Source organism: Pseudomonas sp. NFPP04, from assembly GCF_900113815.1.
GTDB lineage: Bacteria > Pseudomonadota > Gammaproteobacteria > Pseudomonadales > Pseudomonadaceae > Aquipseudomonas > Aquipseudomonas extremorientalis.
In genome coordinates, this window is sequence record NZ_FOQS01000009.1 from 57,161 (window position 1) to 112,658 (window position 55,498).

55 protein-coding genes and 1 pseudogene (2 of these 56 cut by a window edge) are annotated in these 55,498 nt (G+C 62.3%); 31 read left to right on the forward strand and 25 right to left on the reverse strand.

What is annotated here, in order from left to right; translation table 11 throughout:
- Together BM017_RS19245 and BM017_RS19250 are read left to right on the forward strand one after the other, a co-directional pair.
- Positions 1-922: the 3' portion of a LysR substrate-binding domain-containing protein gene (locus BM017_RS19245; RefSeq protein WP_071488956.1), read on the forward strand. Its footprint begins 2 nt before the window's first position; only the last 922 of its 924 coding nucleotides appear in the window; the start codon is cut by the window's left edge — 1 of its three bases falls inside, at position 1; it ends in the stop codon at positions 920-922.
- A 55-nt stretch (positions 923-977) separates the two neighbouring features.
- On the forward strand, positions 978-1,340 hold the full coding sequence (locus tag BM017_RS19250) for a 5-carboxymethyl-2-hydroxymuconate Delta-isomerase (protein ID WP_092247261.1): 363 nt from the start codon (positions 978-980) through the stop codon (positions 1,338-1,340).
- A gap of 3 nt (positions 1,341-1,343) precedes the next feature.
- Here the strand turns inward: BM017_RS19250 and BM017_RS19255 are convergent, their stop codons facing one another.
- The 4 genes from BM017_RS19255 to BM017_RS19270 all read right to left on the reverse strand — a co-directional run bounded on the left by BM017_RS19255 (position 1,344) and on the right by BM017_RS19270 (position 6,796).
- Positions 1,344-2,279: a LysR family transcriptional regulator gene (locus BM017_RS19255; protein WP_071488958.1), complete on the reverse strand. Its 936-nt coding sequence runs from the start codon at positions 2,277-2,279 to the stop codon at positions 1,344-1,346.
- A gap of 137 nt (positions 2,280-2,416) precedes the next feature.
- The gene (locus BM017_RS19260; RefSeq protein ID WP_092247264.1) at positions 2,417-3,604 is read right to left on the reverse strand and encodes a cyanate transporter; all 1,188 of its coding nucleotides are present in this window, start codon (positions 3,602-3,604) and stop codon (positions 2,417-2,419) included.
- A 127-nt stretch (positions 3,605-3,731) separates the two neighbouring features.
- A complete protein-coding gene (locus BM017_RS19265) occupies positions 3,732-5,174 on the reverse strand; it encodes an aldehyde dehydrogenase family protein (protein ID WP_092247267.1) in 1,443 nt (480 codons plus the stop codon).
- Complete coding sequence (locus BM017_RS19270) at positions 5,171-6,796, reverse strand: 5-guanidino-2-oxopentanoate decarboxylase (protein ID WP_092247270.1); 1,626 nt, start codon at positions 6,794-6,796, stop codon at positions 5,171-5,173. Before BM017_RS19270 ends, BM017_RS19265 begins: the two co-directional genes overlap by 4 nt.
- Positions 6,797-6,907: 111 nt before the next feature.
- Between BM017_RS19270 and BM017_RS19275 the strand changes: the two genes are divergently transcribed.
- Positions 6,908-7,780 (forward strand): LysR substrate-binding domain-containing protein, encoded by an 873-nt coding sequence (locus BM017_RS19275; RefSeq protein ID WP_092247273.1) that lies wholly within the window; start codon positions 6,908-6,910, stop codon positions 7,778-7,780.
- 106 nt (positions 7,781-7,886) lie between these two features.
- On the opposite strand, the gene BM017_RS19280 is transcribed toward BM017_RS19275, so the two are convergent.
- Complete coding sequence (locus BM017_RS19280) at positions 7,887-8,501, reverse strand: NAD(P)-dependent oxidoreductase (protein ID WP_092247277.1); 615 nt, start codon at positions 8,499-8,501, stop codon at positions 7,887-7,889.
- A 34-nt stretch (positions 8,502-8,535) separates the two neighbouring features.
- Positions 8,536-9,402 (reverse strand): MBL fold metallo-hydrolase, encoded by an 867-nt coding sequence (locus BM017_RS19285; protein WP_092247280.1) that lies wholly within the window; start codon positions 9,400-9,402, stop codon positions 8,536-8,538.
- 104 nt (positions 9,403-9,506) lie between these two features.
- Here BM017_RS19285 and BM017_RS19290 point away from each other — a divergent pair, with 104 nt between their 5' ends.
- Both BM017_RS19290 and BM017_RS29165 read left to right on the forward strand, forming a co-directional pair.
- Positions 9,507-10,412 carry a LysR family transcriptional regulator gene (locus tag BM017_RS19290; RefSeq protein ID WP_092247283.1) on the forward strand — a complete coding sequence of 302 codons (906 nt, stop codon included), beginning with the start codon at positions 9,507-9,509 and terminating at the stop codon, positions 10,410-10,412.
- 98 nt (positions 10,413-10,510) lie between these two features.
- Positions 10,511-10,687, forward strand: coding sequence for a hypothetical protein (locus tag BM017_RS29165; protein ID WP_165447907.1), 177 nt, complete (start codon positions 10,511-10,513; stop codon positions 10,685-10,687).
- Here the strand turns inward: BM017_RS29165 and BM017_RS19295 are convergent.
- Positions 10,680-11,558: a helix-turn-helix domain-containing protein gene (locus BM017_RS19295; protein WP_092247288.1), complete on the reverse strand. Its 879-nt coding sequence runs from the start codon at positions 11,556-11,558 to the stop codon at positions 10,680-10,682. The genes BM017_RS29165 and BM017_RS19295 overlap by 8 nt on opposite strands.
- Positions 11,559-11,747: 189 nt before the next feature.
- Between BM017_RS19295 and pobA the strand changes: the two genes are divergently transcribed.
- Together pobA and BM017_RS19305 are read left to right on the forward strand one after the other, a co-directional pair.
- Positions 11,748-12,932, forward strand: coding sequence for a 4-hydroxybenzoate 3-monooxygenase (gene pobA / locus BM017_RS19300; RefSeq protein ID WP_170856105.1), 1,185 nt, complete (start codon positions 11,748-11,750; stop codon positions 12,930-12,932).
- Between the two features lie 66 nt (positions 12,933-12,998).
- Positions 12,999-14,516: an MDR family MFS transporter gene (locus BM017_RS19305; RefSeq protein WP_092247642.1), complete on the forward strand. Its 1,518-nt coding sequence runs from the start codon at positions 12,999-13,001 to the stop codon at positions 14,514-14,516.
- Between the two features lie 15 nt (positions 14,517-14,531).
- Here BM017_RS19305 and BM017_RS19310 read toward each other — a convergent pair whose 3' ends face one another.
- The 3 genes from BM017_RS19310 to BM017_RS19320 are packed head-to-tail and all read right to left on the reverse strand — an operon-like array spanning position 14,532 to position 16,553.
- The gene (locus tag BM017_RS19310) at positions 14,532-15,371 is read right to left on the reverse strand and encodes a cache domain-containing protein (protein ID WP_092247295.1); all 840 of its coding nucleotides are present in this window, start codon (positions 15,369-15,371) and stop codon (positions 14,532-14,534) included.
- Between the two features lie 54 nt (positions 15,372-15,425).
- Positions 15,426-15,896, reverse strand: a complete 471-nt coding sequence (gene cynS / locus BM017_RS19315) for a cyanase (RefSeq protein WP_071488970.1) — start codon at positions 15,894-15,896, stop codon at positions 15,426-15,428.
- A gap of 27 nt (positions 15,897-15,923) precedes the next feature.
- The gene (locus BM017_RS19320; RefSeq protein WP_092247298.1) at positions 15,924-16,553 is read right to left on the reverse strand and encodes a carbonic anhydrase; all 630 of its coding nucleotides are present in this window, start codon (positions 16,551-16,553) and stop codon (positions 15,924-15,926) included.
- Positions 16,554-16,664: 111 nt separating this feature from the next.
- On the opposite strand from BM017_RS19320, the gene cynR reads away from it, so the two are divergent.
- Positions 16,665-17,531, forward strand: a complete 867-nt coding sequence (gene cynR / locus BM017_RS19325; protein WP_092247301.1) for a transcriptional regulator CynR — start codon at positions 16,665-16,667, stop codon at positions 17,529-17,531.
- On the opposite strand, the gene BM017_RS19330 is transcribed toward cynR, so the two are convergent.
- On the reverse strand, positions 17,506-18,276 hold the full coding sequence (locus BM017_RS19330; protein WP_092247305.1) for a transporter substrate-binding domain-containing protein: 771 nt from the start codon (positions 18,274-18,276) through the stop codon (positions 17,506-17,508). The genes cynR and BM017_RS19330 overlap by 26 nt on opposite strands.
- 345 nt (positions 18,277-18,621) lie before the next feature.
- Between BM017_RS19330 and BM017_RS19335 the strand changes: the two genes are divergently transcribed.
- From BM017_RS19335 to BM017_RS19360, 6 genes are all read left to right on the forward strand, one after another.
- The gene (locus BM017_RS19335) at positions 18,622-19,992 is read left to right on the forward strand and encodes a glutamine synthetase family protein (protein ID WP_092247308.1); all 1,371 of its coding nucleotides are present in this window, start codon (positions 18,622-18,624) and stop codon (positions 19,990-19,992) included.
- 101 nt (positions 19,993-20,093) lie between these two features.
- Complete coding sequence (locus tag BM017_RS19340; protein ID WP_092247311.1) at positions 20,094-20,693, forward strand: class I SAM-dependent methyltransferase; 600 nt, start codon at positions 20,094-20,096, stop codon at positions 20,691-20,693.
- Between the two features lie 122 nt (positions 20,694-20,815).
- Complete coding sequence (gene rnd, locus BM017_RS19345; protein ID WP_092247314.1) at positions 20,816-21,949, forward strand: ribonuclease D; 1,134 nt, start codon at positions 20,816-20,818, stop codon at positions 21,947-21,949.
- Complete coding sequence (locus tag BM017_RS19350) at positions 21,946-22,239, forward strand: YcgL domain-containing protein (RefSeq protein ID WP_071488977.1); 294 nt, start codon at positions 21,946-21,948, stop codon at positions 22,237-22,239. The genes rnd and BM017_RS19350 overlap by 4 nt, the downstream gene beginning before the upstream one ends.
- Before the next feature lie 107 nt (positions 22,240-22,346).
- The gene (locus BM017_RS19355) at positions 22,347-23,279 is read left to right on the forward strand and encodes a D-2-hydroxyacid dehydrogenase (protein ID WP_092247317.1); all 933 of its coding nucleotides are present in this window, start codon (positions 22,347-22,349) and stop codon (positions 23,277-23,279) included.
- 81 nt (positions 23,280-23,360) lie between these two features.
- Positions 23,361-26,438 (forward strand): OspG family effector kinase, encoded by a 3,078-nt coding sequence (locus BM017_RS19360; RefSeq protein WP_139216869.1) that lies wholly within the window; start codon positions 23,361-23,363, stop codon positions 26,436-26,438.
- A gap of 40 nt (positions 26,439-26,478) precedes the next feature.
- On the opposite strand, the gene BM017_RS19365 is transcribed toward BM017_RS19360, so the two are convergent.
- Entirely contained in the window at positions 26,479-27,063 is a 585-nt protein-coding gene (locus tag BM017_RS19365; protein WP_092247323.1) for a nitroreductase family protein, read from the reverse strand.
- Positions 27,064-27,217: 154 nt separating this feature from the next.
- Here BM017_RS19365 and BM017_RS19370 point away from each other — a divergent pair, with 154 nt between their 5' ends.
- Together BM017_RS19370 and BM017_RS19375 are read left to right on the forward strand one after the other, a co-directional pair.
- Positions 27,218-27,667: a YcgN family cysteine cluster protein gene (locus BM017_RS19370; protein ID WP_003172524.1), complete on the forward strand. Its 450-nt coding sequence runs from the start codon at positions 27,218-27,220 to the stop codon at positions 27,665-27,667.
- A gap of 13 nt (positions 27,668-27,680) precedes the next feature.
- Complete coding sequence (locus BM017_RS19375; protein ID WP_092247326.1) at positions 27,681-28,901, forward strand: hypothetical protein; 1,221 nt, start codon at positions 27,681-27,683, stop codon at positions 28,899-28,901.
- On the opposite strand, the gene BM017_RS19380 is transcribed toward BM017_RS19375, so the two are convergent.
- The 3 genes from BM017_RS19380 to BM017_RS19390 all read right to left on the reverse strand — a co-directional run bounded on the left by BM017_RS19380 (position 28,898) and on the right by BM017_RS19390 (position 30,331).
- Positions 28,898-29,248, reverse strand: coding sequence for a YgaP family membrane protein (locus tag BM017_RS19380; RefSeq protein ID WP_092247328.1), 351 nt, complete (start codon positions 29,246-29,248; stop codon positions 28,898-28,900). The genes BM017_RS19375 and BM017_RS19380 overlap by 4 nt on opposite strands.
- 68 nt (positions 29,249-29,316) lie before the next feature.
- A complete protein-coding gene (locus BM017_RS19385) occupies positions 29,317-29,784 on the reverse strand; it encodes an RNA methyltransferase (protein ID WP_003189607.1) in 468 nt (155 codons plus the stop codon).
- 172 nt (positions 29,785-29,956) lie between these two features.
- Positions 29,957-30,331, reverse strand: coding sequence for a YajD family HNH nuclease (locus tag BM017_RS19390; RefSeq protein ID WP_025858458.1), 375 nt, complete (start codon positions 30,329-30,331; stop codon positions 29,957-29,959).
- Positions 30,332-30,429: 98 nt separating this feature from the next.
- Between BM017_RS19390 and BM017_RS19395 the strand changes: the two genes are divergently transcribed.
- On the forward strand, positions 30,430-31,350 hold the full coding sequence (locus BM017_RS19395) for a ParB/Srx family N-terminal domain-containing protein (protein ID WP_092247330.1): 921 nt from the start codon (positions 30,430-30,432) through the stop codon (positions 31,348-31,350).
- 4 nt (positions 31,351-31,354) lie between these two features.
- Here the strand turns inward: BM017_RS19395 and BM017_RS19400 are convergent, their stop codons facing one another.
- Positions 31,355-32,035 (reverse strand): spermidine synthase, encoded by a 681-nt coding sequence (locus tag BM017_RS19400; RefSeq protein ID WP_071488984.1) that lies wholly within the window; start codon positions 32,033-32,035, stop codon positions 31,355-31,357.
- Positions 32,036-32,113: 78 nt separating this feature from the next.
- Between BM017_RS19400 and BM017_RS19405 the strand changes: the two genes are divergently transcribed.
- Positions 32,114-32,392 carry a hypothetical protein gene (locus tag BM017_RS19405; protein WP_071488985.1) on the forward strand — a complete coding sequence of 93 codons (279 nt, stop codon included), beginning with the start codon at positions 32,114-32,116 and terminating at the stop codon, positions 32,390-32,392.
- Here BM017_RS19405 and BM017_RS19410 read toward each other — a convergent pair.
- Entirely contained in the window at positions 32,389-32,862 is a 474-nt protein-coding gene (locus BM017_RS19410) for a cyclic nucleotide-binding domain-containing protein (protein ID WP_071488986.1), read from the reverse strand. The genes BM017_RS19405 and BM017_RS19410 overlap by 4 nt on opposite strands.
- Before the next feature lie 68 nt (positions 32,863-32,930).
- Complete coding sequence (locus BM017_RS19415) at positions 32,931-34,973, reverse strand: S9 family peptidase (protein WP_092247333.1); 2,043 nt, start codon at positions 34,971-34,973, stop codon at positions 32,931-32,933.
- A gap of 25 nt (positions 34,974-34,998) precedes the next feature.
- On the opposite strand from BM017_RS19415, the gene BM017_RS19420 reads away from it, so the two are divergent.
- Genes BM017_RS19420 through BM017_RS19430 form a run of 3 tightly spaced genes read left to right on the forward strand, consistent with a single transcriptional unit; the run spans position 34,999 to position 36,896 of the window.
- Positions 34,999-35,535 (forward strand): hypothetical protein, encoded by a 537-nt coding sequence (locus BM017_RS19420; RefSeq protein WP_058425328.1) that lies wholly within the window; start codon positions 34,999-35,001, stop codon positions 35,533-35,535.
- 30 nt (positions 35,536-35,565) lie between these two features.
- Complete coding sequence (locus BM017_RS19425; RefSeq protein ID WP_071488988.1) at positions 35,566-36,342, forward strand: class II glutamine amidotransferase; 777 nt, start codon at positions 35,566-35,568, stop codon at positions 36,340-36,342.
- Positions 36,343-36,353: 11 nt separating this feature from the next.
- On the forward strand, positions 36,354-36,896 hold the full coding sequence (locus tag BM017_RS19430; RefSeq protein WP_071488989.1) for a DUF2937 family protein: 543 nt from the start codon (positions 36,354-36,356) through the stop codon (positions 36,894-36,896).
- 51 nt (positions 36,897-36,947) lie between these two features.
- Here BM017_RS19430 and BM017_RS19435 read toward each other — a convergent pair whose 3' ends face one another.
- On the reverse strand, positions 36,948-37,871 hold the full coding sequence (locus tag BM017_RS19435) for a LysR family transcriptional regulator (protein WP_092247336.1): 924 nt from the start codon (positions 37,869-37,871) through the stop codon (positions 36,948-36,950).
- A gap of 176 nt (positions 37,872-38,047) precedes the next feature.
- On the opposite strand from BM017_RS19435, the gene BM017_RS19440 reads away from it, so the two are divergent.
- From BM017_RS19440 to BM017_RS19450, 3 genes are read left to right on the forward strand one after another with little or no spacing between them, the layout of a single operon-like run.
- A complete protein-coding gene (locus tag BM017_RS19440) occupies positions 38,048-38,788 on the forward strand; it encodes a 5-oxoprolinase subunit PxpA (protein ID WP_092247339.1) in 741 nt (246 codons plus the stop codon).
- Positions 38,785-39,489 carry a 5-oxoprolinase subunit B family protein gene (locus BM017_RS19445; protein ID WP_092247342.1) on the forward strand — a complete coding sequence of 235 codons (705 nt, stop codon included), beginning with the start codon at positions 38,785-38,787 and terminating at the stop codon, positions 39,487-39,489. Before BM017_RS19440 ends, BM017_RS19445 begins: the two co-directional genes overlap by 4 nt.
- A complete protein-coding gene (locus tag BM017_RS19450; RefSeq protein WP_092247345.1) occupies positions 39,486-40,400 on the forward strand; it encodes a 5-oxoprolinase subunit C family protein in 915 nt (304 codons plus the stop codon). The genes BM017_RS19445 and BM017_RS19450 overlap by 4 nt, the downstream gene beginning before the upstream one ends.
- Before the next feature lie 75 nt (positions 40,401-40,475).
- Here BM017_RS19450 and BM017_RS19455 read toward each other — a convergent pair whose 3' ends face one another.
- The 3 genes from BM017_RS19455 to BM017_RS19465 all read right to left on the reverse strand — a co-directional run bounded on the left by BM017_RS19455 (position 40,476) and on the right by BM017_RS19465 (position 43,675).
- Positions 40,476-41,654: a vWA domain-containing protein gene (locus tag BM017_RS19455; protein ID WP_071488994.1), complete on the reverse strand. Its 1,179-nt coding sequence runs from the start codon at positions 41,652-41,654 to the stop codon at positions 40,476-40,478.
- A complete protein-coding gene (locus tag BM017_RS19460; protein ID WP_003189627.1) occupies positions 41,654-42,499 on the reverse strand; it encodes an AAA family ATPase in 846 nt (281 codons plus the stop codon). Before BM017_RS19460 ends, BM017_RS19455 begins: the two co-directional genes overlap by 1 nt.
- A 99-nt stretch (positions 42,500-42,598) precedes the next feature.
- Positions 42,599-43,675 carry a DUF748 domain-containing protein gene (locus BM017_RS19465; protein ID WP_092247348.1) on the reverse strand — a complete coding sequence of 359 codons (1,077 nt, stop codon included), beginning with the start codon at positions 43,673-43,675 and terminating at the stop codon, positions 42,599-42,601.
- A gap of 126 nt (positions 43,676-43,801) precedes the next feature.
- On the opposite strand from BM017_RS19465, the gene cysK reads away from it, so the two are divergent.
- The gene (gene cysK / locus BM017_RS19470) at positions 43,802-44,776 is read left to right on the forward strand and encodes a cysteine synthase A (RefSeq protein WP_071488996.1); all 975 of its coding nucleotides are present in this window, start codon (positions 43,802-43,804) and stop codon (positions 44,774-44,776) included.
- Positions 44,777-44,885: 109 nt separating this feature from the next.
- Positions 44,886-45,824: an aspartyl/asparaginyl beta-hydroxylase domain-containing protein gene (locus tag BM017_RS19475; protein ID WP_071488997.1), complete on the forward strand. Its 939-nt coding sequence runs from the start codon at positions 44,886-44,888 to the stop codon at positions 45,822-45,824.
- Between the two features lie 132 nt (positions 45,825-45,956).
- Here the strand turns inward: BM017_RS19475 and acnA are convergent, their stop codons facing one another.
- Complete coding sequence (gene acnA / locus BM017_RS19480) at positions 45,957-48,698, reverse strand: aconitate hydratase AcnA (protein WP_092247351.1); 2,742 nt, start codon at positions 48,696-48,698, stop codon at positions 45,957-45,959.
- A gap of 190 nt (positions 48,699-48,888) precedes the next feature.
- On the opposite strand from acnA, the gene rlmM reads away from it, so the two are divergent.
- A complete protein-coding gene (gene rlmM, locus BM017_RS19485) occupies positions 48,889-49,965 on the forward strand; it encodes a 23S rRNA (cytidine(2498)-2'-O)-methyltransferase RlmM (protein ID WP_071488999.1) in 1,077 nt (358 codons plus the stop codon).
- A 146-nt stretch (positions 49,966-50,111) separates the two neighbouring features.
- On the forward strand, positions 50,112-50,357 hold the full coding sequence (tusA, locus tag BM017_RS19490) for a sulfurtransferase TusA (RefSeq protein WP_058425075.1): 246 nt from the start codon (positions 50,112-50,114) through the stop codon (positions 50,355-50,357).
- Here the strand turns inward: tusA and BM017_RS19495 are convergent.
- A complete protein-coding gene (locus BM017_RS19495; RefSeq protein ID WP_092247354.1) occupies positions 50,354-51,748 on the reverse strand; it encodes an MATE family efflux transporter in 1,395 nt (464 codons plus the stop codon). The genes tusA and BM017_RS19495 overlap by 4 nt on opposite strands.
- Positions 51,749-51,887: 139 nt before the next feature.
- Here BM017_RS19495 and pdxB point away from each other — a divergent pair, with 139 nt between their 5' ends.
- Positions 51,888-53,030 (forward strand): 4-phosphoerythronate dehydrogenase PdxB, encoded by a 1,143-nt coding sequence (pdxB, locus tag BM017_RS19500; RefSeq protein WP_092247357.1) that lies wholly within the window; start codon positions 51,888-51,890, stop codon positions 53,028-53,030.
- Positions 53,031-53,084: 54 nt separating this feature from the next.
- Here pdxB and BM017_RS29170 read toward each other — a convergent pair whose 3' ends face one another.
- A complete protein-coding gene (locus BM017_RS29170; RefSeq protein WP_170856100.1) occupies positions 53,085-53,258 on the reverse strand; it encodes a PA1571 family protein in 174 nt (57 codons plus the stop codon).
- A 236-nt stretch (positions 53,259-53,494) separates the two neighbouring features.
- Between BM017_RS29170 and BM017_RS19505 the strand changes: the two genes are divergently transcribed.
- A complete protein-coding gene (locus BM017_RS19505) occupies positions 53,495-55,270 on the forward strand; it encodes an ABC transporter transmembrane domain-containing protein (RefSeq protein ID WP_170856101.1) in 1,776 nt (591 codons plus the stop codon).
- Positions 55,271-55,333: 63 nt separating this feature from the next.
- Positions 55,334-55,498, forward strand: a pseudogene (locus BM017_RS19510) (Fic family protein) (its annotated part continues 600 nt past the right edge of the window); the annotation flags it as partial.

Consider the following 55,498-nt stretch of genomic DNA (forward strand, 5'->3'; position numbering starts at 1 on the left):
GAATCGCAATGAACTACGCAAAGCCGACATCAACCTGATGGTGGTGTTCGAAGCGTTGATGCTGGAGCGCAACGTGACGCGGGTGGCGGAGAAGCTGTTTCTCGGCCAGCCGACCATCAGCTCGGCCCTCAACCGCTTGCGTACCTTGTTCAACGACCCGCTGTTCATCCGCGTCGGCCACCGCATGGAGCCCACCGCGCGGGCCGAGGAGATCATTCAGCACCTGTCGCCGGCCCTGGATTCGTTGTCATCGGCCTTGAGCCTGACCCACGATTTCGACCCCTCGATCAGCACCATGACCTTTCGCATCGGCCTCTCCGATGACGTGGAGTTCGGCCTGTTGCCGCCCTTGCTGCGCGCCTTGCGCCAGGAAGCGCCGCAAGTGGTATTCGTGGTGCAGCATGTGGACTACTGGCGCATTCCCGACCTGCTGGCCTCCGGCGATATCACCGTCGGCATCACCCAGACCCGTGGCCTGCCGGCGAATGCCAAGCGCAAGCTGCTGCGCCATATCCGTCCGCGTATCCTGCGCGCCGATGCGTCTGAAACGCCGCTGACCCTTGATGAATATTGCTCACGGCCCCACGTGCTGGTGTCCCACACCGCCAACGTGTCGGGGTTTGCCGATGAGTGGCTGGCGGAGATCGGCCGCAAACGCCATGTGGTGCTGTCGGTGCCGCAATACAGCGCGCTGCCGGCCTTGCTCGCCGGCACTGACCTGATCGCCAGCCTGCCGGACTACACCGCCGAGGCCATGGCAGTGTCGGGCCACCTGTTCTGTGAGCCGTTCCCGTTCGAAACGCCAACCCTGGATTTGTCGATGGTCTGGCTCAGCCACGTGGACACCGACCCGGCTGAGCGCTGGGTACGTTCGCGGCTCGAAGCGTTTATGAGCGACAGAGGGCTGGCCAGCAAAGCCTGATGCTTTTATCCGTGGTATATCTAGGAATCTTCCTACCAAAGACTCGGAGCCATCCATGCCGCACCTGCACCTGGAATACACCGCCAACCTGACGGGCCTTGCTGTCGAGAAGACCCTGTTGCGGCTCAACAACGTGCTGATGGCGTCCGGGCAGTTCAGTTCCGAGTTGGACATCAAAAGTCGTGTGGTCAAGGTCGAGACGTTCCAGGTGGGCACCTCCCTCGAAGCACGCGGGTTTATCGCGGTGAAGCTGTCGCTGCTCAGTGGGCGCCCACCCCAGGTCAAGAAACAGCTGTCGGACAGCCTGCTGGCAGCCCTGCAGGACATGGGCGATTGGCCGGAGGGTATCCAGGTTCAACTCAGCGTCCAACTGGTCGACATGGATCGCGACTGCTACAGCAAAGTCGCCATCGGCTGAGGTTTACAACAAACCCTGATCCGCGCACACCTTCACCACCTGCTCACGAAACCAGGTATTGGCGCTGTCCTGTTCGCTGGTTTCGTTCCACTGCATCTCCAGGGTGAATCCCGGCAACCCGTTGGGCACTTCGCAGTGGCCGAACGTCGTGGCGGGGGCCAGCAACTTTTGTACGCGACGCGGCAGGGTGACGATGAAGTCGGTGCCGGTGATCATCTTCAACGCTGCGCTGTAGCTGTTGGCGCGGGCGATCACCTGGCGCTTGTGGGCCTGGCGCGCCAGCCAGCCGTCGATCATGTTGGTGTCGGAGGTCCACGGCGTGGGGAACACGTGGCGCCGTTCGACGAAGGACTGCAGGCTGAACGCCGGTTCCCGTGGCGCCGAGCGTTTATCGAACACGCACACCAGGTCGTCTTCGAGCAGCATCTGGGTACGCAAGTCCTTGTGGGCGCGGTGGAAGTTGGGGCCGAAACAGATCACCAGGTCGAGGCGGCCTTCGCGCAGGTCGTCCGCGGGGATGTCGGTTTCCAGCTTTTGCACGTTGACGATCACCGGCAGGTCGGCACGGTCGAAGTGCTTCAACAGGCGCGGCAGGATCAACTGTTCGAAGTATTCCGGCGCGCACACGTTGAAGGTCACGGCCTTCTGGGTCGGGTCGAAGGCCTGGCCACCGGCGTGGCACAGGTTGATGGATTCGAGGATCTTCTGCACATGCCCGTACATGGTGGTGGCCTTGTACGTTGGGCGCATGCCCGCCCGGGTGTTGATGAACAACTCGTCTTCAAAGCTGGTGCGCAGCTTCTTCAGGCTGTAGCTCACGGTGGACTGGCTGACAAACAGCGTTTCGGACACCTCGGTAACACTGCTCTGGTCGTAGACGGCGATAAACACCATCAAGTCCTGCATATCGAGCTTTCTGAGCAAGTTACTGTTTAGCATCGGTTTCGTCCGTAAACCCTTTGTACCGAACTCAGTACAAGACAGCACAAAAGCTTAACGGAACGAACGTGCCATTAGAAAGCTCTGTAGGGCGTTTCTATGTTTGGCTTGAGACAAATACTGTTTGCAATACGACGTCAGCGGATATGTCGTGCGTAATGCCTGGGGTTGAAGCGCGTGACGATCAGCAGCATCACCCCGATCACCGCTGTCAGCGACCACCAGGCCCATTCGAAGCTGCCCAGTTGATCGCGGATCATCCCGGCGATCAGCGGCGACAGCCCGGCGATCAGGTAGCCGATACCCTGCACAAAGGCGGTGAGACCACCGGCGCGGCGCGGGTTGTCCAAATGGTCGAGGGACAGGATCAGGCTCATCGGGAACAGACCGCCAATGCCCAGGCCCAGCAGGCACGGCCACAACAGGCTCAGGTGGTGCGGGCTGAGAATCAGGCCGCAGAAACCGAGGATGATCAGCACCAGCAGCACCGCCACCACACCGCGTTTATCCTGGCGACGGTTGGCGATGGCGGGAGTGACCAGGCCGGACACCACTTCCATGGCCGTCAAGAAGCCCAGCAGCAGGCCGGCATTCTGCTCGCTCCAGCCTTGCTCCACGTAGTACGGCGCGAGCCACGCCAGTACGCAGGTGTAGGACGCGGTACCCAGGCCGAAAAACACCGCCAGCAACCAGGCCCGGCCATTGCCGAAAAACGACGCCTGTTGAGCTGTGCCGGCTTGCGGCAACGGTGGCAGTACCAAGCGTTGCGCGTACCAGAACACCAGCGCCAGCACTGCCAACACCGCCCAGATCGCCAGGCCGATGCGCCAACTGCCGGTCTGCACTTGCACGAACGGCGAGAACGACGCTGCCAGTGCTGCGCCGCCCATGATCGCGGTGACGTACACACCCATGAACAGCGAAACATTGTCACTGAACCTCGACTTGATCAGCGCCGGCATCAACGCCTGGATCATCGCGATCCCCACGCCGGCCGCGATGGCGCTGACGATCAACTCCAGCGCCGAATCGAGGAACAACCGCGACAGCGTGGCCACGCCGATCACCAGCAGGGACACCACGATGTTGCGGTGCTCGCCAAAGCGTTTGGCCAGGCCCATGCCGAAGAACATCGCCAAGCCCATGGCCATCACCGGCAACATGGTCAGCAACGCGGCGCTGCTGAAACTCAGCGACACATCGCCGCGAATCGATGACAACAACGGGCCGACCGCCGCCATCGACGGACGCAGGTTGAGGGCGACCAGCACGACGCTGGTCATCAGCCAGAGGGCGGTGGTGGGTTTTGCGTGAACGGTTTCCATGGGAGGCCCTTGAGTGATCAAGGGCGAATCAGGCCATGGGTGGGAGCAGGGGGCAAATGAGAAAGTCGCTAGGTCTATCTAAAAATTGCGCTGGTCAAAATGTGAGAGGGGTCAGGCCCCTCCCACATTAGATAGACCGGATCACATGCTTGATCTCCTGGAAAGCCGCCAGCCCCCACGGTCCCAGCTCGCGGCCGATGCTGCTCTGCTTGTAACCGCCCCACGCGGTCTGCGGGAAGATCACTTGCGGCGCGTTGATCCATACCAGCCCGGCCTGCAAGGCATTCGCCACACGCTCGGCGGTTTCGGCATGGCCGCTGACCACACTCGCCACCAGGCCGAAGTCGCTGTCGTTGGCCAGGGCGATCGCTTCTGCCTCGCAGGTAAAACGCCGGACACAGAGCACCGGACCAAAGATCTCTGCGTTCCACAACGCACTGTCCAGCGGCACGTCGGTGAACACTGTGGGGCGAATGAAAAAGCCCTTGGGCAAGTCCGCCGGGCGTTCACCGCCGCACAGCAAGCGGGCGCCGTCCGCGATTGCGCGCTGGATATGTCCCAGCACCCGCTGATACTGGGTACGGTTGATCAGCGCACCCATTTCCACGTCATCGGCAAACGGGTCCGCCACGCGAATCGCTTCGGCCCGCGCCTGCACACGCACCAGGAATTCATCGGCAAGCGTGTCAGCCACCAACACGCGACTGGTGGCTGAACACATCTGCCCGGCGTTGAAAAAACCGCCACCACAGGCCAGTTCCACCGCCAGGTCCAGGTCGGCATCCGCCATTACCAGCAGCGAAGACTTGCCGCCCAGTTCCAGGCTCACGCCCTTGATGGTTTCGGCCGCGCGCTGCATCACCTGCACGCCAACGGCGTTACTGCCGGTAAAGGAAATCTTCGCTACTCGACGGTCCGCCGCCAACGGCGCGCCGACATCCAGGCCTGTGCCGCACACCAGGTTGAACACGCCAGCGGGCAAGCCTGCCTCGGCGATGATCCGCGCCAACTGCAACTCGGCCAACGGCGTGACTTCCGAGGGCTTGAGCACCACGCAGCAACCGGCGGCCAGGGCCGGGGCGAGTTTCCAGGCGGTGGTCACCATCGGGAAATTCCACGGCACGATCAGCCCCACCACGCCGCAGGGCTCGCGGCGCATACGTGCGCTGAAGTCATCGCCGGGCAACGCCACCGGCTGGTCCTGAGCGGCGTCCATTTCTTCGGCAACGCTGGCGTAGTACTCGAACGTGGCGATCACATCGTCCACATCAATTGCGGCTTCAAACAGTGGCTTGCCGTTGTTGCTCGATTGCAGGTGCATCAGCTGTTCGCGCTGCTCGCTCACGCCCTGGGCGATCTTGCGCAGCAGGGCGGCGCGATCACGGCCGGTGCTGTTCGACCATTCGCTGAAGGCCGCGCTGGCGGCGTCGACCGCCTGGGTCACCGCCGTCGCATCGCCGACGCTGACCCGGGCCAATACCGCCTCGGTGGCCGGGTTGATCACCTCGAGTACGGCTTGGCCGGCTCGCCACGCGCCGTCGATGTAGATCCCGTTCGACACCGCGCTCATACCGCCACCTCTTTCATCCACAGGCCCTGGTGGATTTCGATCAGCGTCGGCCCTTGGCGATCAGCGGCGCTGCGCAGTGCCGTCCGCAGATGCGCGATGCCCTGGATGCTTTCAGCGGCACAGCCCAACGCCTTGGCTACGCCGATAAAGTCCGGCGTATAGATGTCCACACCCACCGGCTCGATGGCGCGGTTGACCATGTATTTCTTGATCTCTTCATAGCCCTGGTTATTCCACAGCAGCACGATGATCGGCGTGCGCGCCTCCACGGCGCTGGCCAGTTCCGGCAGGCTGAATTGCAGGCCGCCGTCACCGATCAGGCACACCACCGGTTGCCCGTCGCCACGCCCCAGCCACGCCCCGATAGCGGCGGGCAGGGCGTAGCCCAGGGTGCCGTAGCCAGTGGATGAGTTGAACCAGCGGCGCGGGTGGTCGAGGTTCAGGGTGAGGTTGCCGCTGTACACCGGTTGGGTCGAGTCGCCGACCAGCACGGCGTTGGGCAACTCCTCCAGGACGGTGTCGAGGAACCGGGTTTGTGCGCGGGTGGCGGCGTCCCAGCCAGGGTTCAGTTCGGCCCACAAGCGTGCCACACGCGCAGCGCCCCACGCGCGATTGCGGGGCGGCAAGGGTTTGCTGTTCAACTCGACCAGCAGCGCTTCGGCGGCGATTTGTGCATCGGCCACCAAGGCAACCTGCGGCGGATAGTTGCGCACGGTCTGGTCCGGGTCGATGTCGATGCGCAGCAACGCACCGGGAATCCCGAAGCCGCCGGCGAAGGTGACGTCGTAGTCGGTTTCCGCCAGCTCGGTGCCGATGGCCAACACCACGTCCGCTTCGGCAACCAAGGCGCGGGTGGCGACCAGGGTCTGGGTCGAGCCGATCAACAGCGGATGGTTGGCAGGCAGCATGCCCTTGGCATTGATCGTCAGGGCCACCGGCGCGCCGAGGGCTTCGGCCAGTTGCGTGAGTTCTGCGGCTGCATCGATGGCGCCGCCACCGGCCAGGATCAAGGGCTGCCTGGCCGCTGCGAGCAACTGGCTCATCTGCTTGATAGCCGATGGCGCGGCACCGGCGCGCGCCACGCTGACCGGTTCACTGCCCAGCAGTGCGTCGGCGTTTTCTACCAATACATCCAACGGGATTTCGATATGCACCGGGCGTGGTCGTCCGGCCTGGAACAACGCAAAGGCACGCGCCAACACGCCGGGCAACTCGGCCGCCGACATCAGCGTATGGGAGAACGCCGCCACGCCGGCGATCATCGCGCCCTGGTTCGGCAGCTCATGCAGCTTGCCGCGCCCTCCGCCCAATTGGCTGCGCGACTGTACGCTGGAGATCACCAGCATCGGGATCGAGTCAGCGTAGGCCTGGCCCATGGCGGTGGTGATATTGGTCATGCCGGGGCCGGTGATGATGAAGCACACGCCGGGCTTGCCGCTGGTGCGCGCATAACCGTCGGCCATGAAGCCGGCGCCCTGTTCGTGGCGCGGGGTGACGTGGCGGATGCTGGAACGGGCCAGGCCGCGATACAACTCCACGGTATGCACGCCGGGGATGCCAAACACCTGGTCCACGCCATAGCCTTCCAGGAGGTTGACCAATACTTCGCCGCAGGTCGCCATAAACGTCGCTCTTGTTGTTGAGATAAGGCGTTATTGGACCGGCTGGCCGGTAGCGGCAACAATCGATAAAAAGTCATACTAGCCATGTCCTCACGTCATGGCTGCGCCCCGATGAAACGCCTCCCGCCGCTGTCCGCGTTGCACACCTTCTGGGTCACGGCCCAATGCTGCAACTTCACCCGCGCCGCCGAGCAACTGCACATCACCCAGGGTGCCGTGAGCCGGCAGGTTGCCGGGCTGGAAAGCCACCTGGGCTACGCGCTGTTCCAACGCCAGGCGCGGGGCTTGAGCCTGACCGAGGAGGGGCGTGAGTGGTCGTTGCGCGCCCAGCAGGTCTTCGGTCTGATCGGCGAGGCGGTGGAGCAGATCGGCAGTCGCCGCCAGGTCCTGCAGCTCAAGGCCTCCACCTGTGTGATGCGCTGGTTGTTGCCACGCCTGATGCAGTGGCAGAAGGAGCGTCCGGATGTGCCGGTAGCGCTCACTACCACCGTGGCCTACACCGTGGACTTTCGCCGCGAGCAATTCGATGCGGCGGTGATCTATGCGCCCATCGCCGAGCAGTCGGCCGAGGCGCGGCATCTGTTCGATGAACAACTCACCCCGGTCTGCACGCCCGCGCTGCTCGGTGTGCTGCACAGCCCGGCAGACTTGCAGCAACAGGTGCTGCTGCACCCCACGCGGGATGAACGGGACTGGGCGTTGTGGCTGAAAGCGGCGAAGACGCGACTGAGTAACCTGAGCCAGGGGCATCATTTTGAGACGCTGGATTTGGCGATGACGGTGGCGTCGCAAGGCTCCGGTGTGGCGATAGGCGACCGCGCGTTGATTGGCGACGATTTGAAGGCCGGGCGGTTGGCGACGCCGTTTGAGCTGCGGGTGCCGACGGGGATGGGCTATTACCTGGTGTATCCACCGGGCACCGAGCCTTCGGCGGGGCTTGAAGCGTTGATGGATTGGTTGGTCACCCAAGCCAAAATCTCCTGACATTCATCTATCAAATGTGGGAGGGGGCTTGCCCCCGATTGCAGTGTGCCAGTCAATACAGGTGTGACTGATCGACCGGTATCGGGGGCAAGCCCCCTCCCACATGTTAGTAGCCGACAGTGAAACGCTGGCGCGGGTGCTTGGGTGTTTCGACTTCGTCGATCAAGGCGATGGCGTAGTCGGCAAAGCTGATCCAGCTGCGACCTTCACTGCTCACCAGCAGATCGTCCTGGCCCACGCGGAATTGACCGGTGCGCTCGGTCTCGACGAACTCCGCCGAAGGCGACAGGAACGTCCAGTCCAGTTCCTTTTCCTGACGCAGCGTGTCGAGAAACGCGGCACCTGCACTGGCTTCGGCTTTGTACTCAGCCGGGAAACCTGCGCTGTCGATCACCCGACCGCCACCCGGCAACAACAGCGAACCGGCACCGCCCACCACCAGCAGGCGTTTCACCCCGGCTTTCTTTACCGGCCCGATCACGGCGCTGGCCGGTAGGGTGGCGAAGTGCGCTGCGCTGATCACCACGTCACTGCCGCTGATGGCCTGTTGCAGGGCCTCTGCGTCCAGGGCATCAACCTGCTTGACGGTGACGCCAGGGCGCGTCGCCAGCGTGTCGGTGTTACGTGCAATGGCCACAACGCTATGCCCGCGACGCAGGGCTTCTTCCAGCAGTTGGCTACCGGCACGGCCGGTGGCCCCAATGATTGCGATCTTGCTCATGACGTTCTCCAGTACGGTTAAGGTTTGAAACGGTTCACCACTTCATTTCGCCCTTGGCGACTTTGGCGCTGAGTTCCAGCGAGCTTTCGTCGGCGAGGGTCGGGTAACGCTGTTTCATGGCCGCGATCAGGGCTGCGGAATCCTTGGCCTTGGCGGTTTCGGCGTCGAAGGCCTTGATGTAGTCGGCGGTAAATTTCACGGATTGAACAGACGGCGTACCCAGGTAATGGCCCGGGATCACGGTGCGCGGTTGCAGGTCTTCAATGCGTTGCAGGGTGGCCAGCCAGTCTTTGTGGGACTGCGCGCTCTGGGTGTCGGCCATCCACACATGAATGTTTTCGGCGACGACCACGCCACCGACCACGGCCTTGATCGAAGGGATCCACACAAAACTGCGATCCGGCTGTGGGCCGTCCAGGCCGATTACCTCCAGTTGCTGGCCTTCCAGGCTCAAGCTGTGGCCTTCGAGGACCTGCGGCACGATAGTTTTGGCCGGCTTGTCCGCACCCATTTTCGGGCCCCAGAACTCAAGCTTGCCGGCGACGGTGTCCTTGATGTGATCGACCACCGGTTGCGGCGCCAGTACCTTGGCGTCGGGGAAGGCGGTGGTGAGGGTGTCGAGGCCGAAGTAGTAGTCCGGGTCGCCGTGGCTGATGTAGATGGTGGTCAGGTGTTTGCCGCTGGCGTGGATCTTCTGCACCAGTTGTTCGGCCTGGCCTTTGCCGAACTGGGCGTCGACCAGGATCGCATCCTTGGCGCCGCTGACCAGCACCGAGGTGACCGGGAAGATCGCGGCGTCGCCAGGGTTGTACACGTCCAGCTTCAGCTCGGCGGCGGCCGCGTGGGCGGCGAAGGCCAGGGCGGCGGTGGCCAGGGTCAGGCGCTTGAGGGGGGAGAACATCGGGCAGCTCCAGCATCGGTAAAGGATGCACAGAGCTTAGTTGCACAAAACCAGACTAAAAATGCGATGCTGGGACATAGTTTGTTTCTGAAATCGGGCAAATCATGGACCGTCTCCAAGCAATGCGCGTGTTTGTCACCGTGGTGGACCTGGGCAGCCAGTCCGCCGCCGCCGATCATCTGGACCTGTCGCGCCCGGTGGTGTCGCGCTACCTGGCCGAGCTGGAAGACTGGGTCGGCGCACGCCTGCTGCACCGCACCACGCGCAAGCTCAGCCTTACGGCGGCCGGCGGCGAAACCTTGCCGCGCTGCCGACAATTGCTGGACCTGTGCTGCGATATGCAAGCCGCCGTCAGCGAGCCGGATGACGCGCCCCGTGGCCTGCTGCGCCTGAGCGTCAGCACCTCGTTCGGCCAGGCGCAATTGGCCGCAGCCATCGCCGAGTACGTCAAGCATTACCCGTTGGTAACCGTCGATCTGCAAATGCTCGACCGCACGGTGAACCTGGTGGATGAGCGCATCGACCTGGCCATCCGCACCAGTAACGACCTGGACCCCAATCTCATTGCGCGCCGCCTGACCCTGTGTCGCTCGGTGGTGTGCGCCTCGCCGGCGTATCTGCTGGAGCATCCAGCCCCGCAGAAAGTCGAAGACCTGGCCGGGCACAACTGCCTCACCCATTCCTATTTCGGCAAGAGCCTGTGGCATTTCGAAGAGCGGGGCGAGCACGTCTCGGTGCCCATCACCGGCAACATCACATCCAACGAGGCCAGCACCTTGTTGCGCGTGACGCTGGCCGGGGCCGGTGTGTCGATGCTGCCCACTTACCAGGCCGGCGATTACATCCGCCGTGGCGAACTGGTGCGCCTGCTACCCGACGCCGAGCCCCGGCAGATGAACATCTACGCGGTGTACGCCTCGCGCAAGCACATGCCATCGGCACTGCGCAGCCTGTTGGATTTTCTGGTGCTGAGGTTCCCGGAGGAGCCTGCGTGGGACGTCGGTCTGTAGGGCGACATAAACCTGTTGAATGTCGCCCGATAATGGCAACTCGCCCTGGTTGACCTATGCTTTAAACAGCACCGTTTAGATCCGCAGAGGTCTGTGCCATGAGCATTAAAACCAGAAAGTACCTGATGATTGTCACCCTGTGCGCCATCGCCAGCGCGCTTTACGGGACCGCTGCCTACCGTGTTGAACTGACCCGCATGCAGCCGACTTTTGCGATCAGCTGCCATCAGGACCAATGCGTGCCGCATACCGGCAGTTTCAGTGCGCTCAGGTAATCGGCTGTTGAGCCTTGAGTTGCTCGCGAAACGCCTTGGGTGAGAACCCGACCCGTCGGCGGAACAGCCGCGAGAAGTTGGTCGGGTCGGAAAAACCCAGCACTTCCGACATTTCATTGATGGTCATGCTGGTGTAGGTCAGCAGGCGCTTGGCTTCCAGCAATTGGCGGTCGTGCATGATCTGCAGCGCAGGCTGCCCACCCAGTTCCCGGCATGTGCCGTTGAGGTGTGACACCGAGATGCCCAGCTTGTGGGCCAGATCCTCGATCTTCGGGTGTTCGCGGTAATGCTGCTCGACCAGTTGGGTGAAGCGGCGGAAGTATTCACGCCCCCTCGGCGCCCGTGGGTGGCGCTTCTGGATGGCCTGGCGGCTGATCCACACCAGCAGCACGCTGACCAGCGCGTGCATCATCATGTCCCTGGCCGGTTGTGCGTCGGCGTATTCATCCTGCAAGCGGGCGAACTGGCTGTTCAGGTAATCACTGTCCTTGCCCGCCGGGTAACTGCCCAGGGACTGCAAACCGTCCACCGTCGCCCCCAGTTGTGTCTGCAGGTGGCTGACCAGCGGCGCCGCGAGGGTTACCACGTAGCCTTCGACATCCTCGGGAAACCGAAAACCGTGCACGCACAGCGGCGGCAGGACTTGCAGCGTCGCTTCGTTCAGCGTGGTGCGCTGCCCTTCGATTTCCAATTGTGCCTGACCTTTGTGCACATACAGCAACTGGCACAGATCCGCGTGCCGGTGGGGCTGGATTTCCCACTGGTATTCCCGACTGCGCCGGGAAATGGTTTCGCAGTGCAACAAATCGGGGGTTGGCCATTGCTGGTTTTCCCCGTAAAGCTTGAAGACCGGAATCGCGGTTTTGGTCATGGTTTCAATCCGATACTCAGGAGAGTGGTGCGGTAATCGCCCCGATTGGCAAAAAGCGCAGGCTTTGGCTCAGTTTTCACCTTCTTATGCCGGCCACTCAAGTGAAAAATGTCAGCAACAAGACCAATGACAACTCTTTCACTCAATCCGTTCGAGTGGAACTTGCGGACCATAAAAATAATGAAAACGCTGAAAACCCAAGTCGCCATTATTGGCGCCGGTCCCTCCGGACTGTTGCTCGGCCAACTGCTGCACAACGCCGGTATCCAGACTCTGATCCTGGAGCGCCAGAGCGCCGATTACGTACAAGGCCGCATCCGTGCCGGGGTGCTGGAACAAGGCATGGTCGACCTGCTGCGGCAGGCGGGCGTCAGCCAGCGCATGGACAACGAGGGCCTGGTGCATGAGGGCTTCGAGCTGGCGCTCAATGGCCAGCTGACCCACATCGACCTGAAGGCGCTGACCGGCGGCCAGACGGTCATGATCTACGGCCAGACCGAAGTCACCCGCGACCTGATGGCCGCCCGTGCTGCCGCGGGCGCCATCACCCTGTATGAAGCCCATGACGTGCAACCGCACGACCTCAAAAGTGATCGACCCTGGCTGACTTTCGAACATCAGGGCGCAGCCTTTCGCCTGGAGTGCGACTATATCGCCGGTTGCGATGGTTACCACGGTGTTGCGCGCCAATCGATCCCGGCTGAATCACTGAACGTCTTCGAACGGGTCTACCCTTTCGGCTGGCTCGGTATCCTCGCCGATACGCCGCCGGTTCACCCTGAACTGGTGTACGCCAAACATCCGCGTGGCTTCGCCTTGTGCAGCATGCGATCGCCGACGCGCAGCCGTTATTACCTGCAAGTGCCGGTGCAAGAGCCGCTTGATGAATGGTCCGATGCGCGCTTCTGGGACGAACTGAAAACCCGTCTGCCCAGCCACCTCGCAGCCGACCTGGTGAGCGGTCCGTCGATCGAGAAGAGCATCGCGCCGCTGCGCAGCTTTGTGGTGGAGCCGATGCAGTACGGGCGTCTGTTCCTGCTCGGCGATGCCGCGCATATCGTGCCGCCCACCGGGGCCAAGGGCTTGAACCTGGCGGCCAGTGACGTGAGCACCCTCTATCGGATTCTGCTGAAGGTCTACGGTGAAGGACGGGTGGATTTGCTGGAGCGCTATTCCGCCATCTGCCTGCGGCGGGTGTGGAAGGCCGAGCGGTTTTCCTGGTGGATGACCTCGATGCTGCATCAGTTTCCCGAGGCGGATGGCTTCAGCCAGCGCATCGCCGAGAGTGAACTCGATTACTTCATCCACTCCGAGGCCGGGCGCAAGACCATCGCCGAAAATTACGTCGGGCTTCCTTACGAAGCTATCGAATAGCCTGCTATCGTATCGAGCATTTCCGTGGGCCGCCTTTTCCCGCGGGCCCTGCTCGAAGGTCTTGCCGTGACGCACCTCAATCAGCCCGTTCCGCCGCTGCCCGCCGTGCGCAGCATCCTCGCCTCACTGATGATGGCGATCTTCCTGGGGGCCTTGGACCAGACGATTGTCGCCGTGTCCATGCCCGCGATCTCCGCCCGATTCCATGACGTCAACCTGCTGGCCTGGGTCATCTCCGGCTACATGGTGGCGATGACCGTGGCGGTGCCGATCTACGGCAAGCTGGGCGACCTGTACGGGCGGCGGCCGATGATGCTGATCGGCATGGGCCTGTTTACCCTGGCCTCGCTGTTCTGCGGCATGGCGCAAAGCATGGAGCAACTGGTGCTGGCGCGGATCCTCCAGGGCATTGGCGCGGGCGGCATGATCTCGGTGAGCCAGGCGATCATCGGTGACATCATCCCGCCCCGCGAACGCGGGCGCTACCAGGGCTATTTCAGCAGCATGTACGCGGTGGCCAGCGTGGCCGGGCCGGTGCTCGGCGGCTACATGACCGAGTACCTGTCGTGGCGCTGGGTATTCCTGATCAACCTGCCATTGGGCGCCGGCGCCTGGTACGTGGCCCATCGCACGCTGGTGGGGCTGCCGGTGCCGCAGCGCAAGCCGATCATCGATTACCTCGGCACGTTGCTGATGATCATCGGCCTGACCGCGTTGTTGCTGGGCATTACCGAAATCGGTCAGGGCCATCATTGGCGCGACGATCAGGTGCTCGGCTTGCTGGCGTGTGCGCTAGTGGCGTTAACGGTGTTTGTCTGGCATGAACGGCGCGCCCGGGAGCCGTTGTTGCCGATGCATCTGTTCGCCAACCGCAGCGCGGTGTTGTGCTGGTGCACGATTTTCTTCACCAGCTTCCAGGCGATTTCCCTGACGGTGCTGATGCCGCTGCGCTATCAGACGGTGACCGGCTCAGGCGCTGACAGCGCGGCCCTGCACCTGCTGCCCCTGGCGATGGGCTTGCCGATGGGCGCCTATTTTGCCGGGCGCATGACCTCGGTGACCGGCCGCTATAAACCGATGATCCTCAGTGGCGCCTTGCTGAGCCCCTTTGCGATTCTTGGCATGGCCTTGAGCGCGCCCCAGGCGGTGGGGCTGACGGCGATGTTCATGTTGCTGTGCGGGATTGCGGCCGGCATGCAATTCCCCACTTCGCTGGTGGGCACGCAGAACTCGGTGGAACAACGCGACATCGGCGTCGCCACCAGCACCACCAACCTGTTCCGTTCCCTGGGCGGGGCGGTAGGGGTGGCGTGCATGTCGGCGCTGTTGCTGGCGCTGTTGCAGGACTCCAGCTTCGCCCACCTGGCCAGCGGTGCGCTGGTGGCCGAGGGCAGTTCCGGCAACGTGCTGCTCGACGGCCTCAACGCAGCCCCCGGCCCGGCGCAGGACGCCCTGCGCGGGGAACTGGCGGTGACCTTCCGGCATTTGTTGATGGTGAGCGCAGCGGTGTCGCTGCTGGGGCTCGCGGCCGCTGTCGCAATGCCCAACCGGGTACTGCGCGGCCGTGAAGACAAAGCTAAGTAGCCGGCAGGACACCATTCACGGGCTGTAGTAACCCACCGCCACCATGAAATGCCCGGCCTTGCGCACATACGCATGCTTGTTCTCGACCTTGTCGGTCACCGGGTTTTTCCAGCGGTACTTGTATTCGCCCTGGTCCTGCTCGGCCATCAGCTTCAGGATCGGCTCGCCCACCGGCCTGCCATCGGGGTCCTTGATCTTGCTGAAGTCGGTGTTGATCAGGCGCAGGTTGGTGCCATGGGCCACATAGCGCTGGGTATCGAGGTCGACCACGAACACGTAGAGGTCATCCTGCAGGAAACCGCCCTGCAAGGAATTGATGGCCTGGAGCGTGCCGGTTTCATCCTTGAGCAGTGCGTTCACCGCCTTGTTGCGCAGGGCGCGGGCCTGTTCCGGAGTGGCTCGGGGCAAGTAGTAACCCACCGCCAGGATGCGTTCGCCCACGCGTTGATAAAACACGTGCTTGTGCTCGACCTTGCCGTCGTTCCAGTTCTGCCAGCGGTAATCGGCCTGTTGGATGCCCTGGCCGTCCGGCACCTTGAGCGCGTCCTTGAATGACTGGCGCAACTCCGGCCCGAGCACCTCGGACACGTCGCGGCCGATCAAGGCGGAAGAGGGCCCGCCACTGGCCAGCAGCACGCCCCGGGTGTCGACCACGAACACATAGCGGTCATGGTCGACAAACTCGCCCTGGCGACTGAAGGCGGCAAACGCCTTGTCGCCATTGCCCTGGTAGTAAGCCAAGGCTTTTTCCAGCAGCGCCTTGGCGGCCTGGGCGTCCTCATCCTGAGCCGTCGCGGCGTGCACCTGGCTGAAACACAACAGCAGCAGCCAGGTGGTTCGAAGCAGTGCCTTCATTACCCGTCCCTCGATCTTGTTGGTGTGACAAGAGCGTAGACGGTCGCGGGCCACTCAGAAGGGTTTGGTCGGCAGGTACTTGCCATCCAGGGTGATCACAGCGCGCGAGCCGCCGTCCGGGTCCTCGACCTTCTTGATGTCCAGCTTGAAATTGATCGCACTGATGATGCCGTCACCGAATTGCTCGTGGACCAGCGCCTTGAGGGTCGAGCCGTAGACCTGGAGCATTTCGTAGAAGCGATACATCGTCGGGTCCGTCGGCACACCGCCGGGGAAGCTGCCGCGCAGGGGCACGCTTTGCAGCAGGCGGCTGGCGTCCTGGTCCAGGCCGAGTTTGTCGCACACTACATCAGCCGCCTCCTTGGGCAACGGGTGCTGGCCGAGCAGGGCGGCGGTGACAAATGCCAGGCTCAGCCCGGTGCCGTCGGTGAGGTCCTGCCAGGACAGGTTCTTGCGCGCCTTGAGTTCGATCACGGTATCGGCCAGGGCCAGGCGTGGGGTTTGGGCAAAGTGGGATTGCAACATGGTGGTGTCCTCTTTGGTTGGAATAGGTCAGGCAGCGTGAATCTGATCCAGCAGCGACACAAAGCCACCGCTGCGTTCGTCCAGGGCGTCGATGGCACCGCTCTCGATGTCGTACACCCAGCCATGCAGGTTCAGCCGGCCTTGCCCGAGCGCCAGGGCGACCGAAGGGTGGGTCTTGAGGTTGGCCAGTTGCGCGATCACGTTTTCGCGCACCAATGAATTCAGGCGGGCGGCGTCCGAGGCATGCTCGCGGGCGGCGTTGATCAGCCTGGCCGACTCGGCGTGGCGCAGCCAGTTGGCCACGGCCGGCAGGTGGTCCAGGCATTTGCAGGTGGAGATCGCGGTCATGGCGCCGCAGTCGGAATGGCCGCAGATCACGATGTCGCGCACCCCCAGCACCGCCACTGCGTACTCGACCGTGGCCGACACACCGCCAGGTTCCGGGCCGTAGGACGGCACGATGTTGCCGGCGTTGCGGATCACGAATAGATCGCCGGGTTCCTGCTGGGTCAGCAGTTCCGGGACCACCCGGCTGTCGGAACAGGACACGAACAACGTGCCGGGGTTCTGGGTGGTGGCCAGGTGTTTGAACAGGTCGCTGCGTTGGCCAAAGACTTCTGACTGGAACTTGCGAAAGCCGTTGATGAGGTCTTGCATGGGGTTCTCCTTGCGTCGCTGATGGGGCAAGGATGGAAGTTTTCAGCTATAGCGTCCAAGACCGGCTTATTATGGTTTCTATAAGTCATGCCTATAGCTGGAGGGCCGCCGATGCTGTTGCGCCATATCCGTTACCTGCTGGCCGTTGCCGAGCACCGTAATTTCACCCGCGCTGCCGAGGCGCTGCACGTGTCGCAGCCGACCTTGTCGCAACAGATCAAACAGCTGGAAGACACCCTCGGCGCGCCGTTGCTGGACCGCTCCGGGCGCAGTGTCAGCCTCACCGATGCCGGCGCCGCCTATGTGCGCTTTGCGCGCCTGGCCTTGCAGGACCTGCAGGCCGGCACGCGGGCCATGCATGACGTACAGGACTTGAGCCGGGGCAGCCTGCGCCTGGCGATGACGCCGACCTTCACCGCGTACCTGATCGGCCCTTTGTTGGCGCGGTTCAACGCCCTGTATCCGGGAATCACCCTGAGCATCGAAGAATTGACCCAGGATCGCATGGAAACCGCGCTCACCGAGGACCTGCTGGATATTGGCATCGGTTTTACCGGCGAGCATCTGCCGGACATCGAGTGCGAAGGGCTGTTTGCCGAAGCGTTGAGCGTGGTGGTGGGGGCTGGCCATCCAGGGGTGGAAGACCGGCAGTGGCTGGAGCAGCCGATGGTATTGCTCAACTCAGGCTTTGCGACGCGGCGCTACATCGATGGCTATTGCCGCGAGCAAGGGGTAAAGCCGTTGATTGCGATGGAGGCCAACTCCATCAGTGCGATCATTGAAATCGTGCGCAACACCCACCTGGTAACCATCCTGCCCAGTGCGATTGCCCAGGCCCAGCCGGAGTTGCGCGCGGTCGCCCTTGAACCTGCGTTACCGCAACGCAACGTGGCACTGCTCAGTCGCCGGGGCGCCTATCGCAGCGCCGCGTGCCGGGCCTTTGTCGCGTTGATCAAGGCGCCGCCAGCCACTGATTGACGATGCCGTCGTACACGCTGGTGGCGACGCTCAGGTGCAGCCATTGGTCGACATAGCTCTTCCACGCCACGTCATCGCGGGGCAGCAGGAAGGCTTTCTCGCTGTATTGCATCTGCCGTTCCGGGTTGACCGCGCACAGCCCGGGCTTGAGCTTTTGCTGGTAACGCGCTTCGCTGGCGTCGGTGATCATCACGTCGGCCTTGCCGGCCAGCAGTTCGTCAAAGATGGTCACGTTGTCGTGCAAACGGATTTGCGCCTGGCCCAGATGGGCACGGGCAAACACTTCGTTGGTGCCGCCCGCCGGTTCGATCACGCGCACATTCGGCTGGTTGATCTGCTCGACACGCTGGTAACGCTGCACGTCGGCACAGCGCACCAGGGGGATCTTGCCGTCGACGCCGAGGGCCTGGCTGAAGAAGGCTTTTTTCTGGCGCTCCAGGGACACCGAAATGCCGCCCACGGCGATGTCGCAGCGCTGGGCGAGGAAGTCCGGCATCAGGCTTTTCCAGGTGGTGGGCACCCAGTGGATCTTGGCGTTGAGGCTCTTGGCCAGGGATTCGGCCATGGCAATGTCGATGCCTTCATAGGTGCCGTCGGCGCGTAGCGAGGTGTAGGGCTTGTAGTCACCGGTGGTGCAGACGGTGAGTGTGCCGCGCTCGAGCACCTGGTCAAGGCGCGAGGGCGCGGTGTCGGCCACGGCGCTGGTGGCCAGGCCGAGTACACACAGGGCGAAAAGAGCTTTCATGCGGTCGAGTCCTTGGGGCATGGTCGGGGCGGCCATTATTTCCAGCGTGGGGCAGGGTGGCAAGGCACGCTGAATGTTTAGCCAAGTTGCAACCAAACTCCGTCAACCCTGAATTTAATTGCCCTGCGCCGGCGTGTGACGCTGGTAGTTATCTCTTGCACTGTGACCCCCGCATGGACGGCTCCTCCGACACTCACTCCGCGATACTGCCGTCTGCCCTCGCGTTCTGGGCCCTGTTCCACTGCCGGCACGCCCGCCCACCAGATACCGCATTCCTACGTTGATCCATCCTGTTCGATGGCGTGCACCTGCGCGCCTGCCCGACCCCTACGTATGAGAATGCCCATGAGTGTCTTTGCCTGCCTGCAGGAAGCCCAGTCTTTCCTTGAACAACACCCGGACATCGAGATGTTCGAGCTGTTTATCCTCGACAACAATGGCGTGCCACGCGGCAAGTGGCTGCACCGCGACGAACTGCTGGCGGTGTACGAGAGCGGACGGCCTTTGCCCAGCACCATCCTCGGCCTGACCATCAACGGCGACGACGTGGAAAACTCCGGGCTGGTCTGGGAGGTGGGTGATATCGACTGCCGCGCCTACCCGATCGGTGGCAGTCTGCAGCGCATGCCGTGGCGGCTGATCCCCACTGCGGCGGTGCAAGTCAGCATGCACCCCACCGAAGGCCTGCCTGCCACCGTGGCCGACCCACGGCACCTGCTGGCCAAGGTGATCGACGGGCTCAAGGCCGACGGTTACTACCCGGTGATGGCGGCCGAGTTGGAGTTCTACCTGCTGGACCAGAAGCCTGACGCCAATGGCCATCCGCAACCGGCACGCGATGTGGACGGCGGGCGACCGCGCTCGACCCAGGTCTATGGCCTGCGCGAACTGGAGCAGATCGAGCCATTCCTGGCCGACCTCTACAGCGCCTGCAAGCTGCAAGGTATTCCGGCGCGCACCGCCATTTCCGAATACGCGCCGGGCCAGGTGGAGATCACCCTGGAACATCGCACCGATGCCCTGCAAGCCATGGACGAAGCAGTGCGCTACAAACGCCTGGTCAAGGGCGTGGCGCATAGACACGGGATGACCGCGTGCTTCATGGCCAAGCCGTTCGACGACCTGGCTGGCACCGGTATGCACATGCACGTGAGCCTGGCGGACGCCGAGGGCCATAACCTGTTCGCCAGCGAGGCCGCTGATGGCACGCCGCTGTTGCGCCAGGCAGTGGGCGGCATGCTCAGTACCTTGCTCGACTCATTGCTGATGTTCTGTCCCAACGCCAACTCCTACCGGCGTTTCCAGACCAACAGCTACGCGCCGCTGGCCGCCACCTGGGGAGTGGACAACCGCACCGTCAGCCTGCGGGTGCCGGGCGGGCCGGCCAATTCGCGGCATATCGAACACCGTATCTGCGGTGCCGACGCCAATCCCTACCTGGCGGCTGCCGCGATCCTGGCCGGGATCCATCGCGGCATCCGCGAGCAACGTGACCCCGGCGCCCCGGTGGAAGGCAACGGCTATGCCCAGGCCAAGACGCTGCTGCCCACCGACTGGCTGACCACCCTGCGCGCACTGGAGGCTTCCAGTTGGGCACGGGAAGCGTTTGGCAGTGAGTTCCTTGGCGTGTACCTGGCGGTAAAACGCGCCGAATACCGCCAGTTCATGGGCGAGGTCGGGGAGCAAGACTGGCGGTGGTATTTGCATCAGGCGTGATCGATCGGGTGGCAATCACGGTTTCGACCTTTTTTTCACGTTGCGCTGGTTAAGCTGCGAATCAAGGTCGTTCACAGCCGTTTCACCCATATGAGCCCGCGATGTCGCCACACACGCCTTCCTCCATCGAGATTGAATACGCCGAGCGCTGTGGTCGTGAGCACGCCAGGGTCTGCGGCGACACGCGCCCGCCCGGGCTGACGCAGCGCCTGGCGGCCTGGCGCAGCGAGTGGTTGGTGCGTCAGGCCTTGAAGGTTGCGGGTGAGCCGGGCCTTATCCTCGACCTGGCCTGCGGGTCGGGGCGCTTCTGGCCGGTGCTGGCCGAACACGTCAACCGGGTTATCCTGGCGTCGGACAACTCCCAGGACATGCTCGACCACGCGCTTACCCACCACGCGGCGGCGTTGCTCAAGCGGGTCAAGACATTCCAGGGGTCGGCGTTTTCCATCGGCTTGTCGGCGAATGCGGTGGACTGCATTTTCTGCCTGGAATTGTTTCGCCATGTGCCCGGCAGTGAAGAGCGCCAGGCGTTGCTGCGCGAGTTTCATCGGGTCAGCCGCGACTCGGTGATTGTCTCTGTGCCTTCTCGTACAAGCGTTGAGGACGAGTTCCGCCAGGCCGGTTTCAAGGTCCTGAGCCATCACGAGTTCATGCCGGGCTCCAACCTGTGGCGGGTCTACGTTCTTCGTAAGAGAGGATAACTCCCGCCTGTCGGACTATTCTTCATCTCCTGTCTGAGTTTTCATGGTCGGCTGTGCACTGCGGATGCTCGCTAGCCCCTTTCGCGATATATACTGCGCGCCATTCTTCAAGGGAGAGCCGTGTGGCCATCGATATTCACTGGATCTGCGACAACGATAGCCTCGGCCAGCATTGCGCCGAATGGCAGCAGTTGCCATTCGTCGCCCTCGACACCGAATTCATGCGGGTCGACACCTTTTACCCCATTGCCGGGCTGATCCAGATCGGTGATGGCGTGCGCGCTTACCTGATCGATCCCCTGACCATCGACAACTGGCAACCCCTGGCTGCGCTGCTGGAGAACCCGGCGGTGATCAAGGTGCTGCATGCCTGCAGCGAAGACCTCGAAGTATTGCTGCGCCTGACCGGCAGCCTGCCCGCGCCGTTGTTCGACACCCAATTGGCGGCGGCTTACCTGAACCTCGGTTTCTCCATGGGCTACTCGCGCCTGGTGCAAGCCGTGCTGGACATTGAGCTGCCCAAGGGCGAGACCCGTTCGGACTGGCTGCAGCGGCCGTTGTCCGAGACCCAGGTCAGCTACGCCGCCGAAGACGCGGTGCATTTGGCCGAGGTCTATACGCGGCTGCGTCCGCAACTGTCCGACGACAAGTACGCCTGGGTCCTGGAAGACGGTGCCGAGCTGGTCGCCAACCTGCGCCGCGAAGTCGACCCGTACGAGGTGTACCGCGACGCCAAGCTGGCGTGGAAACTGTCCCGTGCCCAGCTCGCCGTGCTGCGTGAACTGTGCGCCTGGCGCGAGCAGCAAGCCCGCGCGCGTGACTTGCCGCGCAACCGTATCATTCGCGAACACTCGCTGTGGCCCCTGGCCAAATCCCAGCCGGATAACCTCGCCGCCCTGGGCAAGATCGAAGACATGCACCCGCGTACCGTGCGTCAGGACGGCCAGTTCCTGCTGGACCTGATCAAGCGTGCCGGCAGCGTGCCCATGGACCAATGGCCGCCCGCCGTTGCCGAGCCTTTGCCGGTGGATGCCGCCGCACTGATCAAGCAACTGCGCGCCCTTGGCCAGGCTGAGGCCGAACGCCTGGACATGGCGCCGGAACTGATGCTGCGCAAGAAAACCCTCGAAGCCCTGGTCAAGAGTGGCTACCCCGATGGGCCTTACCAATTGCCAGACTCGCTGCGTGGCTGGCGCCGCGAGTTGATGGGCCAGGCGCTGCTCGACAGCCTGGCCACCGCCGGAGAACAGCCTTGAAACGTATTTGCTCCATCTACCGCAGCTCCAAACGCACCGGTATGTACCTCTATGTACTCAAGAGCGATGCCCTTGAACGTGTGCCTGAAGCGCTGATCACGATTTTCGGCAAGCCGGCCCACGCGTTTGACCTGGTGCTGACGCCCGAGCGCAAGCTGCAACAGGAAGACATCGTGCAAGTCCTGGAAAACCTCGACAAACAGGGCTACCACCTGCAAATGCCGCCGGCCGAGGACGAGTACATCGAACACTTGCCCGAAGAGCTGCTGCGCCGCAACGACCCGATGTGATCGACCGGTGCCCCATCCGGGGCACTCGCTTCAATGGAATCGTATAAGTGGGCGGTGGCCGTAAGGATGCGGGCGGCCGTCCGTACTGTTTTTGAAAGGTTTTATGCATGCGTGTTCTGATTGCTGAACAGGATCACCCGCTCTACGCCCAATTGCTCGGCGAAGTGGCACCGGACCTTGAAGTGCTGACCAGCGGCGACTCGGCCGAGTTGTCGCGCCTGGCCGCCGATTGCCCGGTATGGCTGGGCCAGCCGGACCTGTTGGCGACGCTGCTGCGCCAGGGCCATCACCCGCAATGGCTGCAATCGACCTGGGCCGGTATCACCCCGCTGCTGGCCGAGGGCCTGCCGCGGGATTATCGACTGACCCGTGCCGTGGGTATCTTTGGCCAGGTCATGGCTGAATTCGTGCTCACCTACATGCTCGGCCATGAGCGCGAAGTACTGGCGCGCCTGGTGAGTCAGGTCGAGCGCAAATGGGACAACCGCATGGGCCAGAGCCTGGCCGGGCGCAAGGCGTTGATTGTCGGCACCGGCGATATCGGCCAGCGTGTTGCCGAGTTTCTCGTGCCGTTTGGCGTGAAACTGTACGGTATCGCCAGTACTGCACGTGAGCAGGCGCCGTTTATCGAGGTGGCCGGGCTCGACCAGTTGGGCCGTCTGGTGGGCGAGGTGGACTACGTGATCAACCTGCTGCCCAACACGCCGAGCACCCACGACCTGTACGACGCGTCGCTGTTCAAGCAATTCAAGCCGACCGGGCTGTTTATCAACGTCGGACGCGGGGTGGCGGTGGTGGATGCCGACCTGGTCGAAGCCTTGAAGGAAGGACACCTGGCCGGTGCAGTGATCGATGTTTGCCGCCAGGAGCCGTTGCCGCAACGGCATCCGTTCTGGACCGCCTGGGGGCTGTTGCTGACCGGGCACAGTTCCGCGCCGACCTCGCCGGAATTGATGGTGGAACTGTTTGTGCAAAACCTGCGGGCGTACCAGGCCAAGAACGCATTGCGCGGGGAAGTGGATTTCGACCGCGGTTACTGATCACGCCTCACCGTCCCGCTGGAACCGTTTTGCCGGGTTCCAGCACCAAGAGTGACTCCTTGGCCACGGACGCTGAACACCATGACCGCTATCGACGCTGCTCACCGCGTTTCCGCCCCGCTTGTTCAAGCGGGCAATGCGAATACTCCCCTCCCGGCCGTCACCGGTCCAAGTGAAACAGCCACGGTCGCACCGGCACCTGCTCCCGTACTGGGTAATTTCGGCGGGGCGCTGTCCTGGCCGGTTCCGCTGACTGAATCGCAGCGGCAAGCCATCCTCGACCTGATGCCGGACAGTCGCAAAGGCGTGCTGGGGGATTTGCTCAGCGGTAGCGCGGTGACCGACGCCGACTTGAAAACCCTGGCACTTGCCCTGCAAAAACTGCTGGCTTCACCCAAAGCTCAGGCACTGAAGCAGGTCATCCAGAGTGAACTCGGTGGTTTGCCGACAGACGCGAGCAACCAGGATTACGTGATCGCCGCTCTCCAGCTAGGGCTGGATCCGCTGAACTCGATCCACGGATTTATCCGGGGGCAAAGCGGCTACCGGGGGCAGCCAGCTTCAGTGGTGATCGAAGGCGTGGGTGCCCATCTGGTCGAACAAGGGCGGGCCACGCCTCAAACCGCGACATTTGCGGCGCGCTTGCTCCTTGCCTTGAGGGCTCCCGAGTTTCTGGTCAAGGACATCCCCGCCAATGTGACTTACGGCAGCCTCATCTGGGCGCAACTGGCGATGGCGGTCGACAGGGTCGAAGCCGATTCGCCTGGGGCCACGCCCGCTATGAGTTATACCGAAGTCCTGGCGAAGGCCGGCCAGACCGGTTCTGACGGCCTGGATACCCAGCATGTGCAGCGTAAGGCGTTGACCGACTGGGCACTGGCCAACGGCGTGCTCGATGCCTCATCGACGTTGACCGACAGTGACCTGGAACGCGCGCGCAACGCCTACAACAGCCAATTGAGCACGCTGATGAACGCCAGCGCCGCCGTGCAGACCGAGATTCCCAGTCGCCGGGCGATGGCCCTGGCTCGACTCCAGGAATGTTTTCCCGGTGTGGACCCGAGTGTGTTCGAGATCCGTGATATCCAGAAAGCCTGGCTGAGGCCGGGACGTCCTGGGCTCTTTCCAGGCATGCATTCCATGCTCGATATCGTGATGGAGGGTGCGCCGCTGGGCCACGAAGAGCATTGGATCTCCAAGAATCCCCGCATCCCGGTCAAACGGTTCTGCCACCTGTATGAAGGCGGTACCTTCAAGGTGGCCGAGGATTTCAAGCGCCAGTATGACCTGGCTATCCAAGCCCATGAAGACGGGCACAAGGGCCTGGTCAGTTACCTCGTTTCCACCTTGCCGCAGGAAGACAGGAACAACTTCAAGCACGGCAAGCTCGAGTTCTTCCATACCAACGAATACACCATGGCCACGGATTTCCTTACCCCGCTGGCCCTCAAGACGCGCGGGCATACCCTGCATGTCAAGACAACGCGGGGTGGAGAGGTCAACGTCTATGAGATTGATACGCGCAGCGGCACGATACAAAAACAGAATCACTTGAGGGGGCGCTATACGGAGCCTTACACCGCCAGGAACATGGAGTCCAGGACCGCGAACGTCGTCAGTAAAACCGTGCTCTTTGACACCTTGAGTCCGGCACAAGGGACCAGTGGCAAGCGATTCGATGCCATCGGCGAAGTGTTCGCCAGGTCCCTGGACTTGAAAAACGAAGACGTGTTGGCGTATGCCAGAGGTGTCACCTCCTACGATGAAAACCGCGCCACCAACCAGGCTGTCGGAGAGTTCTTCTTGAACCTGATCCCGTTCAGGTCGGCCATCGTCAACTTCATCAAGGGTAACTATGGTGAGGGAGCCGTTGACCTGGCGCTGGATGTGGTCGGTCTGTTGACCTTGGGGGCCGGCAAGGCCGCCCAGGCCGGCAAAGCTTTTTCCAAGGGTGTGACCAGCATTCGCGGACTGTCGAAAGCGCTGCGTTTTGTTGGCCTGACAGCCATTGAAGCCTTCAACCCGGCGGCGGGGCTTGGGGATCTGGTGGTGGGAAGCGGCTGGCTGTTGTACAAAGGCGGCCGCGTGGGATTACGGGGCCTCAATAAGCTTACGGGGCGCAGCGCAAGCTATGACGTGCTGAAGGCCGCGAGCCAACAGCATGGCGTGGCCGCCACCGGGACATTCAAGGTGGCCGGCCAGACAGTGGAAGGCGGCGCGGTGCTCAAGGACGGCAAGTGGTATAGCTTTGATGCGGACCGGATGCAGGCCTATGGCAGCCCGCTGGAAGACTTCGCCGCCAAAGCGCGCGCTGTGGACGGTGCTATTGCCACCGTTGAAGTTGCGCCTGGCCGTGAGCTGAGCAACACGCTGTTTCGCGAGTACAGGGTGTCTGAATCCAACCTTGCCGGGCGCACGCGCAACAGCCAGGGCGTGTATAGGGCGGCGGATGGGCACACCGCGCATATCCGGCATATCGACAGCAGTGGCCAGGCGGCGGTCTATGAAGTGCGTGAGGTCACCCGCACGCCTGAAGGCGTGGTCCAGGCGCGGATCTACAGTGCCAATCGGCAGACCCCGCTGCTGGTGCAGCATGTGCAGGGCGACCAGTGGATGCGCTTGGGGGTAAGGGGTGGGAACCCGCCCAGCGTTGCATCGGACCTGGGGCGGATGATGGGCGGGGGCTCCGAGAGCCGTCTTTATGAAAGTCTCGACGGCATTCATGTCTATAAGGAAACCCGGGAGCCGGGCCATGTAAAAGTGCCTGATTACTTCGAGCGGCAAGCGGCTTGCCTGAATGAGTATTACGGCGAAGGGTTTGCCATGACGCTGTTCGAAAACGGCCGCGGCTATATAAAAATGAAAAAGATCGACGGAGTCGCGCTGGATGCCATTGCGCCGCGCAGTTTGCCGAAAAAAGCACAGCAGGCACTCGATGAGATGTTGGCGGACCTGCAGAAGAAAGAGATGTTTCCCAACGATGTGCAGTTGTCCAACTTCATGTATTCGGCGAAGGAAAACAAAGTCTACCCGGTGGATTTCGACTTTCCGCCCAAGGATGTCCTGCACTTTGATGAGTCGACGTTTGCGATACACCGGGATGACTTCCTGCGTGACGCCGACAAGCTCAGGGCGCAGTTCCGTCAGCTGATCGCGTAGATCGCACAACTGCCCCCTCGGGGGCAGTGTTCACCGGGCGCTACAGGCTGAAGTCACCTTCGGACACCAACTCGCTCAGTGGCTTGCGTGGGCTTGGCGCTTCACGGCTTTGCAGGTACTCCGGCAGGCTCGATTTGTCCCCCAGCTTGCCAACCGCCACGGCGGCATGCAGCGCATAGCCCTCCGGGATCTTCAGCTCTTTGCGGGTCAGTTCCTGATCGAAGCCGGCCATGCCGTGGGTGTGCCAACCGCTGAGGCTGGCCTGCAGCGCCAGGTGGCCCCAGGCGGAACCGGTGTCGAAGGTGTGCCACAGCGCCGGGGTTTCTTCCGTGGCGCCGGGGGCGGTGAAGTCGGTTTTCGAGGCGATGATCACCAGGGCCGACGCATGTTGCGCCCAGCCACGGTTGAATTCATTCAGCAAACCCAGGAAGCGCTCCCAGTCCGGTGTGTCGCGGCGCGCATAGAGAAAACGCCAGGGTTGCGAGTTGTAGGCGGAAGGGGCCCAGCGTGCGGCTTCGAAAAAGCTCAGCAGGGTTTCCTTGGAGATGCTCTCGCCGGTGAAGGCGCGAGGCGACCAGCGGTCGGTGAACTGGGTGTGGATCGGATAGTCGGCAACACGTGTCATGGAGCAGTTCCTGATCGTCAATTCGGCCCTCAAAGCTACTGCGCAGCCACTAGACTGACAAGTGTTGTAACACCGCCAGTCGTAAGCGCTTGGATCCCGCAGCCGTGGGCACTAGACTGGCGGCCTTTTCACCTACCGATACTGATGTAGAGCCATGGCCGCCAAAGTCGAACCTTTCTGGATACGCAAAACCCTCGAACACCTCGACCAGGAGGAGTGGGAGTCGTTGTGCGACGGCTGTGGCCTGTGCTGCCTGCAAAAGCTTGAAGATGAAGACGACAACAGCGTCTATTACACGCGTATCGCCTGCAAACTGCTCGATCTCAAGACCTGCCAGTGCACCGACTACCCCAACCGTCGTGCATCGGTGCCCGATTGCATCCAGCTCACCCCGGGCCAGGCCGACCAGTTCAAATGGCTGCCACCCACCTGTGGTTACCGCCTGGTCAGCGAGCGCAAGGACTTGCCGCTGTGGCACCACCTGGTGTGCGGCGACCGTGATGCCGTGCACCATGAACGCATTTCCCAGTCCGGGCGCATGCTCAGCGAAGGCAGCGTGCCCGAGGACGACTGGGAGGATTACCTGATTTTCCGCGCGGGCTGAGAGGGGAGTATGTATGAGGGTGGGAACCAAGCTGGCGGCGAGCCTGGTGTTGTTGCTACTGAGTCAGCCTGGATGGTGCGCGAAGAAAGTCGACCTGGATTATCACGTCAAACTGCTGCCCCAGAGCGATCAGGCCGAGGTACGCCTGAGCCTGTCCCAGGGCTCGGCGGTGCGCAGCCTGAACTTCGACCTGGGTCGCGACGGCGACTACAGCGACTTCAAGGCCGACGGCCAGTGGAGCGTCAAGGAACACCGTGGCCTGTGGCAACCCAGCGCCGACAAGGCCAGCCTGACCTACCGCGTGCGCCTCACCCACGCGCGCAAGCCGGGTATCTATGAAGCGCGGATGACACCAAGCTGGGCGCTGTTTCGCGGCGATGACCTGGTGCCGACGGCGCGGCTCGACCAGCAGGACGGCGTCGAGTTGGTCTCGCGCCTGGTGTTTGAACTGCCGGACGGCTGGAAAAGCGTCGAAACTGCCTGGCCCCGAATCGGCAAGAACAAGTTCCGCATCGACAACGTGTCGCGCCTGTTCGACCGGCCCACCGGCTGGATGCTTGCCGGCAACCTTGGCAGTCGTCGCGTACGCCTGGGCGAAACCGACGTCACCGTGGCTTCGCCCAAGGGCCAGGCCATGCGCCGTATGGATGTGCTGACGTTGCTGACCTTCGTCTGGCCGCAGGTGGAAACGGCTTTCCCGCGTCACCCGGCCAAGCTGCTGGTGGTGGGTGCCAGCGACCCGATGCGACGTGGTGTGTTTTCGGCGCATGACTCGATCTACCTCAACAGCCGCACGCCGCTGGTCAGCGAAAACGGCGGCAGCCCGCTGATTCGTGAAGTGGTGCAGGCGATAGGGCGTTTCAACGATCACGACACCAGTGATTGGATCAGCGAGGGCTTGGGCGAATATTACGCAATCGAGTTGCTGCGCCGCGCCGGCGGCATCACCGATGAGCGTTACCAGGCGATACAGGCGCGCTTGGCGAAGGAAGGCAAGGACGTGACCAGCCTGCGTGGCGAGCACGTCAGCGGCGCGACAGTGTCACGGGCGGTGGTGCTGCTGCAGGAGCTGGATCGCGAGATCCGCGTGAAGACTCATAACAAGCGGTCGCTGGATGACCTGACGCAAGCGGTGATGCGGGCCAGCCGCATCACCACGGCGGAGTTTGTGCAGTTGGCTGAAAGCATCATCGGCGAGTCGTCGGTGGTGCTGGACAGCAAGCTGCTGCGTTAGACGCTGGTTTTGGTGGCCTTCTCGGCCGCCACTTCGGCCTTGGTCTTCAAGTTCTTCAACTCTGCGCCGGCACGCTCGATCTTCGTACGCACGCTGTTCATTTCCTGGCGGCCCTGTTCCAGCTTGTCCTTGAGCGAACTGTGCCCGGTAAAGCCACGGGCCAGCGCCACGCCGCCGATCGCCACCTGGATCAGGCCGAAAATCCCACCCCGGCGCAGGCCTTTGCCCACCATCATCACACCACCGGCCACCGAGCCGATGCGTTCCCAACCGTGCACGTTCTGCCTTGGCTGAGTCTCGAAGGGGGTGTGTTCGATGATAGGTCGCAAGGTTTTGCTGTCGCTCATGATCTGTCTCCAACAAGGGCTATTGATAATTAGCTGACTGCCCGCAGACGCTGGATGTTCCCGAAATATCAGTACTTGGGGCCTGAACGGGTGTTGTTGCCCTTGGCCAGGCGGTCGTAAAGGACCACGTTGACCGTGGCGGCGAGGTTCATGCAACCGGTGGTCGGGATGTAGACCACGTCTTCGCACCAGTCGCGGATCTCTTTATCCAGCGAGCCGTCTTCGGGGCCGAAAATGTACAGCGCACGGTCGGGGTGGGTGTACTCAGGCAGCGGGCGGGCGCCTTCCACCAGCTCCACGGCGACGGGGATGCAACCCAGGGGCAGAATCTTTTTCAGGTCATCGATGCCGATCAGCGGAATGTCGTGATGGACCTTCTTGGTGTCGGTGATGAAATCCCGGGCGCGCTCGTAGCGCACGCCGGTGTAGAACACCGAGGCCACGCCGTAGCAACCGGCGGCGCGCATGACCGAGCCGACGTTTTCGGGGGATTTGGGGTTGTACAGACCGATGCAGCTGTAGCGTTTATTGCCCACGGGGAAGGGTGCCTTGGAGAAAAACGGCGATTATACGGCCTTGGGGGGATGTGTTGCTTGGACGATCGCCATCGGGGGGCAAGCCCCCTCCCACACTAGGCCTGCGTACGCCGGTCAGAATGTGGGAGGGGGGCCTGCCCCCGATGAGGCCGGTGCTAACAACAATGGACTATCAGTCGTCTTTCTTCATCAACCCCGCCAACGCCGCAAACGGGTTATGCGTGGCTTTGGCAATCGTCGGGCTGCTGGTGGAGCCTTCGCCAAAGTACTGCTGGTCGGTGTAGCGCGAGTGTTCGTTGTCGTGGCAGTACAGGCACAGCAATTCCCAGTTGGAACCGTCCTGGGGATTGTCATCATGATTGTGGTTGCGGTGGTGTACCGTCAGTTCGCTCAGGCGTTTGCCCGAGAATTCACGGGCGCAGCGGCCGCACACGTGGGGGTACATCTTCAAGGCTTTGTCGCGGTAGCCCATTTCCCGGTCGCGCTGGGCATCGGCAAGGATGCGATCCAGCTTGGCGGTGTGGGAGGGCGGGTTGGTCGAGCTCATCATGGCTCCTGGCTATTTTGTGGTTCACGGATAGGGTTGATTCTAGCCGCTCGCGACGTAAATAACCGCTTCACTTTACTCATAAGGATCTGAAACTCATGCGTCTGCATCCATGGACTGTTGCACTGTTGTTGTGTGGGGTAGTTGCCCACGCCGAAGCGTTCTCCACGCCAAAACCCGGACAAGTGATCGAGGTGGCCCTCGAACAACTGCACCCGACCCAGGCCGTGGTGGGCTTCGACCAGATTTACTACAGCCTGGGGCTGTTCGCGGACAAACCCGCCAAGGTCTTCGATGAATACTGCGAGACCAACGGCCAGGGCGAAGCCGACAAGGTGCCCAAGGGCGCGGACTTGCACCAGCCGTCGAGTTTTACCTGCCAGGACCCGGTCGGCACCCATCCCGACGACATGAAAACCGTGGTAGTCGGCCCCGGCGGCCAGTTGTACCTGACCGATGGTCACCATAGCTTCACCACCTTGTGGGAAGTCCCTGGTGGAGGCCCTCGCTTGAACATGTGGGTCAAGGTCACGGATGACTTCAGCAACAGCCCGGATATGAAGAGCTTCTGGCTGCGCATGCAAGCGGCGCGCAAGGTCTGGCTCAAGGACAGCCAGGGCCAGACCCTGCCGCCCGAGCAGTTGCCGGCACACCTGGGCTTCAAGAACCTGCAGGACGACACGTTCCGCAGCCTGGTGTATTTCACCCGCAAGGCCGCCTATGGCAAACCTGAGGCTGGCGAGGTCGCACCGGAGTTCCTGGAGTTCTACTGGGGCAATTGGCTGCGCACTCAAATTGACTTGGGCAAGTACAACCTGAACAAGAAGGGTGGTTACAAGGACGCCATCGAAGCCGTCGCCAAGCGCATGGTCAGCCTGGCGCCCGGCTCACAGGTCGGCGACAGCGGCTTTACCGCCCATCAACTGGGCGGCATGACCAGGCTCGACCGTAACGAACTGGAAAAGACCTTCGACAAAAAAGTGCCGTACGTGATCGATTACCGCAATTCCCTGCGCTAACCGATCACACCTTCTGTGCAATCCAGATGGTGTGCCGCGTGCCCTTGTTGCCATGGGCAAACACCTGGACTTCCTCGGCCTTGAAACCGGCCTTGCGCAGTTTGTCGCTGAACAGCTTGTCGGCGCTGGCCGACCACACGGCCAGCACGCCCTTGGGGCGCAGGGCCTTGGCGCAGGCGGCCAGGCCACCGGCGGAGTAAAGCCAGCTGTTGGCCTTTTGCGTAAGGCCTTCGGGGCCGTTGTCCACGTCCAGCATGATCGCGTCAAAACCCTGGGGCTCGGCCTGCAGCACCTTGGCGACATCCTCCAGGCGGATCACCGTGCGTGGGTCCAGCAGTGGCCGGCCGGATTTTTCTCCCAGCGGCCCACGGTTCCATTCCACGACTCCCGGCACCAGTTCTGCCACGACCACCTCGGCGGTCTTGCCCAGGTGTTTGAGCGCCGAAGCCAGGGTGAACCCCATGCCCAGGCCACCGATCAGCACCCGCGAATCCGGACGCCCGGCAACTTTGCGGCAGGGAATTTCCGCAAGCGCATCTTCGGAGCCATGCATGCGCGTGTTCATCAATTGGCCGCCGTCACCGCCCTGGATCTTGATGACAAAATCTTCACCGTATTCGAACAGGCACAAGGCACCGCCGTTGTCGGGGATCGGGGTGGTGTCGAGCAGAACGAAACGTTTCATGGAAATCTCATTGGGAAGGGCATTCTTGCGCGGTTGGGAGTAGCCTTGTGACATTCCGGTCAGGCCATGGAGCCATCGATGAAGTGCAGCATTCTAACGGTCATTGTGTTGAGCGCGCTCGCCTGTGGTGCGACGCAGGCTCAGGAGTTGCAAACCGTACCGGTCGCGCCCGCCCCGACGCCAGGCGCGCCGGGCACCCCGACGCCGACGTTGTACCCGCAAGTCACCCCGCCTGCCGTGCCCAAGACCAACGGTTCGCCACCACTGGTGCCTATCGTGCTGCCCACGCCGCCGAAGGACCAGACGGTGCCCGGCCTGCTGCAAAACGACAGCAAGCCGAAGTCGCCGGGCGGTTAAAACTGTTGCGACAGTAACTGCCCGTCGGCCATGCGCAGGCGCTTGGACAAGGCGATGGCTATCGCGCGGATGATCTTGGCGGCGATCCTGGGCGCTTCGTTGAGCATCTTTTCCAGGGAATCCCGGCCCAGGTTCAGCAGCACGCAGTCACTGGCCGCCACGCAACTGGCGGAACGCCGCTCGCCGTCAAGTACCGCCATTTCACCAAAGGCCCGGCCGCTGCGCAGGGTAGCGATGGTCAGGCGCTGGCCGTCATGATTGGTTTTCTGCACCGCCACCTGGCCACTGTGGATGATGCACATGAAGGTGCCGGCGTCCCCTTCGAGGAAGATCGCTTCGTCACGGGCAATGCTGCTGATGTTGAAGTAGCCGGCAGCGACGTAAAAGTCTTCCGGCAACAGCGGGTCGAACAGGCCGCAATCCATGAGCATGTCGCGGATTTCGGTATTCATTAATGTCGGTAGTGCCATGGCTGCAATCTTGATCCATCAATCAGTAGGCGGTCCTGTGGTCAGACAGGACCGCCCGGCTAAGTTCCTTAAACCAGCCCCAGCGCCTTGAACACAAATCCATATTCGAGCGCTACGTCACGTAATCCCTGGTAACGACCGCTCATGCCACCGTGGCCGGCGCCCAGTTCGGTCTTGAGCAGCAGCAGGTTGTCGTCGGTCTTGGTGTCGCGCAACTTGGCGACCCATTTGGCGGCCTCCCAGTATTGCACGCGGCTGTCGTTGTAGCCGGCGATCACCAGCAGGTGCGGGTAGGCCTGGGCGCTGACGTTTTCGTAAGGCGCGTAGGCCTTGATGCGCTCATATACTTCGGGCTCTTGCGGATTGCCCCACTCGTCGTACTCGGTGATGGTCAGCGGCAGCTCGGGGTCGAGCATGGTGTTGAGCACGTCGACGAACGGCACTTCGGCAATCGCCGCCTGGAACAGCGCCGGGCGCTGGTTGAGCACGGCGCCGATCAACAGGCCGCCGGCGCTGCCGCCGCTGATCACCAGTTGCCTGGATGTTGTCAGGCCCTCGGCGATCAGGTGTTCGGCACAGGCGATAAAGTCGCTGAAGGTGTTTTGCTTGTGTTCCTGCTTGCCGTTGCGATACCAGGCCTCGCCCAGCTCGCCACCACCGCGCACGTGGGCGATGGCAAACGCTACGCCCCGGTCCAGCAGGCTCAGGCGGGCGTGGGAGAACCAAGGGTCGAGGCTCGAACCGTAGGCGCCGTAGCCGTACAGGTACAGCGGTGTGGGCTTGCCGAGCTGGTCGCGCTTGACCACCAGGCTGATCGGCACCCGGGTGCCGTCCGCGGAGGTGGCCCACAGGCGCTGGCTCACGTAGTCGTCGGCGTTGAACACGCCCAGTACCGGGGTCTCCTTGAGCACCTGTTGTGCACCGTTGGCCAGTTCCAACTGGCGGACCTGGGCCGGGCGGTTCAGGGCTTCGTAGCGCAGGCGGATTTTGTCGCTGACAAACTCCAGGCTGTTCTGTACGTAGAGGCTATAGGCTGCGTCGGGCAATTCCACGCGATACACCGGCAATCCTTCCGGGTGCACCTCGATCACCGGCAGGCCGCCGATGCGCAGGCTCAGGGTCATGGCGCTGGTGTTGAGACTGACGCCGTCGAGCATCACGTCATCACGATGAGGGATCAGGTTCTGCCATTCGCCTTCGGTCGGCACGTCGCCAATGTCGGTGGCCACGAACAGCGCGTAGTTGATGCCATCCCGGTTGCTGCGGATAAACCAGGTCCACGCGCCATTCAGCTGACCGTGATCGACATCGTACTCATGGTCCTCGACCCGTGGTGCCAGGCAGGTGAACGCCAGCTGCGGTTGGTCGGCATCCAGCGCCCAGACTTCGCTGGTGGTCTTGCTGCCCAGCGACAGCAGCAACTGGCGTTCGGAGCTGGAACGGTAGCAATGCAGGAAGAAACGCCCGTCGGGCTCGTGGAACACTTCCTGCGCCGCCGTGCCATCCAGGCGATAGCGATAGAGTTTGTGCGGGCGGTGCGTGTCGTCTAGTTCGCCGAAGAACAGCGTCAGGCTGTCATTGGCCCAGGTCATGCTGCCGTCGCAGTCTTCAAACTCCAGCTCGCTGACCTTGCCGGTGGCCAGTTCCTTCACGTACAGGGTGTAGATCTCTTCGCCACTGGTATCGAGGCTGTAGGCCAGGCGCTGGTGGTCGGGGCTGATGCTGAACGCGCCGAGGGAGAAGAAACCGCCATTGGCCAGTACGTTCGGGTCCAGCAACAGCTCTTCGCTGCTGTCATCCACCTGGTTGCTGTCATCCGCCGGGCGGCGGCAGCGGTAGTGGCGGGCGTACTCGTCACCGGCGGTGGTGCGGGTGTAATACAAGTACGGCCCCCACGGCGAGGGCAGGGACAGGTCGGTTTCGAGGATGCGGCCCTTGATCTCTTCGAACAGGCTGTCGCGCAGCGCCTTCTGGTCGGCGAGTTGCGCTTCCTGCCAGGCATTCTCGGCCTTGAGGTAATCGAGCACCTCGGCGCTGTCGCGCTCTTGCAGCCAGGCGTACGGATCGGGGCCTTGGGCCTTGCGGGCAATCGGAGCAGTCGATACAGGCATAGGATTGATCTCTATCTGGCAGACGGTGGCAGGCATTGCAGCCGCGACACGCAAAAGCCGTTATCATAGCCGCCTGTTTGCCAACCTTGCCATGGACACCATGACCGAGAACGACTATCTGACCGCTTGGGGCCTTTACGCCTTCGCCGCTTTGGGCTGCCTGTTGGTGTGGTGGCGCATGACCCGCTGGATCTGGCGCTGGTTGCGCGAGCCGCTGCAATTGCTGATGGCGGTGCTGCTGTTGAGCCCGACCATCGTCGACCCGGTCAAGACCCAGTTCGCGCCGGCGGTGGCCATCACCGCCCTCGATCTGGTGCTCAAGGTCGGCAATAACGCCTGGCGGGCCATCTCCGATCTGTTCATGTACACCATGATCGCCTTTGGCGTGTACCTGGTGTTCGTGTTGATCCGCTGGCCCATCGAGCGTGCCGCCAAGGCCCGTCGCGAGCGCAAGGCCGCCGCCGATGCGGCCCTGGCCGCCGAGCCGGATCAAGATGAAGACGACGTGCCCTTCCGCCGTCCTGCACCCGTGAGCGGTATGCGCGTCGAACCGCGCCTTTAACGTCGTCCGCCCTGCAGCGAGAGCCCTGGCATGTGTGAATTATTGGGCATGAGTGCCAACGTCCCCACCGACATCGTGTTCAGCTTCACCGGGCTGATGCAGCGCGGTGGGCGCACCGGCCCCCACCGTGACGGTTGGGGCATCGCGTTCTACGAAGGCCGTGGCCTGCGTCTGTTCCAGGACCCGGCCGCCAGCAGTGAGTCGGAAGTCGCGCTGCTGGTGCAGCGTTATCCCATCAAAAGCGAAGTGGTCATCGGCCATATCCGCCAGGCCAATGTCGGCAAGGTCAGCCTGGCCAATACCCACCCGTTCGTGCGCGAACTGTGGGGCCGCAACTGGTGCTTCGCCCATAATGGCCAGTTGGCGGACTTCAATCCCCGCGCCACGTTCTACCGCCCGGTGGGCGACACCGACAGTGAAGCGGCCTTCTGCGACCTGCTCAACCGCGTGCGTGAAGCCTTCCCCGAGCCGGTGGACATCGAAAAAGTGCTGCCGGACCTGATCGCCGCCTGTGCCGAATACCGCAGCAAGGGCGTGTTCAACTGCCTGCTCAGCGATGGTGACTGGCTGTTCTGCTACTGTTCGACCAAATTGGCACAGATTACCCGGCGTGCGCCGTTCGGCCCGGCGCGCCTGAAAGATGTCGACGTGATCGTCGACTTTCAGGCCGAAACCACACCTAACGATGTGGTGACGGTGATTGCCACTGAACCTTTGACCGACAACGAAAACTGGACCCGCTACGAACCGGGCCAATGGAGCCTGTGGCGACGCGGTGAATGCGTCAGCCAGGGCATTACCGAGTAAGGATATCGCCCATGTTGCTCAGTTATCTGCGGTTGGTGCTGTTTGCGATTGGCCTGCTGATCGGCGTGCAAGTCCCGGGGTTTATCAACGACTATGCCAAGCGCGTCGAAGCGCACCTGATCGAGGCCCAGACCGGCCTCAGCGGGTTTGAAAACACCGCACGCCAGTTCTTCAACGGCGATTTGAAAGCGTTGGTGGCGCATTACCGCGCCAGTGATGACCCGGTGTTCCAGAGCGATGCCAACAGCCTGGGCGCCATGCTTGACCGCCAGGTGGCGTTGGACAAGCAATTCCAGGCCATGCAAGGCCCGTGGTACATCCGCGCCCTGCAGGTGGCGGTGGCGGCTGACCCGGATATCCGCCTGGAAACCTGGAACGGCTACAGCTACCAGATCCTGCTGACGCCCGAGGCCATGGGCTGGGGGCTGGGCGGGGCGATGCTGCTGTCGTTTGGTCTGGAATGCCTGTTCCGCCTGATCGACTGGGTGGTGCTGGGCGGCAAGCGCCTGCGCCAGAGCCGGCCGATCGAAGAGCGCGACCTCAAGGGCCTCTGAGACAAAATGTGGGGGGGGCTTGCCCCCTCCCACAGTTTTAATCCTGTGTCTTCAGTGAGGTTGTGTGCTCAGTAGCATCCGCTCTAGGCCAACCTCTTCGGCATACCGTGCAACCACCTTCTGGCACAGCCCCACAATCTCTTCCACCAACTCCACCCCCACGCGCCACGACACCACCACCTGCAAGTTCGGCAGCTTCTGCGCCATCGGCAACATCACCAACTCCCCACGCGCCAGTTCCTCGCTGACCAGCACCGGCGGCAGTGCGCCGATGCCGAAGCCATCGCGCAGCAGGCGGGTGATGGCCGACACCGAGTTCACACAGTTCATGCGTGGCGCGGCCACGCCGTTGGCTTGCATCAGGCTGATCACGTCCTGGTGCGGGTGGGAGTTTTTCGAGTAGGTGATGATGCGCTCCTGGGCCAGTTCGGCGAGGGAAGCGTAGTCGCGGTTGTAGATCGACTGGCTGGCGACGATCCAGGCCATGGGGTGGCTGGCCAGTTCCAGGCTGCGCACGGTTTCCAGGCGCAGCAGGTCGGTTTGCAGGATCAGGTCGAGGAAGCCTTTTTGCAGCTGATCGCTGAGGTTCAGTGCAGTATCGGCGACCAATTCGATTTCCACGAGGGGGAAGTGGTCCATCAATTCCGCCACCAAGGGGCTGAGCCAGGTATGGATCACCGTGTCCATCGCACCGATGCGGATGCGCCCGACCTTGCTGCTGGTGGTCTCCAGGGACTGCTTCAGGCCCTGCATGGTCACCATCATCTGCTCGGCGTAATCCAGCACCTTCAAGCCTTCCGGGGTCAGGCTCACGCCCCGTGAGTCACGCAGAAACAACTTCACCCCCAACTCGCTTTCCAGCACCGCGATGCGGCTGGAGATCGAGGCCTGGGTGGTGAACAGCTTCTCGGCGGTCAGGCGGAAACTCTTGAGCTTGGCCACCCAGACGAAGGTTTCGAGGAACTTCAAATTCATGGGATCAACTTTTTCTTATGCATGGATCGGTTTTTATTAGTTGGACGCCGCACCGGGCCAGCGCCAAAAATCGAGCCATTGCACGATAAGCGCCGTTGGGGTGTCAGGACAAGTTGCGAGTTCTGCGTAAAAAATCCCACACTACAAGCAAACAAAGCCTACAGGAGCGACAGTCCGTGAGCCGTCTTTTACTCAATTGCGACATCGGCGAAAGCTTTGGCAACTGGACCATGGGTCTGGACGCCGAGGTCATGCCGTTCATCGATTGCGCCAACGTGGCCTGCGGTTTCCATGCCGGTGACCCGAGCATCATGCGCAAGACCGTCAGCCTGGCGCTCAAGCATGGCGTGCAAATCGGTGCACACCCGGCGTACCAGGACCTGCAAGGCTTTGGCCGTCGCTCCATGGCTTATACCCCGCAGGAAATCGAGGACCTGTTGCACTACCAGATCGGTGCGCTCGATGGTCTCTGCCGTGCCCAGGGCGGGCGGGTCAGCTACGTCAAGCCCCATGGCGCGATGTACAACGACATGATGGTCAACCCCGTGCAATTGCGCGCAGTGATCCAGGCCGTGGCGGCGTACGGCGAACTGCCGCTGATGCTGCTCGCTACCCGTGACAACAGCGCGGCCCAGGCCTTGGGCGCCGAATACGGTGTCACCCTGTGGTTCGAAGCCTTCGCCGACCGCGCCTATGACAACAAAGGGCACCTGGTGTCGCGGCAGTTGCCGGGCGCCGTGCACCATGATTCCGACACCATCGTGCAGCAAGCCCTGACCCTTGCCCGTGGTGAGGCGCTGATTGCCAGCGACGGCAGCCCGCTGCTCCTGCAAGCCAATACCCTGTGCGTGCACGGCGACAATGCAAGCTCGGTCGCGGCGGTACAGCGTATCCGCGAGGCATTGAAGCCAGCATGAAGCCACGGATTGAAGTGGTCGCCATCGACTGCCTGATGGTGCGCCTGTTTGATGCTATCGCCGAAACCAACATGCCGTGGATGCTCGCCGCTACCCAGCGCCTGCGCAGTGGCTTCGGCGCGGCGTTGGTGGACCTGGTGCCGTCCTATACCACTTTGATGGTGCACTACGACCTCGGCGCCGTGAACCCGGCCCAGGCGCGGGCACTGATCGAGCGGGCCCTTGCCGACCTGCAGCCGCAAGCCCAGGGCGGCGGCCAGTGCCATGTGCTGCCGGTGTGGTACGACTTGAGCGTCGGCCCGGAATTGACCTTGCTCAGCCAGCGCAGCGGTTTGGCTATAGACGAAGTGATCCGCCGCCACAGTGCCCACGAATACCAGGTGTTTGCCCTCGGTTTCGCGCCCGGCTTCGCCTTTATGGGGCTGGTGGATGAAGTTCTTGCCACGCCGCGTCTGAATACCCCACGCAAACGCGTAGCGGCCGGTAGCGTCGGCATCGCCGAACGACAAACCGCCGCCTACCCGGTGGTGTCGCCGGGCGGCTGGAACCTGATCGGCCGCACGCCGGCCAGGCTCTTCGACCGCGGGCGCGACGGCTACAGCCTGATGCAGCCCGGCGACACGGTGCGCTTCGAAGCGGTCGAGCGTGCTGAATTCATCAAGTTGGGTGGCGATGACACGCCGTTGGAGGCGCAGGCATGAGTCGCTTACTGATCGAGGCCAGCACGCCGTTGTGCCTGTTGCAGGACGCCGGTCGCTTTGGCGTACGCCACCTGGGCGTGACCCAGGGCGGGGCGCTGGACTGGGTGTCGATGTCCTGGGCCAACTGGCTGCTGGGCAATGCACTGGACGCGCCGGTGGTGGAAATCACCCTGGGCGGTTTCACCGTGCAGGCCGAGGATTATTGCCTGCTGGCCCTGGCCGGTGCAGACCTGGGCGCGTACATCGATGAACGCGCCATCAGCCCGGGCCGCAGTTTTATCCTGCAAAAGGGCCAGCGTTTGCGCTTCACCCAGCCGTTCAGCGGTGCGCGGGCCTATCTTGCGGCACCGGGCGGCTTTGATGCGCCGGCTGTGCTTGGCAGTTGCGCCACGGTTGTGCGTGAAGAGTTGGGCGGGGTGGACGGTTTCGGCAAGGCGTTGGCCGAGGGAGGGCGCTTGGTCTACTCCGGTACAGGTGGTGCAATGAAGGTGCTGAGTGCACCGGATTTGCAATCCGGTAAACCGTTGGAAGTGATCGTTGGCGCACAGATTGGCCAATTCAGCGGCCAGAGCCTATTCGACGCCTTCAACACCGCATGGGCCCTCGACAGCCGCGCCGACCGCATGGGGATGCGCCTGCTGGGCGCGCCGTTGCAATACCAGGGACCGTCGCTGATTTCCGAAGGCATTCCGCTGGGCGCGATCCAGGTTCCGCCGGATGGGCAGCCGATCGTGTTGCTCAATGATCGACAGACCATCGGTGGCTATCCGCGCCTGGGTGCATTGACGCCGTTGTCGCTGGCGCGGCTGGCGCAATGCTTGCCGGGGGAGACGGTGAGGTTGGCGCCGGTGGTGCAGGAGACGGCCCACCAGCAGCACATCGACTTTCTGAAGCGGTTCACCACGACCTGAAAAACACTGATGTCAAAATGTGGGAGGGGGCTTGCCCCCTCCCACATTGGATCTCCTACAGTATGGGGGGGGCGTTTATTTGGAGAGAAAGCGCATGCCTTCCTCAAGCCCGCGCAGTGTCAGCGGATACATCTGATCCTCCACCAACTCCCGCACAATCCCCGTCGACGCCGTATACCCCCAAGTGTCCTTGGGATACGGGTTGATCCAGATCAGCTTCTTGTACTTGGCCATGAAGCGCTGCATCCACACATACCCAGGCTCCTCGTTCCAATGCTCGACGCTGCCGCCGGCCTGGGTGATCTCATACGGTGCCATCGAGGCATCGCCGATAAAGATCACTTTGTAATCCGCGCCGTATTTGTGCAGCAGGTCCTGGGTCGAGGTGCGTTCCGAGGTGCGGCGTTGGTTGTTCTTCCACACTGATTCGTACACGAAGTTGTGGAAGTAGAAGTACTCCAGGTGCTTGAACTCGGTCTTGCACGCAGAGAACAGTTCTTCGCAGATCTTCACATGGGCGTCCATCGAACCGCCGATATCGAACAGCAACAGCAGCTTGATGGTGTTGCGCCGCTCCGGGCGCATCTGGATATTCAGCAAGCCGGCGTCGCGGGCGGTGTGGTCGATGGTGCCGTCGATATCCAGCTCTTCCGCCGCGCCCTGGCGCGCAAATTTGCGAAGGCGGCGCAGGGCGACCTTGATGTTGCGCGTGCCCAGTTCCACTTGGTCATCGAGGTTCTTGTACTCGCGCTGGTCCCACACCTTGACGGCCTTGCCCTGGCGCTTGCCGGCATCGCCGACGCGAATGCCTTCCGGGTTGTAGCCGCCGGAGCCAAACGGGCTGGTGCCACCGGTGCCGATCCACTTGTTGCCGCCGGCATGGCGCTCTTTCTGTTCTTCCAGGCGCTTCTTGAATTCCTCGATCAGCTTGTCGAGGCCGCCGAGGGACTGGATCTGCGCACGTTCCTCATCGGTCAGCGAGCGTTCGAACTCCTTGCGCAGCCACTCTTCGGGGATCAACGCCTGCAGGTGGTCGTCGAGCTTTTCCAGGCCGTTGAAATAGGCACCGAAGGCCCGGTCGAACTTGTCGAAATGCCGTTCATCCTTGACCAGGATCGCCCGGGCCAGGTAGTAGAACTCGTCCATGTCGGCAAAGGTCACGCGCTGCTTCAGCGCATTGATAAGGTCAAGCAGCTCGCGCACCGACACCGGCACCTTGGCGGCGCGCATCTCGTTGAACAGGTTGAGCAACATCAGCGATTACCGCGACGGCTCATGAACGCCAGACGTTCCAGCAACTGCACGTCTTGCTCGTTCTTCACTAACGCACCGGCCAGCGGCGGGATGGCCTTGGTCGGGTCGCGCTCGCGCAGCACCGCTTCGCCGATGTTGTCGGCCATCAGCAGCTTGAGCCAGTCGACCAGTTCGGAGGTGGAGGGCTTTTTCTTCAGGCCGGGCACTTTGCGCACGTCGAAGAACACGTCGAGCGCTTCGCTGACCAGGTCTTTCTTGATGTCCGGGTAGTGCACATCCACGATCTTCTGCAGGGTAGTGCGGTCGGGGAAGGCGATGTAGTGGAAGAAGCAGCGGCGCAGGAACGCGTCCGGCAGTTCTTTTTCGTTGTTGGAGGTAATGATGATGATCGGGCGTTTCTTGGCCTTGATGGTCTCGTCGATTTCGTAGACGTAGAACTCCATCTTGTCGAGTTCTTGCAGCAGGTCGTTGGGGAACTCGATGTCGGCCTTGTCGATTTCGTCGATCAGCAGGATCACTCGTTCTTCGGACTCGAAGGCCTCCCAGAGCTTGCCCTTCTTCAGGTAGTTGCGCACGTCGTGCACCTTGTCCACGCCCAGTTGCGAGTCGCGCAGGCGGCTCACCGCGTCGTACTCGTACAGGCCCTGGTGGGCCTTGGTGGTGGACTTGATGTGCCAGGTAATCAGCCTGGCACCGAAGGACTCGGCCAGTTGCTCGGCGAGCATGGTCTTGCCGGTGCCCGGTTCGCCCTTGACCAGCAGCGGCCGTTCCAGGGTGATGGCGGCGTTGACGGCCAGTTTCAGGTCATCGGTAGCCACATAGGCCTGGGTGCCTTCGAACTTCATCGGTGCTTCCTCGCATTCATCAATGCCGGGACTATACCGCGCAGCCCCGGCGACTGTGAACGCAGGTGGAATATTCAGTCTCTGAATGACCGGTCACATTCAATCCGCCGAAGGTTTGGGCTGTTCATACCGCGCATTGAACGCCTGGATAAACCCATTGCGCAAAATCGCCAAAAACGCCGAGAACGCGCTGACATTCTGCTGGTGCACGCTGCCACTGAGTTCGACACGGGTAGCAAACTGGTTTTTGTGCTGGTTTTTCAGCACGGTTTCGCTGGCGCCGACCACGGCTTCCCAGATCGAGCGGAAGATGTTCTTGTCTTTGTTTTCCACGTCCTGCTGCCAGTCGAACACTTCGACATCGCGCAGCAGCGGCTTGATATAGCCGGTCAACTGGCCGTTTTCCGCCTGGGCTTCGATCACCACATCACCGGTGCCGGCCTTGAAGTCGAACTTGCCATAGGCCGAAGCGAAGTCATTCATGCGCTTGAGCTGCAGGTCCTTGGCGCGGAAGCGGAATTCGAAGTTTTCAAAGTTGCTCAGCGGGTCGAAGGTGGCGCTGGCTTCCAGCGGCGCCTGGCCCTGGAGCAGGGCCTTGCCGTCGAAGCGGGCATCGCGCTTGCCCTTGACGTCGACCACATTGGTCAGGTTATAGAAGCTGGCGTTGACCGACGTTGCATTGAGATTGACCGGTGGTTTGGAGCTGAAGTTGTGGAAGGCAATCTTGCCCTCTTCGATGCGCACTTCATCGAGGGTGATGGGCGCCAGCTTGCTCAACTGCTCGCGCCAGTCAGTGCCTTTACCGGTCTGGGAGGCCTGCTGGTTGGCGCCGCCGTCGACGAAGTTCACCTCAGGGTTGATGAACAGCACCTTGGCCACTACCGCATGGTCGTACCACAACGAGTGCCAGCTCACTGCCAGGTCGATCAGCGGCGCCTTGACGAACGGTACCGGCACCTTGCCGTCGACCTTGATGATTTCCAAACCGTTGATCTTGTAGGCGCCACGCCACAGGGCCAGGTCGACGTCGGTGACGTGGCCGCGATAGTCGCCCATGTCAGCGAGCTTGTCATTCAGGTAGTTGCGCACCAGATAGGGCAGGGCAATGCTCAAGGCGACCAGTACCACCAGTACTCCGGCAACGGTCCATAGTGGCCAGCTGTAGCGACGTTTCATGAGAGGGGTCCTCTGTCCGTATAGGGGATGGACTCTTGCGATGGGCGCAACGTTCCTCCGACTGGACGCTTTGCAGCACGAGGCATACCCTTGTTGCCTTCCTGAATACCGCCAATAGGACCCGTCATGAGCCGCATCTTTGCAGACAACGCGCACTCCATCGGTAATACGCCCCTGGTGCAGATCAACCGGATCGCACCGCGTGGCGTGACCATCCTGGCCAAGATCGAAGGACGTAACCCGGGCTACTCGGTGAAGTGCCGCATTGGCGCCAACATGATCTGGGACGCCGAAAGCACCGGCAAACTCAAGCCGGGCATGACCATCGTCGAACCTACCTCCGGCAACACTGGCATCGGCCTGGCATTTGTCGCCGCTGCCCGTGGCTACAAGTTGCTGCTGACCATGCCGGCATCCATGAGCATCGAGCGTCGCAAGGTACTCAAGGCCCTCGGCGCTGAATTGGTGCTGACCGAGCCGGCCAAGGGCATGAAGGGTGCAATCGAAAAGGCCGGCGAAATCGTCGCCAGCGATCCGGCCACCTACTTTATGCCGGCTCAGTTCGAAAACCCGGCGAATCCGGCGATCCACGAGAAAACCACCGGTCCGGAAATCTGGAATGACACCGATGGCGCCGTGGACGTGCTGGTGGCGGGCGTGGGCACCGGTGGCACCATCACCGGGGTGTCGCGCTATATCAAGAACATCGCGGGCAAGCCGATCCTGTCGGTGGCGGTCGAGCCGATGGTCTCCCCGGTGATCACCCAGGCCCTGGCCGGTGAAGAGATCAAGCCCAGCCCGCACAAGATCCAGGGCATCGGCGCCGGGTTTGTGCCGAAGAACCTTGACCTGTCGATGGTTGACCGTGTGGAGCTGGTGACCGACGACGAATCCAAGGCCATGGCCCTGCGCCTGATGCAGGAAGAGGGGATTCTGTGCGGTATCTCCTGCGGCGCGGCGATGGCCGTGGCCGTGCGCCTGGCCGAGAAGCCGGAAATGCAGGGCAAGACCATCGTGGTGATCCTGCCGGACTCCGGTGAGCGTTACCTGTCGAGCATGCTGTTCAGCGATTTGTTTACCGAGCAGGAAAACCAGGCTTGATGTATGTCAGCGCCAATACCTTAGGCCTTCTGCATACTGGCCCAACTGTTTATCATGGCCGGCTGCTACGTCTGCTGTTGGCCAGGCGCTTATTTCCAGGAGTTGCTGCATGACCTTTTCTTTGGCCGCCAAGCTGTCGGTGCTGGCGTTGTTTATCGGCAGCACGCTGTATGTGCACCTGCGCGGCAAGGCGCGTTTGCCGATGTTGCGCCAGTTCGTCAACCATTCGGCGCTGTTCGCCCCCTATAACGCCCTGATGTATCTGTTTTCGGCCGTGCCGTCCAAGCCGTACCTGGATCGCAGCAAGTTCCCGGAACTGGACGTGCTCAAGGACAACTGGGAAGTGATTCGCGAAGAGGCCATGCACCTGTTCGACGAGGGCTACATCCGCGCCGCCGAAAAGAACAACGACGCCGGTTTTGGCTCGTTTTTCAAGAAGGGCTGGAAGCGTTTCTACCTCAAGTGGTACGACAAACCCCTGCCATCGGCCGAGGCGCTGTGCCCCAGAACCGTGGCCTTGGTGAGCAGCATTCCCAATGTGAAAGGCGCGATGTTCGCGCTGTTGCCGGGCGGCAGCCACCTCAACCCGCACCGCGACCCGTTTGCCGGTTCCCTGCGTTACCACCTGGGCCTGTCCACGCCGAACTCCGACGACTGCCGCATCTTCGTCGACGGCCAGGTCTATGCCTGGCGCGACGGTGAAGATGTGATGTTCGACGAGACCTACGTGCACTGGGTCAAGAACGAAACCGAACAGACCCGCGTGATCCTGTTCTGCGACATCGAGCGACCGCTGAGTAACCGCCTGATGACCCGGGTCAATCGCTGGGTCAGCAAGCAGTTGGGCCGCGCGACTGCGCCGCAGAACCTGGATGACGAGCGCGTGGGTGGGATCAACCAGGCGTATGCCTGGAGCAAGACCTTCAGCGACAAGTTCAGCGGCGTGGTCAAGCAGTGGAAGCGCAAGCATCCGAAGGCTTACCGCATTGCGCGGCCGGTGTTGGCTGTAGTCGTGCTGGTGCTGCTGTGGAAGTGGTTGTTCGGCTGATTTGAAACGTTAAACGTGGTCGAAATGTGGGAGGGGGCTTGCCCCCGATAGCGGTGGATCAGGCAAAAATGCTTAGCCTGACACACTGCCATCGGGGGCAAGCCCCCTCCCACATTTGATCACCTTTGATCTTTAGCTGGCGATCAACTGGCGCAGCACATAGTGCAGGATGCCGCCCGACTTGAAGTACTCCACTTCATTCAACGTATCGATCCGGCACAACACTTCAACCTTCTCCGTACTGCCATCCTCCCGCGTAATCACCAGCGTCAGGTTCATGCGCGGCACGATCTCCACATCGCTCAGCCCGAGAATGTCGATTTTCTCCTTGCCGGTCAGCTTGAGCGACTTGCGGTTCTGGTCCAGCTTGAACTGCAATGGCAGCACGCCCATGCCCACCAGGTTGGAGCGGTGGATACGCTCGAAACTCTCGGCGATCACCGCCTTCACCCCCAGCAGGTTGGTGCCCTTGGCCGCCCAGTCGCGGCTGGAGCCGGTGCCGTATTCCTGGCCGGCGATCACCACCAGCGGCGTGCCCGACGCCTGGTATTTCATCGAGGCGTCGTAGATCGGCATTTTCTCGCCGGTTGGGATGTACAGCGTATTGCCGCCTTCCTCACCGCCGAGCATTTCATTGCGGATACGGATGTTGGCAAAGGTGCCGCGCATCATCACTTCATGGTTGCCACGGCGTGAGCCGTAGGAGTTGAAGTCGCGAGGCTCAACGCCTTGTTCGCGCAGGTAACGGCCGGCGGGGCTGTCGGTCTTGATATTGCCGGCGGGGGAGATGTGGTCGGTGGTCACCGAATCGCCCAACAGGGCCAGCACGTTGGCGCCCTTGACGTCTTTGATCACCGGCAGGGGGCCGGCAATATCATCGAAGAACGGCGGATGCTGGATGTAGGTGGAGTCCTTCTGCCACACGTAGGTGGCGGCCTGTGGCACTTCAATCGCTTGCCATTGCGCGTCACCGGCAAACACCTCGGCGTATTCCTTGTGGAACATGCCGGTGCTGACCTGGGCCACGGCGTCGGCGATTTCTTTGCTGCTCGGCCAGATGTCCTTGAGGTACACCGGGTTGCCTTGCTGGTCGTTACCCAGCGGTTCGCTGCTGATATCGATGCGCACGGTGCCGGCCAGGGCATAAGCGACGACCAGTGGTGGCGACGCCAACCAGTTGGTTTTCACCAGTGGGTGCACCCGGCCCTCGAAGTTGCGGTTGCCGGACAGCACCGATGCCACCGCGAGGTCCGCCTTCTGGATGGCTTTTTCAATCGGCTCCGGTAATGGTCCGGAGTTGCCGATGCAGGTGGTGCAGCCATAGCCGACCAGGTCGAAGCCGAGCTTGTCCAGGTACTGGGTCAGGCCGGCGGCCTTGTAGTAGTCGGTGACCACCTTGGAGCCGGGGGCCAGCGAGGTTTTCACCCAGGGCTTGCGGGTCAGGCCCTTTTCCACGGCCTTTTTCGCCACCAGCCCGGCGGCCATCATCACGCTGGGGTTGGAGGTGTTGGTGCAGGAGGTGATCGCGGCGATCACCACCGCGCCGTTTTTCAGGCGATAGGTCTGGCCCTCGTATTCGTAGTCGGCTTCTCCCTCCAGGTCGGCATTACCCACGGCCACGCCGCCGCCGCCTTCGCTTTCCAGGCGACCTTCTTCCTTGGTAGTGGGTTTGAATTGCAGGTCGAGGAAGTCGCTGAAGGCCTGGCCCACATTCGGCAGGGCTACGCGGTCCTGTGGGCGCTTCGGCCCGGCCAGGCTGGCTTCGACGCTGCCCATGTCGAGGGCCAGGCTGTCGGTGAATACCGGTTCCTGGCCGGCGTTGCGCCACAGGCCCTGGGCTTTGGTGTACGCCTCGACCAACTTCACGGTTTCTGTCGGGCGCCCGGACAGGCGCAGGTAGTCCAGTGTCACCTCATCCACCGGGAAAAAGCCGCAGGTGGCGCCGTATTCCGGGGCCATGTTGGCGATGGTGGCGCGGTCGGCCAACGGCAGGTCGGCCAGGCCGTCGCCGTAGAACTCGACGAACTTGCCCACCACGCCCTTTTTGCGCAGCATCTGGGTCACGGTCAGCACCAGGTCGGTGGCGGTGATGCCTTCCTTCAATTTGCCGGTGAGCTTGAAGCCGATCACTTCCGGGATCAGCATCGACACCGGTTGGCCGAGCATCGCCGCTTCCGCCTCGATCCCGCCCACGCCCCAGCCGAGTACGCCAAGGCCGTTGATCATGGTGGTGTGGGAGTCGGTGCCGACCAGGGTGTCCGGGAAGGCATAGGTGCGGCCGTTTTCGTCTTTGGTCCACACCGTGCGGCCCAGGTATTCGAGGTTGACCTGGTGGCAGATGCCGGTGCCCGGCGGCACCACGCTGAAGTTGTCGAATGCGCTCTGGCCCCAGCGCAGGAAGGCGTAGCGTTCGCCGTTGCGCTGCATCTCGATGTCGACGTTCTGCTCAAAGGCACTGGTGCTGCCGAACTTGTCGACCATCACCGAGTGGTCGATCACCAGGTCCACCGGGGACAGCGGGTTGATGCGCTGCGGGTCGCCCCCGGCCTTGGCCACGGCGGCGCGCATGGCGGCCAGGTCGACCACGGCGGGTACGCCGGTGAAGTCTTGCATCAATACCCGGGCCGGGCGGTACTGGATCTCGCGGTCGGACTGGCGTTCCTTGAGCCACGCGGCAATGGCCTTGAGGTCGGCGCCGGTGACGGTCTTGTCGTCTTCCCAGCGCAGCAGGTTTTCCAGCAGCACCTTGAGCGACATCGGCAGCTTGTCGAGGTCACCCAGGCTCTTGGCGGCCTCGGGCAAACTGAAGTAGTGATAGGTCTTGTTGTCGATTTGCAGTGTTTTAAGGGTTCTCAGGCTATCAAGCGATGACATGACACAACTCCTTATGGTCCGCACGGCTACGGACCCGACGGGACGAACAGAGCTATCAACTTAGCCCTGTTTTCATTAGCAGGCTAATAACTGGACTCTATCGTTAAGTCCAAGGTTCCGAACTCCGTTATCATGCGCGGGTTTTCATGACAGGTATTGCGATAGCGCAAGCCAGTTGCCAGGAGATTCAATGAACACCCTTTTTATGCACTGCCGCCCGGGTTTTGAAGGCGAAGTCTGTTCCGAGATCGCGGAACACGCCGCGCGCCTGAACGTTTCCGGCTACGCCAAGGCCAAGACCGGCAGCGCCTGCGCCGAATTCGTCTGCACCGAAGAAGACGGCGCCCAGCGCTTGATGCACGGCCAGCGCTTTGCCGAGCTGATCTTCCCCAGGCAGTGGGCGCGCGGGGTATTCATCGACCTGCCGGAAACCGACCGCATCAGCGTGATCCTCGCCCACCTGCGCGACTTCCCGGTGTGCGGCAGCCTGTGGCTGGAGATGGTCGATACCAACGACGGCAAGGAGCTGTCGAACTTCTGCAAGAAATTCGAAGTGCACTTGCGCAAGGCGTTGCTCAACGCTGGCAAGCTGGTGGACGACCCGAGCAAACCGCGCCTGCTACTGACCTTCAAGAGCGGCCGCGAAGTGTTCATGGGCCTGGCCGAGTCGAATAACTCGGCGATGTGGCCGATGGGCATCCCGCGCCTCAAGTTCCCCCGCGAGGCGCCCAGCCGCTCGACCCTGAAGCTGGAAGAGGCCTGGCACCACTTCATCCCCCGCGACCAGTGGGACGAGCGCCTGCACGGCGACATGACCGGTGTCGACCTCGGCGCGGCGCCAGGCGGCTGGACCTGGCAACTGGTCAACCGCGGCATGCTGGTGACCGCCATCGACAACGGCCCCATGGCCGAAAGCCTGATGGACACCGGCCTGGTCCAGCACCTGATGGCCGACGGCTTCACCTTCGTGCCCAAACAGCCGGTGGACTGGATGGTCTGCGACATCGTCGAGAAGCCGGCGCGTAATGCCGCGCTGCTGGAAACCTGGATCGGCGAAGGGCATTGCCGCGAGGCGGTGGTCAACCTGAAGTTGCCGATGAAGCAGCGCTACGCCGAAGTGAAGCGTTTGCTGGAGCGCATCGAGGACGGCTTCAAGGCGCGTGGCATTCGCGTGGAGATCGGCTGCAAGCAGCTGTACCACGACCGTGAGGAAGTGACCTGCCATTTGCGTCGATTGGAAACAGCGAAGAAACCCAAGGCTCGCTGAACAGTTGAAATCACCACAGGACCCCTGTGGGAGCGGGCTTGCCCGCGAAAGCGGTATAACAGTCGAAACTAATGTTGAATGTGCCCGTGTCTTCGCGGGCAAGCCCGCTCCCACCTTTGGAGCGGCATCCGTTTCAGGAGTGATGTATGAACCTCGATTTGCCCGTCGATGCCACCCTCGACGCCACCGGCCTCAACTGCCCGGAGCCGGTGATGATGCTGCACCAGCATATCCGCGACCTGCCGCCCGGCGGCCTGCTCAAGGTGATCGCGACCGACCCGTCCACGCGTCGCGATATCCCCAAGTTCTGCGTGTTCCTGGACCACGAACTGGTGGATCAGCAGGAACAGGCGGGTACGTACCTGTACTGGATCCGCAAGAAGTCTGCTTAACCCTGCGCTTTTTCTGCGCGGATGCGCCGGCGTGCACTGCGCGCCAGGCGCACCAGCAGCATCCCCGCCGCGCAGCTCAGGCCCACGATCAGCCCCTGCCACAAGCCGCTCGGGCCACTCGGTTCGCCGAGCCAGTCGGTCAGGCCCAGGGCGTAACCCACCGGCAGGCCCACCCCCCAGTAGGCGAACAAGGTCAGCACCATGGTGACACGGGTGTCCTGGTAGCCACGCAAGGCACCGGCAGCAGTGACCTGGATCGAATCACTGAATTGGAACAGCGCTGAAAACACGATCAGCGTGGAGGCCAGGTGGATGACGATCGGGTCCGGGGTGTAGATCGCGGCAATCTGTTCGCGAAGCAGCAACATCAGGCTGCAGGACAGGCAGGCGTAGGCCAGCGCCGTGCCCATGCCGACCCCTGCGGCAAAACGCGCTTCACGCGGTTCCCCACGGCCCAGGGCCTGGCCGACACGCACTGTCACGGCCATGCTCAGGGAGTAGGGAATCATGAACACCAGCGAGCTGACGTTCAGCGCGATCTGATGGCCCGAGACCACCGTGGCGCCGAGGCTGCCGATCAGCAGGGCGATGACCGCAAAAATGCTCGATTCGGCAAAGATCGCGATGCCAATCGGCAAGCCAATCCCAAGCACGCGCTTGATCACCGCCCACTGCGGCCAGTCGAAACGCTTGAACAGTTCGCTGCTCTGGTAGGCCGGTCCCCAGCGGGTCCATCCGGCCAGGCCGAGCATCATCACCCACATCGCAATGGCCGTGGCCCAGCCGCAGCCCACGCCGCCCATGGCCGGTACGCCCAGGTGGCCGTAGATGAAGATGTAGTTCAGTGGAATGTTCAGCGCCAAACCACACAGGCCCATGACCATGCTGGGCCGGGTGCGGCCCAGGCCATCACTGAAGCAGCGCAATACGTAGTAGAACGCGATGGCCGGCATGCCCGCAGCGATGCCGTGCAGGTAGCCCATGGACGGTTTGATCAGGTCGGGTTCGACTTTCATGGCATGCAGGATGGGCTCGGCGCAGAGCAGCAACAGCGCTGCCGTGATACCCACCACCAGCGCCAGCCACAGTGATTGGCGCACCAGCGGGCCGATCTCGCTGAACTGCCCGGCACCGTAGCGCTGGGCGACTTTGGGCGTGGTGGCCAGCAGTGTGCCGGTCATCAAGAGGTACACCGGAATCCAGATCGAGTTGCCCAGGCCCACCGCCGCCAGGTCTTGGGGGCTGACGCGTCCGGCCATCACTGCATCGACAAAGCTCATCGCCGTGGTGGCCAGTTGGCCGATCATGATCGGCAGGGCGAGCGTCAGCAGGCTGCGCACTTCCCGGCGGATGCGGGCGGGGCGGGTAAGGGGGGCGGCGGCAGTGTTCACGTGCAGGTGTCCAGTCGAAGCAAGCGCAGGACGGCGGATTCTACGCGCTGACGCATCGGTCAGGAAAAAACCTGTGTTAGCGATTTGTAAGCGAGGGCTGCGATCCCTGTACACTGCGGGTCCGCCTAAGGAGCCTGCCATGCTGATTGTTGCCGACGAAAATATTCCGCTGCTCGATGCCTTCTTCCAGGGTTTCGGCGAGATTCGCCGTGTGCCTGGCCGTTCCATCGACCGTGCGACGGTAGAGCAGGCCGACGTGTTGTTGGTGCGCTCGGTGACCAACGTCAACCGTGCCTTGCTCGATGGCACCAACGTGCGCTTTGTCGGCACTTGCACCATCGGCACCGATCATCTGGACCTCGACTACTTCCAGCAGGCCGGCATCCAATGGTCCAGCGCCCCCGGCTGTAACGCCCGCGGTGTGGTGGACTATGTGCTGGGCAGCCTGCAGACCCTGGCCGAGATCGAGGGCGCTGACCTCAACCAGCGCACCTATGGCGTAGTGGGTGCCGGTGAAGTCGGCGGGCGACTGGTCAAGGTACTCAAGGCCCTGGGCTGGAACGTGCTGGTCTGCGACCCGCCCCGGCAAATCGCCGAAGACGGCGATTACGTCAGCCTGGCGCAGATCATCGAGCAATGCGACGTGATCAGCCTGCACACCCCGCTGACCAAGTCCGGCAACGGCTCCACCTGGCACCTGTTCGACCGCCAGCGTCTTGAGCAGCTCAAGCCTGGCACCTGGCTGATCAACGCCAGCCGTGGCCCGGTGGTCGACAATGCCGCCCTGCGCGAAGTGCTGCTGGACCGCGAAGACCTGCAAGCGGTGCTGGATGTGTGGGAGGGCGAGCCGCAGGTGGACGTCGACCTGGCTGACCTGTGTGTATTGGCCACGCCGCATATCGCCGGCTACAGCCTGGACGGCAAGCAGCGCGGCACGGCGCAGATCTATCAGGCGTTCTGCGCGCACCTGGGCCAGGAACCGAGCATTCACTTGAGTGACCTGCTGCCGCCACCGTGGTTGGCCGAGGTGCAGTTGAATGCTTCCACCGACCCCGCGTGGGCACTGGCGACCCTGTGCCGCAGCGTGTACGACCCACGCCGGGATGATGCGGATTTCCGCCGCAGCCTCGTAGGAACGGTGGACGAGCAGCGCAAGGCGTTTGACCTGCTGCGCAAGCACTACCCCGAGCGCCGCGAGATCGATGGTTTGAAGGTGCGCATCCAGGGTGAGTCGGCGGTGTTGTCCAACATCGTGTCCGCGTTGGGCGCAGTAGCGGTTTAGATACCCGATAAAAAACCCGGCCACCAGGGCCGGGTTTGAACGAGCGTGGGCGCTTCAGCCTTGCTGTGCAGGCTTGACCAGTCGCTGTTCCAGTTCGCTGCACGCTTGCTGGATCATCTTTTCGGTGATCTGCACTTCGCGGCCCTGGGCATCGATGTACGAGCAAGGCAACTGCTGCTGCTGGCGGATCACTTCAATCTTGGCATCGCTGCTGTTCTGCAAGGTCATGGCCTGTCTCCTCATCAGGTTGTGTACCTATTCTAAAACCCGCGCGTGACCAGGCTGTTACAACTCCCTGCCAGGTCAGCGGTTCGAACACCCAGTCCACCAGAAACCGATACATATTTCCAGCCGGGGGTTAGACCGATAGCCTCTAGGGATCAGCATCGGCGGGCATAATTAACCTGACTCATTGCTATTCGCCCAAGTTCCCCCCATGTAGGTATACAGACTCCTTATCGGTGATGCCCTCCATGTTCTCAGTCCGCCAACGCCGTGCCATTCGCCTGGCCAGTCGCTTCATCGCGCCCTACCGCTGGCAGGCGCTTGGCGCCCTGTTGGCGCTGATCGTCACGGCTGGCATCACCTTGTCCATGGGGCAGGGCATCCGCCTGCTGGTGGACCAGGGGTTCATGACGCAGTCACCGCACCTGCTCAATCAGTCCATCGGGCTGTTCATGATCCTGGTGCTGGGCCTGGCGGTCGGCACCTTTGCGCGGTTCTACCTGGTGTCGTGGATCGGCGAACGGGTGGTCGCGGATATTCGCCGGCAGGTGTTCAACCACCTGATCTACCTGCATCCGGGCTTCTATGAGAACAACCGCAGTTCGGAAATCCAGTCGCGGCTGACCACTGATACCACGCTGCTGCAATCGGTGATCGGTTCCTCGCTGTCGTTGTTCCTGCGCAATGCCTTGATGGTCATCGGCGGTATCGTGCTGCTGTTTGTCACCAATCCCAAGCTCACCAGCATCGTGGTGGTGGCGCTGCCGCTGGTGCTGGCGCCGATCCTGATCTTCGGCCGCCGGGTGCGCAGTCTGTCGCGTCAGAGCCAGGACCGCATCGCCGATGTGGGCAGCTATGTGTCCGAGACCCTCGGCCAGATCAAGACCGTGCAGGCGTACAACCACCAGGTGCAGGACGAACAGCGCTTCGCCGTGACCGTGGAAGACGCCTTCACCACCGCGCGCAAGCGCATCACCCAGCGGGCCTGGCTGATTACCCTGGTGATCATGCTGGTACTCGGTGCCGTGGGCGTGATGTTGTGGGTCGGCGGCATGGACGTGATCAGCGGGCGCATTTCCGGCGGTGAACTGGCGGCGTTTGTGTTCTACAGCCTGATCGTCGGCAGTGCGGTCGGCACCCTCAGCGAGGTGCTCGGCGAGCTGCAACGTGCCGCCGGTGCCGCCGAGCGCATTGGCGAGTTGCTGCAGTCGAGCAACGACATCCAGGCGCCGGTCGCCGGTACTGTCCGACTGCCGGCCCGGGTCAGCGGGCGCATGGAACTGCAGGACCTGCGCTTTTCCTACCCTTCACGGCCGGACAGCTACGCCATCGACGGCCTGAACCTGACCATCAATCCTGGTGAAACCCTGGCGTTGGTCGGCCCATCCGGTGCGGGCAAATCGACGATATTCGACCTGCTGTTGCGCTTCTACGACCCCCAGCAAGGCCGCATCCTGATTGAAGGCCACCCGCTGACCGAACTCGACCCCATGGACCTGCGCCGCCACTTCGCCTTGGTGTCCCAGAGCCCGGCGCTGTTCTTTGGCAGCGTCGAAGAGAACATCCGCTACGGCAACCCGACGGCCACCCAGGAACAGGTCGAAGCGGCGGCGCGCATTGCCCACGCCCACGATTTCATCCTGCAAATGCCCGACGGCTACCAGACCCACCTGGGCGACGGCGGCATGGGCCTCTCCGGCGGTCAACGCCAGCGCCTGGCCATCGCCCGCGCCTTGCTGGTGGACGCACCGATCCTGCTGCTGGACGAAGCCACCAGCGCCCTCGATGCCCAGAGTGAACACCTGATCCAGCAAGCGCTGCCGCAACTGATGCAAGGGCGCACCACCCTCGTGATCGCCCATCGACTGGCCACGGTGAAGAACGCCGACCGCATTGCCGTGATGGACCAGGGCAAGCTGGTGGCAGTGGGGACGCATCAGCAGTTGATTGCGAGCAATGCGTTGTATGCAAGGTTGGCGGCGTTGCAGTTCAATGATGGGGTGGAAATTGATTGAAGCTGCGCAATGCGGCGCCCTTGAGGCATCATGTGTTTTTTCGTGATTGAGCTGGATGAGGACATGAGCCGTTATCAACCTCCGTTGACCCTGACTACAAAGATGCTCACCCTGGTAGCCGATATCAGTGAGCAGATAGGTCAACTTTCAGTCGGTGATGATAATCGCCAAACGCCTCAGCTCAGGCGTGGCAATCGCATTCGCACCATCCAGGCCTCATTGGCTATC

Excerpts from the sequence above, each read along its gene's own strand:
- BM017_RS19250 (WP_092247261.1), top strand. The coding sequence starts at position 978 with ATGCCGCACCTGCACCTGGAATACACCGCCAACCTGACGGGCCTTGCT.
- BM017_RS19255 (WP_071488958.1), bottom strand. The coding sequence starts at position 2,279 with ATGCTAAACAGTAACTTGCTCAGAAAGCTCGATATGCAGGACTTGATG.
- BM017_RS19260 (WP_092247264.1), bottom strand. The coding sequence starts at position 3,604 with ATGGAAACCGTTCACGCAAAACCCACCACCGCCCTCTGGCTGATGACC.
- BM017_RS19265 (WP_092247267.1), bottom strand. The coding sequence starts at position 5,174 with ATGAGCGCGGTGTCGAACGGGATCTACATCGACGGCGCGTGGCGAGCC.
- BM017_RS19270 (WP_092247270.1), bottom strand. The coding sequence starts at position 6,796 with ATGGCGACCTGCGGCGAAGTATTGGTCAACCTCCTGGAAGGCTATGGC.
- BM017_RS19275 (WP_092247273.1), top strand. The coding sequence starts at position 6,908 with ATGAAACGCCTCCCGCCGCTGTCCGCGTTGCACACCTTCTGGGTCACG.
- BM017_RS19280 (WP_092247277.1), bottom strand. The coding sequence starts at position 8,501 with ATGAGCAAGATCGCAATCATTGGGGCCACCGGCCGTGCCGGTAGCCAA.
- BM017_RS19285 (WP_092247280.1), bottom strand. The coding sequence starts at position 9,402 with ATGTTCTCCCCCCTCAAGCGCCTGACCCTGGCCACCGCCGCCCTGGCC.
- BM017_RS19290 (WP_092247283.1), top strand. The coding sequence starts at position 9,507 with ATGGACCGTCTCCAAGCAATGCGCGTGTTTGTCACCGTGGTGGACCTG.
- BM017_RS29165 (WP_165447907.1), top strand. The coding sequence starts at position 10,511 with ATGAGCATTAAAACCAGAAAGTACCTGATGATTGTCACCCTGTGCGCC.
- BM017_RS19295 (WP_092247288.1), bottom strand. The coding sequence starts at position 11,558 with ATGACCAAAACCGCGATTCCGGTCTTCAAGCTTTACGGGGAAAACCAG.
- BM017_RS19310 (WP_092247295.1), bottom strand. The coding sequence starts at position 15,371 with ATGAAGGCACTGCTTCGAACCACCTGGCTGCTGCTGTTGTGTTTCAGC.
- cynS (WP_071488970.1), bottom strand. The coding sequence starts at position 15,896 with ATGTTGCAATCCCACTTTGCCCAAACCCCACGCCTGGCCCTGGCCGAT.
- BM017_RS19320 (WP_092247298.1), bottom strand. The coding sequence starts at position 16,553 with ATGCAAGACCTCATCAACGGCTTTCGCAAGTTCCAGTCAGAAGTCTTT.
- cynR (WP_092247301.1), top strand. The coding sequence starts at position 16,665 with ATGCTGTTGCGCCATATCCGTTACCTGCTGGCCGTTGCCGAGCACCGT.
- BM017_RS19330 (WP_092247305.1), bottom strand. The coding sequence starts at position 18,276 with ATGAAAGCTCTTTTCGCCCTGTGTGTACTCGGCCTGGCCACCAGCGCC.
- BM017_RS19335 (WP_092247308.1), top strand. The coding sequence starts at position 18,622 with ATGAGTGTCTTTGCCTGCCTGCAGGAAGCCCAGTCTTTCCTTGAACAA.
- BM017_RS19340 (WP_092247311.1), top strand. The coding sequence starts at position 20,094 with ATGTCGCCACACACGCCTTCCTCCATCGAGATTGAATACGCCGAGCGC.
- BM017_RS19355 (WP_092247317.1), top strand. The coding sequence starts at position 22,347 with ATGCGTGTTCTGATTGCTGAACAGGATCACCCGCTCTACGCCCAATTG.
- BM017_RS19360 (WP_139216869.1), top strand. The coding sequence starts at position 23,361 with ATGACCGCTATCGACGCTGCTCACCGCGTTTCCGCCCCGCTTGTTCAA.
- BM017_RS19365 (WP_092247323.1), bottom strand. The coding sequence starts at position 27,063 with ATGACACGTGTTGCCGACTATCCGATCCACACCCAGTTCACCGACCGC.
- BM017_RS19370 (WP_003172524.1), top strand. The coding sequence starts at position 27,218 with ATGGCCGCCAAAGTCGAACCTTTCTGGATACGCAAAACCCTCGAACAC.
- BM017_RS19375 (WP_092247326.1), top strand. The coding sequence starts at position 27,681 with ATGAGGGTGGGAACCAAGCTGGCGGCGAGCCTGGTGTTGTTGCTACTG.
- BM017_RS19380 (WP_092247328.1), bottom strand. The coding sequence starts at position 29,248 with ATGAGCGACAGCAAAACCTTGCGACCTATCATCGAACACACCCCCTTC.
- BM017_RS19390 (WP_025858458.1), bottom strand. The coding sequence starts at position 30,331 with ATGAGCTCGACCAACCCGCCCTCCCACACCGCCAAGCTGGATCGCATC.
- BM017_RS19395 (WP_092247330.1), top strand. The coding sequence starts at position 30,430 with ATGCGTCTGCATCCATGGACTGTTGCACTGTTGTTGTGTGGGGTAGTT.
- BM017_RS19400 (WP_071488984.1), bottom strand. The coding sequence starts at position 32,035 with ATGAAACGTTTCGTTCTGCTCGACACCACCCCGATCCCCGACAACGGC.
- BM017_RS19405 (WP_071488985.1), top strand. The coding sequence starts at position 32,114 with ATGAAGTGCAGCATTCTAACGGTCATTGTGTTGAGCGCGCTCGCCTGT.
- BM017_RS19410 (WP_071488986.1), bottom strand. The coding sequence starts at position 32,862 with ATGGCACTACCGACATTAATGAATACCGAAATCCGCGACATGCTCATG.
- BM017_RS19415 (WP_092247333.1), bottom strand. The coding sequence starts at position 34,973 with ATGCCTGTATCGACTGCTCCGATTGCCCGCAAGGCCCAAGGCCCCGAT.
- BM017_RS19425 (WP_071488988.1), top strand. The coding sequence starts at position 35,566 with ATGTGTGAATTATTGGGCATGAGTGCCAACGTCCCCACCGACATCGTG.
- BM017_RS19430 (WP_071488989.1), top strand. The coding sequence starts at position 36,354 with ATGTTGCTCAGTTATCTGCGGTTGGTGCTGTTTGCGATTGGCCTGCTG.
- BM017_RS19435 (WP_092247336.1), bottom strand. The coding sequence starts at position 37,871 with ATGAATTTGAAGTTCCTCGAAACCTTCGTCTGGGTGGCCAAGCTCAAG.
- BM017_RS19445 (WP_092247342.1), top strand. The coding sequence starts at position 38,785 with ATGAAGCCACGGATTGAAGTGGTCGCCATCGACTGCCTGATGGTGCGC.
- BM017_RS19450 (WP_092247345.1), top strand. The coding sequence starts at position 39,486 with ATGAGTCGCTTACTGATCGAGGCCAGCACGCCGTTGTGCCTGTTGCAG.
- BM017_RS19455 (WP_071488994.1), bottom strand. The coding sequence starts at position 41,654 with ATGTTGCTCAACCTGTTCAACGAGATGCGCGCCGCCAAGGTGCCGGTG.
- BM017_RS19460 (WP_003189627.1), bottom strand. The coding sequence starts at position 42,499 with ATGAAGTTCGAAGGCACCCAGGCCTATGTGGCTACCGATGACCTGAAA.
- BM017_RS19465 (WP_092247348.1), bottom strand. The coding sequence starts at position 43,675 with ATGAAACGTCGCTACAGCTGGCCACTATGGACCGTTGCCGGAGTACTG.
- cysK (WP_071488996.1), top strand. The coding sequence starts at position 43,802 with ATGAGCCGCATCTTTGCAGACAACGCGCACTCCATCGGTAATACGCCC.
- BM017_RS19475 (WP_071488997.1), top strand. The coding sequence starts at position 44,886 with ATGACCTTTTCTTTGGCCGCCAAGCTGTCGGTGCTGGCGTTGTTTATC.
- acnA (WP_092247351.1), bottom strand. The coding sequence starts at position 48,698 with ATGTCATCGCTTGATAGCCTGAGAACCCTTAAAACACTGCAAATCGAC.
- rlmM (WP_071488999.1), top strand. The coding sequence starts at position 48,889 with ATGAACACCCTTTTTATGCACTGCCGCCCGGGTTTTGAAGGCGAAGTC.
- tusA (WP_058425075.1), top strand. The coding sequence starts at position 50,112 with ATGAACCTCGATTTGCCCGTCGATGCCACCCTCGACGCCACCGGCCTC.
- pdxB (WP_092247357.1), top strand. The coding sequence starts at position 51,888 with ATGCTGATTGTTGCCGACGAAAATATTCCGCTGCTCGATGCCTTCTTC.
- BM017_RS29170 (WP_170856100.1), bottom strand. The coding sequence starts at position 53,258 with ATGACCTTGCAGAACAGCAGCGATGCCAAGATTGAAGTGATCCGCCAG.
- BM017_RS19505 (WP_170856101.1), top strand. The coding sequence starts at position 53,495 with ATGCCCTCCATGTTCTCAGTCCGCCAACGCCGTGCCATTCGCCTGGCC.